Below are 57671 nucleotides of genomic sequence, written 5' to 3'. Positions count from 1 at the left end.
ATGAACTCGACCGGCACGCCCTGCTTCTTCAGCGAGGTGGCCGACGCGTTCCAGGTCATGGCGGCGACCAGCTGTCCGCTGGCCAGCGCCTGTTCGACCGAGGTCATATCGGTGGTGTAGTTGGAGAGCAGCGGGCGCTGCTCGCGCAGTTTTTCCGCCACCTTTTCCATCTGTTCCGGCGTCATGTCGAACGGATTGACACCGGCGAGAAGCGCCGCCACCACCGGCGTGTCGTGGACGGCATCGATCGTCGCCATGCGCCCGGCATATTGCTTGTCCCACAAAAGGTTCCAGCTCGGCTCCGGGTTCTTCACCAGATCGGTGCGGTAAAGGATTGAGGTGTTGCCCCAGTCCCACGGCACCATCCAGACTTTGCCGTCGCCGGCCTGCAGGTCGGGCAGGTTCTTGAAAACTGGAAAGATCGAATCCCAGTTCTTGATGCGCTTGGTGTCGATCGGCTGTAGCAGGCCTTCCTTGTTCCAGCGTGCCACCTTGTCGTAGCAGGGATGCGCGACGTCAGGACGGAAACCGGCCTTGACCTTGGTGAAGGCGTCATCGTCGTCGCCGAACATCGAGGCCTCGACGCCATCGGGGTGTGCGGCGAGGAAGCTCTTGTTGAAGTCGGGAAGTTCGTAGCCCGACCAGGTGAAATATTGCAGCTTGTCGGCCGCAAGCGCGACGGTCGACGAAAGCGCCAGCGCGAAGGCTGCCAATCCGGCTTGGACTGTCTTGCGATTTATCGATTTCAGGTCGAATGCCATTGCAGTTCTCCTCTTTCGGTTTCTTCTGGTTTGGACAGGTTGGCGGGCACTGGCCGCTGAGCGGCGGCGAGCCCGCGATGGCGCAGGATTTCGGCAATTGCCGCGATGACGAAGGACACGGCCAGGATGGCTGTGCCCAGTGCCATGACGGTCGGCAGCGATTTCGGGAAACGCAGCTGGCTCCAGATATAAAGCGGTAAGGTCGGTTCGGTGCCGGCGAGGAAGAAGGCGACGATGAACTCGTCGAATGAGGTCAGGAACGCCAGCATGAACGCTGATACAATGGCAGGCAGGCTGAGCGGCAGCATGACCCGCCTGAATGTCGTCCAGTCGGAGGCGCCGAGATCGAGTGCCGCCTCGTGGATGGTCTTGGGTATAGCGGCGAAGCGGCTTTTCATGATCACCACCGTCGTCGGCAGCGCCACCAATATGTGGCCGAGCACGATGGCCGTGCGTGACGGACCGAAGCCAATGAGGTTGACCAGGATCAGCAGCGAGATGCCGAGGATGACGCCGGGGATCAGTATCGGCAGCCGCGCGATAGCGCTGATCGTGAAGGCAAGCGGCGAACGGCCAAAAAGATCCATGTAGGACACGGTGATGCCGCAGAGCGTGGCACCGGTGGCGGCAATTGCACCGATGACCAGGCTGTTGGCAAGCGCGCCGGACAGCGCCGAATTGCCGGACAGCGTCGTGTACCATTCAAACGTGAAGCCTTGCAGCGGAAACGCCGCCTGGATCGAATCGTTGAAGGAAAACAGCGGGATCAGCGAGATCGGCAAATAGAGGAATACCAGGTAGACAAGGACGTAGGCGCCGAGCCAGCGGCCACCTTGCTTTGCGTCTATGCGCGCGGCGCTCATGTGCGGCTGCCAAACCTGCGGTCGGCGGAACGCACGACCAGCACCACGGCAAGGATGACCAGCATGACGGCAACGGCGAGTGCTGCGCCGAACGGCCAGTCATTTGCCTTGCCGAACTGGGCCTGGATCAGCGAGCCGATCATGGTGCTGGCAGGGCCGCCGACCAGCGCCGGGGTGACATAATCGCCGACCGTCGGCACGAAGACGACGAGAGCCGCCGCCAGCACCCCCGGCATCGAATTCGGCAGCACGACGCGGCGAAAGCTGGTGAACGGTCTGGCGCCGAGATCGGAAGCAGCTTCGAGCAGCGATTTCGGGATCGTGTCCAGCGCCACATAGATAGGCAGGATGGCGAACGGCGCATAGGCGTGAGCCAGCGTGACGACGACGGCGGCCGGCGTGTTGAGAAACGCCAGTGTCGGTTCGGACCAGATGCCGCTTTCGATGAGCGCCGAGTTCAGCACGCCATTGTAGGCAAGCACGATCTTCCAGGCGAAAACGCGCAAGAGATAGCTGGTCCAGAACGGCAGCGTCACCAGAAACAGCAGCAGCCCGCGCCGCCGTCCGGCATGGAAGGCCAGGTAGTAGGCGACGGGATAGGCGGTGACGACCGTCGCCAGCGTCACCAGGCCGGCAATGGCCAGCGAGCGCAGCGTTACCGTCCAGTACAGCGGGTCGGATGCCACGGTGATGAAATTCGCAAAAGTGAAGCCGTAGCCCAGCAGCGAACCGTCATTGCCGCGAAGGGCAAGGAAAACCACGAGGCCGAGGGCAAACAGGATCAGGAAGAAGGTGACCAGCCCGCCCGGCAGCAGCATGGCCAACCGGAAACCCGTCGATGACCGGGACTCCGGCAGCGGCTGCCTTGCAACGATGGTCGACATCGGGGTTGCCCATCGAAATTTGAAATCACTTAAGAATTTTTCAGAATCGTGAAACTGTCAAGCTGATTCCTGCATCGGCATAAAATCAGCGCTCGAATGCATCCAGCATACGATACCAGGCGATCGTCGCGGCGACGCCGACCTGCCGAAAGACGTGGAATGGGATCGGCCGGATCGGCGAGACCGGGAACGGCAATTGCCTGGCGTCGCCGCTCGCCAGATAGCCAGCAATGCGCTCGCCAAGCGCGGTCATCAGGCCGACGCCACGGCCCTGGCAGCCGACCACGGCCATCAGCCCCTGCTGGGGCTCGTGGATATGCGGGAGGTGATCCGGCGTCATCGCCACCCCGCCAAACCAGCGCTTTTCGATGGCGACTCCGGATAGCGCCGGATACAGCCGGAGCAGCGCGCGCTCGAGATGCGCCCAATCACTTTCGCTGGTCGGCAGCGCCATTCGGCCGCGCCCGCCGAGCACCAGCCGCCCGTCGGCACTCTTGCGGTAATAGACGAGGATGCGACGTGAGTCCGATACTGCTTGCCGTTCCGGTAGAATCCCGGCCGCCAGATCGGGCGGCAGCGGTGCTGTCGCGATCTGGAAGGAGTGCAGCGGAACGATCGTCTCGGCGAGACCGGGAAGCAGGTCGCCGGTATAGGCGTTCGTCGCCAGAATGACCGCCTTCGCCTGCAGTTCAGCGCCGCCCTCCGTCGAGATGCGCCAAATGCCGGCGTTGTAATCGAGGCGCATCACCTTCTGGTGTTCGGCGATCTTCACGCCCGCGGCCGAGGCGATCCGTGCCAGTTCCGACGTATAGGCAAGCGGATCAATCACGCCGGCCCGGCGGTCGAGCCAGCCACCGAGATAGCCCTGCGCGCCAGTCAACGCGGCGATCTCGGTCTGGCTCAGGAGCCGGACATCGGCGCCACGGTTCCGCCACTGCCGGTCCCTGTTCGCCGCCGCCTTCAGCGCCGTCTCGGTGTGCGCTGCCTGGATCCAGCCGTTGCGGACGAACGGCACCGCCAGATTCTCGTCGCGGATCAATTCGAAGACGGCGTCCGCCGTTGAGGCGGCAAAATTGACGAGGATCTCACCGCGTTCGAGGCCAAAATGCTCCAGCAGCCATTCCGGATCATATTTCAGGCCAGGGATAACCTGACCGCCATTCAGGCCCGATGCGCCTTGGCCGATTTCGCCGGCTTCCAGCACCTGCACGGCAAGGCTGAACCGGGCTGCATGCAAGGCTGTCGACAGACCGAGAATCCCGCCACCGACAATGACGACATCGGCACGCTGGCGGCCGGGAAAAAGCGACCGGAACGCAGGGGCCGCCGGCGGCTTCCGCCAGATCGGATCGGAAAACGGTAGGGGCAAGAGTCACCTGAATGCACTCGTCAAATGAAAATCCTAGTGACGATTTCATGATTTTGAAAGAGCCTTTGATCTCGGCATCAGGGGGGGATTGAAGAGGAAGGCGTCCGCCACTGCGAAATGCAGCGCAGGGGCTCGACCGCGAGGAACGGGATAGACCTTTGTCGGGAATTTGTTGAAAGTGCCGCGGCCGCGGCCAGGCTTTTGATGAACCATCGGTCCGCGGCGACGACGCAGAACAAGATAGCAGAGGACCGCAAGCCATGACGAACGCCACCCTCCTGCCCGACGAAGGCCTCTTCATCGGCCGCGCCCGGACGAGCGAAGCATCGCATCCGCTGGTGGTCACGGTACGTGGCGGCACGGTCTTCGACGTCACCTCCAGCATGGCACCAACCGTGCGCGACGTCTGCGAGATGCCGGACCCGGCAGGCTACGTCCACGCCGCCGCGGGCGAACCGATCGGGTCGCTCGATGCAATCGCCGCCAACAGTTTCCAGGCCGCGCGCGATCCGCAAAAACCATACCTGCTCTCTCCGGTCGACCTGCAGGCGATCAAGGCATCGGGCGTCACCTTCGTCGTCAGTCTGCTCGAACGGGTCATCGAGGAGCAGGCGCGCGGCTCGGCCGAGAAGGCAGACGCCATTCGCGCCGACATTGCCGGGCTGATCGGCCACGATCTGTCGAAGCTCAAGCCAGGCTCGCCGGAGGCGATGGAGATCAAGGCCAAGCTGATCCAGCGCGGCGCTTGGTCGCAATATCTGGAAGTGGGCATCGGCCCCGACGCCGAAATCTTCACCAAATGCCAGCCGATGGCGTCGGTCGGCTTCGGCGCCGATGTCGGCCTGCATCCGGTCTCCACCTGGAACAATCCGGAGCCGGAGATCGCCATGATCGCCGCCGGCAGCGGCAAGATCGTCGGCGCCACGCTCGGCAATGACGTCAATCTGCGCGACGTCGAAGGGCGCTCGGCGCTGTTGCTCGGCAAGGCCAAGGACAACAACGCCTCGGCCGCGCTCGGCCCGTTCATCCGGCTGTTCGACGATACCTTTTCCATTGGTGACGTGAAGCAGGCCACCGTGCGGCTGAAGGTCAAGGGCGAGGATGGTTTCTCGCTGGAGGGCGCCAGTTCGATGGCCGAGATCAGCCGCTCGCCCGAAGAACTGGTCGCCGCCGCCATGGGCCCGCATCACCAGTACCCCGACGGGCTGGCGCTCTACCTCGGCACCATGTTCGTGCCGTCGAAGGATCGCGGCGAAAAGGGCAAGGGCTTCACGCACAAGGTCGGCGACATCGTCACCATCTCATCGGAGAAATTCGGCGCCCTGATCAACCGGGTGCGGCTGTCGCCCGACTGTCCCCACTGGACCTACGGCGCCAGCCATCTCTTGCGCGACCTTGCCAGGGCCGACCTGATCTAGCTTCCGTCCCGCCTGCGCCTCGTCTTCGGCCCCGAGACCGCTTGCGGCAAAAGATATTAGCCAAACTGATGCGATCTGATGGGATGGCTGATGGCGCGCGGTCGTGCGCCAACTACCACTGGCAAATGGAGGCTTGCCATTGATCGAAAAAGCGGATGCTCTGATGCATCCAGATCGCCGCTGGTAAGAATACGGTCAGGCTTGCCGTGATCGTCGCCGGAGCTGGAGGACGTTTTCAGAATGGGAGGAAATCAAATGCTGACGAGGCTACGACTATTTGTATTCGGCTTGATCGTGGCGCTGGCGATTCCGGCGGCGGCACAGGCCAAGACCTTCTACTGGATTTCGCATGGCGGCCCGGCCGATCCGGTCTGGACCTACTTCCTCGCCGGCGCCAAGCAATGGGCGACGGACACCGGCAACACCGTCAACACCTCGTTCCACAATGGCGACGTGTCGTCCCAGCAGGAGGCTGTTCGCGCCGCCATCGCGGCAAAGGCCGACGGCATCACCACCACCAGTCCTGACCCGGGTAGCCTTATCGAGCTCGTCAAGGAGGCACGAGCGGCAAACATCCCGATCATCAACTTCAACACGCCCGATCCGAAGGCGGACTTCAACGCCTATGTCGGCGGCGACAACGTCACCTTCGGCAAGAACTGGGCTCAGTATCTGGTCGACAAGGGCCTGGTGAAGAAGGGCGATTTCGTCTGGATGCCGGTTGAAATCCCAGGCGCCACCTATGGCGTCCAGGAAGAAGAGGGCATCAAGAGCGTGTTCGAGCCGCTCGGCATCACCTATGAAATCACCGAGGCCACGCTCGACCAGGCCGAAGCAATCAACCGCATGGTCGATTATCTCACCGCCAACAGGGCCAAGGTCAAGGCGATCATTGGCCTCGGCGATCTGGTGACCGGCTCGATCAAGCGGGTGTTCGACCAGGCCGGCATCAAGCCGGGTGAAATCCCGGTCGTCGGCTGGGGCAACTCGCTCGACACCACCCAGGAGGTGCTGACCGGCTACGTCAATGCCGCGCAGTGGCAGGATCCGCAGGCGACCAGCTATGTGGCGCTTTCGATCGCCAACATGGCCGCCAGCGGCATTCCGCCCGGCTTCGACGTGATCACCGGCGCGCTCTACGAAAAGGACACCGCGCAGGTCTACGACGACATCCTGTCCGGCAAATAAAACCGCGATCGGGATGGTCGCGGCGGCGCTTGCCGCAGCGATCATCCCCATCATCCCGCTGAGCCTCGAACCGCCTCATGCGGCGCCGGACTTGGCCAGTTCCAACCATGTCGCGGGTCCAACGTGGAAAACAGTTCCATCATCCAACGCTCGATCGCCAGGCCGGAATTCGGGCCCTTCGTGCTGCTCGTCGTCGAGCTCGCGGTGTTCTGGGGGTTCAACCACGACTTCCTGTCACCGCAGAACATCAGCAACATACTGGCCTTCACGGTCGAGCTCGGCCTGATCGCGCTGGCGATGACGCTGTTGATGACTTCAGGCGAATTCGACCTCTCGGTCGGTTCGCTGTTCGGTTTCTCGCCCGTCTTGATGTGGACGCTCTTCAACAGCGGCCTCACCTCGCTGGAGGCCGGCTTCGTGTTGGCCTTGCTGGTTGCCGCCTTCATCGGGCTGGTCAATGGCTGGTTCGTGACGCAACTCAAGATTCCATCCTTCCTGGTGACGCTCGGCATGCTGCTGGTGGTGCGCGGCACCGCTCTGTTCGTCACCAGCGGATTTCCGCAACGCACCTGGAGCGCCGAAGGCAGCTGGCTCGCCGAGGCGCTGGTCGGTGATTTCTTCATCGGGCCGTTCCGTATCTACATGTCGCTGTTCTGGTTCATCGCAGCCGCGATCGCACTTGGCTACGTGCTGACGCAGAGCCGCACCGGCAACTGGATCCAGGCGGCCGGCGGCAACCCCAATGCGGCAAGGGCGCGTGGTGTCAATGTCAGCGGCGTCAAGATCGGCCTGTTCATCCTGTCGTCGATCATGGCTTCGCTTGCCGGCGTCATCAGTTCGCTGCGCACTTCGGCGGCCAATCCGAACAGCGGCACCGGCTACGAGCTCGAAGTCATCGCCATGGTGGTGATCGGCGGCACGGCGCTGACCGGCGGACGTGGCACCATCATCGGTACCGTGCTCGGCATCCTGATCCTGCGCGTGATGCGCAACGGCATCGTGCTGATCGGCGTGCCTGGGCTTGCCTACAACATCTTCATCGGCGCGATCATCCTCGGCATGATGGCGCTCCACTCATGGCTGGAACGCCGGCATCAGGCGGGGACTTGAACCATGACTGAGCCGCTTGTCCGCATGGAAAACATCCGCAAGTCCTACGGGCGCGTGCAGGCGCTCGTGGACGCCAATTTCCATGTCAATGAAAGGGAGATCGTCGGTCTGCTCGGCGACAATGGCGCCGGCAAGTCGACGCTGATCAAGGTCTTGTCGGGTGCGGTCCCGCTGACCAGCGGCGACATCTTCATCCGCGGCAAGAAGGTGCACTTGCGCAGCACCAGCGACGCCATCGCCCATGGCATCGAGACGATCTACCAGGACTCCGCGCTTGTCACGCAATTGTCGATCGCGCGCAACCTGTTCCTCGGGCGCGAGCCGATCAAGCCTCCGCGTTTCCTCAACCGTATGGACCAGGAGGCGATGAATGTGGTCGCCCGGAACCTGCTCAAGCAGGTCGGTATCTCGAAGAACATCCCGCCGACCACACCAATCGGCTCGCTCTCCGGCGGCGAGCGGCAGGCCGTGGCGATCGCGCGCGCCATGCATTTCGACAGCGACCTCATCATCCTCGACGAGCCGACCAACAATCTCGGCGTCGCCGAGACGCAAGGTGTGCTGAGCTTCGTGCGCAGCGCCCGCGATTCGGGCCATTCCTGCATCTTCATCGCCCACAACATCCACCACGTCTTCCAGGTGGTCGACCGCATCGTCGTCATGCGCCGCGGCAAGGTGGTTGCCGACGATATCGATCCGAAGAACACCAACGTCGCGGAAGTCGAACGGATCATCACCGGCATGTCCGACAAGGAGATCCGTGACGCCATGGTGCAGGGGAAGCAACCACAAGGCTGAGTGGCCAGTTGGAAGTCGGGTTGGGCGTATCTCTGGTACAGGATCACATCGGCTCCTATGACTGCGACTATGAAAGCCACCGTTGCGGACATCGCCAGAAGCTGCGGGCTGTCGACCGCGACGGTCGACCGGGTGCTGAACAACCGGCCGGGCGCCAGCGCCGCCAACCGGCAGCGGGTGATGGAGGCGGCCAAGCAGCTTGGCTATTTGCCGGTCGTGGATCAGGTCACGCTGCCCTCGCGGCCGGCGCATCTCGAGTTCTTCCTGCCGATCGGCTCGAACGCCTTCATGATGGATCTGGCAAATCATATCGAGGGCTATGCCGCACGCCTGCCGCTTGTCGCTTCCTGCCGGATCCACAAGCTCGCCGGCATCTCGCCGAACGCGTTGCAGGCGGCGGTCGAAAACCTCTCGCTTAGGGCGAACGGCGTCGGCGTCATCGCCATCGATCACCCGAGAACGCGCAACATCCTGCGCGAGATCGTCGAAGCCGGCATCCGCCTGGTCACGCTGGTGTCGGACGTTCCGGGCGCGCCGCGATCGGCCTATGTCGGCATCGACAACCGTGTCGCAGGGCGCACCGCAGCCCTTTTGATGGGACGTTTCCTAGGCGGTCGCACGGGCCATCTGGCGATGATCGTCGGCTCGCGCTCCTATCGCGGGCATGAAGAACGCGAAATGGGCTTTCGCTCGGTGCTCGGCGAGGAGTTCCGCAATTTGACCGTGACCAGCGCCGTCGAGATCAACGACGAGCCTGATATCAGCTACACGGCGACGATGAAGGCGCTGCACAACGAGCCGGAACTGCTCGGTATCTATTGCGTCGGCGCCGGACGCTCGGGCGTGGCGAAAGCGCTGCTGGAAGCCAAACCGCAAAGGAAGCCGGTGTTCATCTGTCACGACCTGACAAGAGCGACGCGCGGCTATCTCGTCGACGATCTGCTCGATGTCGTCATCGACCAGAATGCACGGCTGATCGCCGAGCAATCAGTCATTCGCCTGCTCGGCTCGATCGCTTCCTCGGCGCCTTATCTGACGCGGAAATTTATCGAGCCGCGCCTGATCTTCAAGGAGAACGTTCCGGTCCAGTGATGCCACGCAAGCGCCACGGTTGGTCGCGGCGATGGTTAATATTCGGTTGATAGCGCGAATCTGCACATCTGCTATGCATCTTTTGCTATTGCCGAATCATTGGGCAACCGCTAGTTTCGCAGGTGTCGGCCATCTACTCCTCCCAGATGCGATGCCGACGCTGAGTGCGGCGCACCTCCTCCCGCGTCGTATTCGAAATCGAGCCCGCTGCCACCTCCTCCCGGCAGCGGGCTTTTTTTGTTCTTGGGTGTCGGGCAAGGCGGCGGCAATCGCCAATGGCTGGTTCGGGCAGCGCCGCAGCCCCATTGGAATCCCGCCACACTTGTCACTCTCACCAATTCGCCATCGGGCCTAGCCTGCTCACAACCAGCAGCGACCGCCGCGCGCAAGAGCGCGGCGACAGACCGGCAACGGAGACGTGAGATGACAGCACATGCCAAGTCAAAAGAGCACTCGCGGCGCGGCTTGCAATGAACACGCCAGCGATCGTTTCGCCGCTTGCGAGACTATCTGGCCTTGAACGAGGTGATCAGGCCTTCCGCCATGCGGACAAACTGCGCGCTGGGGCCTTCGGCTCCGACGCTTTGCAGGCTGACACGGGCGCCTTCAAGCAGCAGCGACAATGTATCGGCGAGAAGCTCTGCCTGGCCGATGCCGGCATCCCGACACAGGCCGACGAGGCGGTCGCGCTGAGCCTGCTTGAGTTCCTTGATTACCCGACGGGCCGGATGGTCGGTCTCGCTCAACTCGATGGCGGCGTTGGCCATGTCGCAACCGCGGCCGTCCATCATCAGGCAATCGGCTGCCATCCGAACCCAGGCATGCAGTTGCGCAAGCTTGTCGCCCGGATGCTCCGCCTCGAACTTTTGCCACATCGCGTTGGCGCTGCATGCGGTCGCCCGCAGGCACTCGATGACCAGATCGTCCTTGGACTCGAAATGACGGTAGAGCGTCATCTTGTTGGTACCGGCGGCCTCAGTGATCGCGTCGACGCCGACGCCCTTGATGCCATGCTTGTGGAACATATCCCGTGCCGTCTCCAGGATGCGATCCCGGGGGCGGATGCGTTCCGCAGTGCCGTCTTCCATCAAAACCTCCTTGGTTTCCGGGATTTCCGAAAAATCCCTCGGCACACCTCTTGACTAGGGTGTTACCGGTCTGTAACTTCTAGATGTTACTTACTGGTAACACCCCCATTGCCTCGTGTCAATCTCGCAGGCGCCTGTGAACAGCCTCCGCCAAATCGGCCCAGGCATGAAACTGCGCCCCAGGCGACTTTGGCCGCGAAAAGGAAGACCACCCGATCTGCGGCGGCGTACGCCACAGATCGCCAAAGCCAGGAGCCGCTACGATGTCGCAGCGCAAAGATTTGACGATCGACGAAGTTGTGAAGGATCCGATGATCCGGATGCTGATGCAGGCCGACCGTGTCGACCCGCGCTCTTTCGAGACGATGCTGCGTACCCTTGCGGATGCGCAAGGCCGCAGCCGCAAGGCGCCGCCTCGTTTCCTGGAGGATTCCGGGCAAAGCCGCAGCCGGCGGCTGTCCAGGCTGGCCAAGGCCTTTGGCCAGGCGAGAGCATCGGGCGAGGCGTGCGTGTCATGGTAAATTTCTTCATCCACCGTCCGATCTTCGCATCGTCGATCGCCATCATCATGGTGCTCGCCGGGACGATCTGCTATTTCCTGCTGCCTGTCTCGCAGTTTCCCGATATCACGCCGCCTCAGGTCGTGGTCAGCGCCAACTATCCTGGCGCCAGTGCGCAAGTCGTGGCCGACACCGTCACGACGCCGCTCGAACAGCAGATCAACGGCGTTCAAGGCATGACCTATATGTCGTCATCGAGCTCCAATGACGGCTCGTCGACGATCACCGTTACCTTCGAGGTCGGCTATCCCCTGAGCACCGCCGCCGTCGATGTCCAGAACCGCGTGTCACAGGCGGCGTCCTCGCTGCCGGCCATCGTCAACCAGGGCGGCGTGACGATCAAGAAGCAGAACCCGAACTTCGTCCTGATCGTCAACCTCACCTCGCCCGACGGCTCTGTCGATCCGGTCGCGCTCAGCAACCTCGCCTACCTGCAAGTGGTCGACCCGCTGAAGCGCCTACCCGGCGTCGGCGACGTGCAGATCTTCGGCGAGCGGCGCTATTCGATGCGCGTATGGCTCGATCCCGACAAGCTCGCCAATCTCGGCATCACCGCCGTCGATGTCCAAAACGCCATCGCCGAGCAGAATGTCCAGGTCGCGGCCGGCAAGATCGGGCAGTCGCCGGCGCCGGCCGGCACCGCTTTCGAAATGCAGGTCAACGCGGTTGGCCGACTGAGCGATCCCAAGGAATTCGGCGATATCATCGTGCGCGCCGATGCCGCGAACGGTTCGCTGGTGCGGTTGCGCGACGTCGCGCGCATCGAACTCGGCGCCCTGCAATATTCGTCGTCGGCGTTCTTCGGCGAGGACCCGACCGTGGTGCTGGCGGTCTACCAGATGCCGGGCTCGAACGCCCTCGATCTGCAGCAGCGCGTCAAGGACAAGATGCAGGAACTGTCGGCCCGCTTCCCGAAGGGCGTCAGCTACGCCATGCATTACGATACGACACGTTTCGTTTCGGCGTCGATGCACGACGTGGTGGTCACGCTCGGCGAGGCGCTGGTCCTGGTCGTCGCGGTGGTGTTCATCTTCCTGCAGAGCTGGCGCACCACGATCATCCCGACGATTGCGATTCCCGTGTCGCTGGTGGCCACGCTCGTCGTCATGTACATGTTCGGCTTCTCACTGAACATGCTCAGCCTGCTCGGCATGGTGCTGGCGATCGGCCTCGTCGTCGATGACGCGATCGTCGTCGTCGAGAATGTCGAACGCCAGTTGGAGGCCGGCCTCAAACCGCTGGCTGCGACGCGCGCGGCGATGGCCGAGGTCACCGGCCCGATCATCGCCACGACCGCCGTGCTGATGGCCGTGTTCGTGCCGGTCGCCTTCATACCCGGCGTTTCTGGCCGGCTCTACAATCAATTTGCCCTGACGGTGGCGATCTCCTTCGGCATCTCCGCCTTCGTCTCGCTGACGCTCACCCCGGCGCTCAGCGCCGCTTTCCTGCGCCACCGCCCGGCAACGCAATTCGTGCTGTTCCGCTGGTTCAACACGGGCTTCGATCGGCTGTCGCATGCCTATGCCAATGGTGTGCGCTTCCTCATCCGCCTGCGCTGGATCATGCTCGGCATATTCGCGGCTGGGCTTGTCGCGACCTATTTCGTCTGGCAGCGCCTGCCCTCGACCTTCCTTCCGGTCGAGGACCAGGGCTATTTCTTCGTGGTCATCCAATTGCCGGATGGGGCGTCGCTGGAACGCACCGACGCGGTGGCGCGGAAGGCACGCGAGATCCTGCAGAACACGCCTGGTGTCGATATCGTCGGCTCGATCAGCGGCTTGAACTTCCTCACCAGTGCGGCCCAGTCGAACTCGGCGGTGGAATTCGCCATCCTCAAGCCATGGGACGAACGCGGCCCTGACCAGAGCGCCTCGAAGCTCGTCGCCGACGTGCGCTCGAAGCTCATGGAACTTCCGGAAGCGTTCGCGCTAAGCTTCGATCCGCCTTCGATCCCAGGCATCGGCACGACCGGCGGCTTTGAATTCCAGGTGGAGGACCTGACCGGTCGCGGCAGCGCTGCGCTCAATGACGCGACGCAGGCCGTGCTCGCCGAAGCGCGCAAGCAGCCCGAACTCAACCCGCAGCAATTGTTCTCGTCGTTCTCGACCTCGACGCCGCAGTTCAACTACGACCTCGACCGCAACAAGGCGAAGCTGCTCGGTCTCAGCCTGCCTGACGTGTTCAACACGCTGCAGATCTATCTCGGCTCGCTCTATGTGAACGACTTCAACCTGTTCGGCCGCACCTTCCGGGTGACGATCCAGGCCGACAAGGATGCGCGTGCGGGTGCGGCCGACATTTCGCGGCTCTATGTGCGCAATGCCTCCGGCGGCATGGTGCCGTTGAGCACGCTCGGCAAGCTGGTGCCTATCGTCGGCCCGGAAACCGTCCCGCATTACAACAACAATGCGTCGGCCCTGATCAATGGCGGTGCCGCACCCGGCTTCTCCTCGGGCCAGGCGGTCGCTGCGATGGAGCGTGCCGCCGCCACGGCGCTGCCGAAGGATTTCGGCTATGAATGGACGGGTATCACCTATCAGGAGCTCAAGGCCGGATCGATCGCCTCGATTGTCTTTGGTCTCGCCATGGTCTTCGTCTTCCTGATCCTTGCCGCCCAATATGAGAGCTGGGCCATGCCCTTCATGGTCCTGCTCGCGGTGCCGCTTGCCCTGTTCGGCGCCTTTGTCGCCTTGCTTATGCGCGGCATGCAGATCGACGTCTATTCGCAGATCGGTTTCGTCATGCTGATCGGGCTGGCGGCGAAGAACGCCATTCTGATCGTGGAGTTTGCCCGGCGCCGGCGCGAGGAAGGTCTCAGCATCGTCGACGCCGCAATGGAAGCGGCGCGCCTGCGGCTGCGGCCCATCCTGATGACCGCCTTCGCGTTCATCCTCGGTGTGCTGCCGCTGATGTTCTCGACAGGCGCCGGTGCAGCCAGCCGCCAGTCGATCGGCACCACCGTCTTTGGCGGCATGGTCGCAGCGACGATCCTGTCGCTGGTGTTCGTGCCGGTCTTCTACGCGGTGATCGAGCAGCTGCGCGAGCGCGGCAGCAAGAGCGAGCCTGTCGCCGAACCGACTGAACCAACTGCCGAACCCGCTTTCGAGCGATTGGCCGAAGCGGCCGAATAGAATTGGAGAATGATCATGCGTAAATGGAAAATTGCGTTGGGAGCGGCTGTTGCCGTGGGGGCGGTCTCGATGGCCAGCGTCCACTTGCTCGACATGGGTAATTTCGGCCTCAACGCCGGCACGGCAGGGGCGGCAACGCCTGAGCCCGCGGCGCCCGAGCCCGCGGCTTTTGTCATGCCGGTGCCAGTGGTGAGCGTCGTCAAGAAGACGATCCCGATCTATCTCGACTATGCCGCTCGCACCGAGCCGATCCGCAGCATCACGCTGCAGGCGCGCGTGCCGGGGTATCTGCAGGAGCAGGTCGCGCCCGACGGTAGCGATGTCAAGAAGGGCGACCTTCTCTACAAGATCGCTCCAGAAGATTTCCAGGCTGCCCTTGAACAGGCGAAGGCTCAGGTCCAGCGCGACGAGGCAACGCTCGACTATGCACGATCCAACCTTGGTCGCGGCACCGAACTGGCCAAGAGCGGATACATCGCCAAGGATGCGTTCGACCAGCGCACCAGCAGCTTGCGCGAGGCCCAAGCATCGCTCGCCGTCAACCAGGCGGCTGTGCGGACCGCCGAGCTCAATCTGAGCTATTCGGAAATCAAGGCGCCGTTCGCCGGGCGCGTCGGCCGCAACCAGGCCTCGGTCGGAACGCTGGTCAGCGTCGCCGGCACAGTACTCAACACGCTGGTGCAGCTCGACCCGATCTATGTCACCTTCAATCCGAGCGAAACGGATCTGGCGCAGATCGAGGAAGCCCGCGCGGCGGGACCCATCGATGTCGACGTCCTGCTTCCCGGCGATACGGAACCGCGCCAGAGAGGTCAGCTCACCTTCATCGACAACACTGTCGATCGCTCGACCGGCACCATCACCGCACGCGCGACGATCGGCAATGCCAAGTTCACGCTGCTGCCGGGCCAATATGTTCGTGTCAGGCTGCATATCAAGCAGCAGCCAGATGCACTGATGGTGCCGCAGACGGCATTGGGATCGAGCCAGCTCGGCAAGTATCTCTACGTCGTCGGCAAGGACAATACTGTCGACCAGCGCATTGTTTCGCTGGGGCCGACCAACGGCGACCTGGTGGCGATCTCGAGCGGCGTAGCGGAAGGCGACCAGGTGATAACAGGTAATCTGCAGAAGATCGGCCCGGGAATGCCTGTCTCGCCGCTGCCACAGAAACCTGCCACCTGATACCCCACATCAGGCCCGGTCCAGCGGCGCCCCCGGCTATGCCGAGGGCGCCGTTTTGCTGAGCAGTTCGACAAGGCCGGCGACATCGGCACAGCTTCGAAGAATTGCTTGCCTATGCGCGCTGCCTCGAACAGTGTGTTTCCAGAGGCGTCAAGGCCGATCGCGCCGGCCTGACGCGCAACCGGCCTGACGGCAGTTGAGCCCAGCGGACGATGCAGGTTGGCGGCTTCGTCAGGGCGTCACAGCGACGGACAGAAAAATTGCGGATCAAAACCATCAAGGCCTACCATGTCGTGCAGCCCTTTGTGGACGGGCCCTACCGCATGTCCAAGGGGCGTGTCGCCGCCGCGTTCGACGCGGTGATCGTCGCAATCACCTCCGACAGCGGGCTGACCGGCTGGGGCGAGATGGCGCCGCTCGGCAATTTCTACTCGCCGGCATTCGCGGCCGGCACTCGCGCCGGCGTCATCGAAATTGCGCCGCATCTGCTCGGCCACGATCCTCGCGCCTTGGTCAGTATCGGCAGGCTGATGGACACGGTGTTCAAGGGCCACCCCTACATCAAGTCGGCGCTCGACATGGCCTGCTCGGATCTCGCGGCACGCGCCGCCGAGGTGCCGCTGGTGACGCTGCTCGGCGGGCGCGAGAGCGAGACGGCGGAACTCTACAAGGTCGTCACCCATGGCACCGTCGACGCGATGGCCGCACTGGCCAAGCGCATCGTCAAGGACGGGTTTCACCGGCTGCAGGTCAAGGTCGGCGGCAACGTCCATGACGACATCGAGCGCGTCACCGCGGTCGCCGCTTCGGTGCCGAGGGGCACCGTCATCTTCTGCGACGCCAATGCCGGCTGGACGCCCTATCAGGCGCGCCAGTTCGCTGACGCGACGCGCGCCATCGACTACACGTTCGAGCAGCCCTGCACCACGATCGACGAATGCATGTCGGTGCGCCGCTCGCTCGACAAGCCGATGGTGCTCGATGAATCCGTCACCTCGCTGGACGACATGCTCGACATCCACCGCAAGGGGGCGGCCGACGGGCTGACGCTGAAAATCTCGCGGCTCGGCGGCGTGACCAGGACGCGCCAGATCCGCGACCTTGCCGTCGACCTGGGCTTCATGATCACCGTCGAGGACACCGGCGGCGCCGAGATCGACACGTCAGCCATGGCGCATCTGTCGCTGTCGACGCCGGAGGAGCGCCGGCTGCACGCCATTGCCTTCCACGAATGGGTGACGGTGCGCACTGCATCGAACAAGCCGCCGGTTTCGGGCAGCCGCATGGGCATTCCGGACGGGCCGGGCCTCGGCATCGACGTTGTTCCCGACCTGCTTGGCGCGCCCTTCTTCGAGGTCGGCAGCTGATAGACTGGCATGCGCCAGCATTCCGGCTGTGGCGCTCTCTGTTGCGCGGCTTCGTCGCTGGCGATAGGCGCAGCGGCAGCTGAGCAGCCATGAAATCAGTTTTTTCGTCGCACTCGCTTGCTTGCGAGAAGGGATGTCACGGTCGTCGCCGCCTGCCTCCCAAGAGATCACCGCCTTCTGCGCCCCTCACTGACCGCGCTGCCAAGCCGCAAGCCAAGGCTTGCACAAATTAAATCACAGAATGTTTGCGGGACGGCTGCCGAATTGCCGGTTGAAATATTTTTCATTTGGAAATAGGAATGTTCAAAATGATGACTTCGACGCTGCGGCGCGTCAGGAACTGGAGGAAGCGACATGGCCCATCCGCAATTTGCAGCGGAACTTTTGCAGCGCGCTGAACAGCAAGGACCGATCACCATCGGGCTTGCCGGCGCCGGGCAGATGGGCACCGACATCGTCGTCCAGGTCGCGCTGATGCCGGGCATGCGGATCGGCGCCATTTCCGAGGTCAGGCCGCAGGCGGCGATCGATGCGGCGCTGCTCGCCGGCCACGACCGCTCGGATATCGTGCAGGCCGGCAATGCGGCGGCGATCGACCGCGCCATCGAGGCCGGCAAGATCGCGGTGACCGAAGATTTGCATGCGTTGGCTGCGGCCGGCCGCATCGACGTCATCATCGACGCGACAGGAAATCCCAACATCGGCACGCTGTTCGCGCTTGAAGTGATGAAGAACGGCAAGCATATCGTCATGCTCAACGTCGAGGCCGACATCACCATCGGCCGCTTCCTCAAGGAGGAGGCGCGCAAGGCCGGCGTCGTCTATACCGGTGCGGCCGGCGACGAGCCGGCCTGCACGCTGGAGATCATCGGCTTTGCCAGGAGCCTCGGCTTCAACATCATCGCCGCCGGAAAGGGCAAGAACAATCCGCTGAAGATCGATGCCATGCCGGCCGACTACGAGAAGGAGGCGGCCGAGCGCAACATGAATGCGCGCATGCTGGTCGAGTTCGTCGACGGCTCGAAGACGGCGATCGAGATGGTGGCGATCGCCAACGCCACCGGCCTGGTGCCCGACGTGCCGGGCATGCACGGCCCGACCGCGACGCTGGAGGAACTCGCCGGCGTGCTTTGCCCGCGCGAGGATGGCGGCGTGCTGCACCGCAAGGGCGTCGTCGACTATTCGATCGGCAAGGGCGTGGCGCCCGGCGTGTTCTGCATCATCGAGACCAGGCATCCGCGCGTGCTGGAGCGCATGATCGACCTCAAGGTCGGCAAGGGCCCGTATTTCACAATCTTCCGCCCCTATCATTTGACCAGCCTGGAAGTGCCGCTGTCGGCGGCGCGCGCCGTGGTCTACAAGCGCGCCGACATGGAGCCGCTCGACCATCCGGTCGCCGAGGCGGTGGCGGTTGCCAAGAGCGAGCTTGCCCCTGGCCAGTCGCTCGGCATGATCGGCGAGAACGACTATCGCGGCTTCGCCATGACCTGGGAGGACGCGCGCGCCCGCGGCGTCCTGCCGCTCGGCCTCGCCGAACGCGCCAAGGTGGTCAAGCCGGTCAAGACAGGCGATTTCCTCACCTATGAAAATTGTGTACCCGACGATTCGATGGTGATAACCCAGATCCGCCGTCGTCTCGACCAGTCGGACGGACGGTTCGTTACGAACGCCGCCTGATCCGCTGGATTCCCGCCTGATGGACGATGTCGTAATCGGGATCGACGCCTCGACCACGGCCGTGAAAGCGATTGCCTTCACGCGCGACGGCAAGGAGCTGTTCCAGGCGCGCGAAGCCTATCCGCTTTCAAATCCCAGGCCCGGCCATTTCGAGCAGGATGCCGAACATTGGTGGACCGCGCTGCTCGGCGCCTTGAAGCAGGTCGCTGAGGCGGTTGGCGCTGCCCGGGTGGCGGCGATCGCCATCGCCCACCAGCGCGAGACATTCACGCTGATTGATCATGCCGGCAAGCCGCTTATTCCGGCGATCCTGTGGCTGGACGAGCGGGCGCGCCCGCAAGTCATCAGGCTTTCGGCGGAGCTCGGCCGCGAGACGATCCGCGACTGGAGCGGCAAACCGCCGGACCCGACGCCCGCGCTCTATGCGATCGCCTGGCTTGCCGAGCACCAGCCGCAAACGCTTGATGACGCGGCCGCACTCGTCGACGTGCACGGCTTCTTCGTCCACCGGCTGACCGGAAGTCTGGTCACCAGCACGGCAAGTGCGGATCCGCTCGGGCTGCTCGACGTCAAGAATGGCACTTGGCGTCCTGAGCTCGTCGCGGCCACAGGACTGCGCCCGGACCAGTTGCCGCGACTGGTCGCGCCCGGCGCGATCTGTGGCGGGCTTGGCGAAAGCGTGGCCCGGCTGATCGGGTTGAAGGCTGGCACGCCTGTTGTCGCCGGCGCCGGCGACGGCCAGGCGATGGGCCTCGGCATGGGCGTCTATGGCGAAGGCAAAAACTATCTTTCGCTCGGCTCGGGCATCGTCAGCGGCTGTTACTCCCATGGGATCACGACGTCGGACGCGTTTCGAACGCTGGTCTCGCCGACCGGCTCGGGCTTCATGCTGGAGACCGTGCTGCGCTCGGGCATGCAACTGGTCGACTGGATCGTTCGCACCACCGGCTCGCCGTCGGCTGCAGCGCTGGAGAAAGCAGCAGTCGACGTTGCCGCCGGCAGCGAGGGCCTGCTCGTCATGCCGTATTGGGCCGGTGTGATGAGTCCCTATTGGGACGGCGCGGCGCGCGGCGCCATTGTCGGCCTGTCGCTCGACCATGAGCCGAAGCACCTTTTTCGAGCGGCTCTGGAAGGCATCGCCTTCGAGCAGGCCATCGCCAGCGAGGCAATGGAAACGCAAGCAGCGGAAACTCGGGCGGCGGAAACCCAAGCGGCGCAAACGCAGGCGGCGGAAACTCTGACCGGCGGCAAACCGGCGGCGATGATCGCCGCCGGCGGCGGCACCAACTGCGCCCTGCTGATGCGGATCATGGCAAGCGTGCTCGAGCGGCCGCTCTCCGTCTCGCCGGTCAACGAAGCTGCAGCGCTTGGCGCCGCCATGCTGGCGGCTTCCGCTATCGGATGGTTTGCCTCGCCTGAAACGGCGGCTGAGGCGATGGCCGCGCCGCCGACCAGGCATGTCGACCCCGTCAACGGGCTGGTCTCCGGTTACCGTGCGCGCAAGGCAATCTACCGCGACCTCTATTCTGCGACGCGCGACATCCATGTGCGGCTTGGTGAGGTCGGGCAGGTTTAGCGGTTGAGCAGGCCCTTGGCGGCGTCCTCGTCGGTGATCAGAACCGATATCCTCGTGTTGGCAAGCGCCGCCCGCATGATGGCGATTTTTTCCTGCCCTCCCGAGACCAGGATGATGGCCGGGATGTCCGACAGGTCCTGCAGCGGATAGGCGCAGACCCGGCGGTTGACCTCATGGTCGACGAGCCGGCCGTCGGCGTCGATGAAATGGCATAAAATATCGCCAACTGCGCCGGCCGCCTGAAGCTCTTCGAGTTCGCTGGGCTTGATGAAGCCGTAATTGGCGATCGGGCTGTCAGTGGAAAACGATCCGACGCTGAGCACGGCGATGTTTGCCCGGCGCGCGCGAAAGACGACGTCCTGAACGCTGCGCTGGCTCATGAAGGCTTCGCGCTGCTCCGGCCTGTCGGCATAGACCGGCACCGGCAGCAGAAAGCACTCGGCGCCGATCTTTTCGGCGAATTCCCAGGCGCTTTCGGTCGGGTTGAGCGGCTGGGCATGGGTGAGGCCGCCCAGCATGGAAACCACCGTCGTCCTGGCGATCGGCCGCCGCGGCAATTCATTGATGGCGAACTTCAGCGTGCGCCCCCAGCCCAGCGCGATGACATCGCCGGCATTCACATTGTCGGCCAGATAGGCGCCCGCGGCATGGCCGATCATCAGCGGCGCGTTGCTTCGGTCGGCGGCCGACGGCACCACAACGGCCTGGCTGAGCCCAAAACGCTGCTTCAGAGCCTCTTCCAGCACCAAGCATTCGACGACGCTGTCACGGATACGGAATTGGACGACGCCCTCCTCACGCGCGGCGGACAGGATGCGATGCACCTTGATGCGGCCGATGCCGAGGATCTCCGAAATCCTCTCCTGCGTCAGACCCTCGATATAATAGTGCCACGCGGCACGCGCCTTCAGCTCGGCATCCGGGAAGCGCGAGGCCTTGTCATTCTCTGTCATCGCCATCTTTTTGCCCTCCCGCGGTCGTCCGAATCCTTAAATGCCATTCAAATGGCGTTATCCGACCAAGCGACGCGAAATCGTTCTGCGTGCCCGGGATTCGAGATTCAGGACATCGACAGGATACCTCTACAACGTGAGTGAAAGCCAAAATGGTCAACATTTACTTCGTCTTGGCCGTCCTGCCCTGCTCTAGCAGCCGACATGAATCCGCAGGATGAGACCGGACCTGAAAACGCGGCATTTCATGCCCTTTCGTACGGCAAACCGGCTGGCGGCGCAAACCGGCGTGGAATGATGCGGCGGGCCTTGACAATTTTCCGACGAACAGTTTAGCTGAACAAAATTGCATATCAAAGATAAATTGTTCACAGGGAGGTGCCTAGTGAACAAGAGTGAGCCGACGACGCATCGCCGGAGCGCTGATGGAGGAGACAAAATGGCTGTGAGCAACGGTGCAAGCGAGTTGAAGGCCGGCCCAAATGCACAGGCCGCGGCGGGCGCGAAGCTTTCGGCCCTGTTCGCCGGAACCATGGGACCGCTAATCGGGCTGGTGCTGCTGTGCCTTGCGCTGTCGCTGACCACCGACACGTTTCTGACTGTCCGCAACATCCTCAACGTGCTCGACCAGGTCACCGTGCTCGGCATCATGGCGATCGGCATGACGCTGGTCATCCTGATCGGTGGCATCGACCTGTCCGTCGGTTCCGTGCTGGCGCTCGCCGCCATGGTGATGGGCTTCGTCGCCCATCCCGACCACCTCAATCTCGGCATGCCTGCCGGCATCGTCACAGCGCTTGTCGTTGCTGGGCTTTGCGGGCTGGTTTCAGGCCTGCTCGTGACCGTCACCAGACTGCCGCCCTTCATCGCCACGCTGGCGATGATGTCGGTGGCCCGCGGTCTCGCCAACATGATCACCGACGGCTCGCAGATCATCGGCTTCCCCGACTGGTTCACCAGCCTGTCGATCATCCGCCATTTCGGCTTCCTGTCGGTCACCGTCGGCTTGATGATCGTTCTGGCCATCATCTTCGCGATCTTCCTGAACTATCGCGCGACCGGCCGCAGCCTCTACGCGATCGGCGGCAGCGCCGAGGTCGCCAGGCTGTCCGGCATACCGGTCAAGTCGCTGACCAACTGGGTCTACGCCGTCTGCGGCGTTCTGGCGGGGCTCGCCGGCATCGTGCTTGCGGCACGGCTTGATTCCGTCCAGCCGAGTTCCGGCTTCGGCTACGAGCTGGACACGATCGCGGCGGTGGTGATCGGCGGCGCCAGCCTGTCGGGCGGCGTCGGCTCGATCGGCGGCACCGCCATCGGCGTGCTCATCATCGGCGTGCTGCGCAACGGGCTGAACCTGCTCGGCGTGTCGCCCTTCATCCAGCAGGTGGTGATCGGCGTGGTGATCGCGCTGGCGGTGGCCACGGATACATGGCGGCGCAGAGCTCAATGAAGACTGGCGCGCAATGAAGAGTGGGGCGCATTAAAGAATTCACCCGGATGTCCGGGCGAACACGGATCGGTGATCCGAAACTGGGAGTTGTTCGGCCAAGGGGCGCCGTGATGCGCCGGCAGGACAGATTGAACATCAACGGAGGAAACACATGCTGACCAAACGTTCATTGCTGCTTGCTGCCGCAGCCGTCATTCCGCTGCTCGGACTGTCCGAGATGGCCTCGGCCAAGGAGGCCAAGAAGCTTGGTCTCGCAGTCGCCAACCTGCAGGCCGATTTCTTCAACCAGATCAAGCAGTCCGTCGAGGCCTATGGCAAGGAAAAGGGCATCGAGATCGTCACCGTCGACGCCAAGGGCGATTCGGCGACCCAGGTCAGCCAGGTGCAGGACCTGATCACGCAAAACATCGATGCGCTGATCTACATCCCGGCCGGCGCCACCGCCGCCACCGTGCCGACCAAGACTGCCAAAGCCGCCGGCATCCCGGTCATCAATGTCGACCGCAACGCCGAGGGCGCACCCGGCGACACCTTCATCGCCACCAACAGCGTCGCATCGGCCAAGGCGGTTTGCGACTACATCGCCAAGCAGGCCGGCGGCAAGGGCGAGTTGATCATCATCCATGGCCAGAAAGGCACGACGCCCGAGGTCGACCGGTCGAAGGGCTGCGGCGAAGCGCTGAGCGCCTATCCCGACATCAAGGTGGTCGGCGAGCTGTGGAGCGAAGGCTGGCACCAGGACGAGGGCTTCAAGCTGACGCAGGACCTGCTGCAGTCGCATCCCGACGTGTCGATCGTCATCGGCCAGGCCGATGCGCTGGCGCTCGGTGCGGCGCAGGCGGTCAAGGTCGCCAATCCCGGCCACAAGGTCTGGATCGCCGGTTTCGACGGCGACGTGGCGGCGCTCAAGGCACTGAAAGGCGGCGTCTTCGACGTGACTGCGACACAGCAGACGCAAGGCATGGGCCGGCTTGCCGTCGATGCGGCGATCAAGCTGGTGGCCGGCGAAACCGTTCCCGCAGAACAGCTGCAGGATGCGACGCTGACCACCAAGGACAATGTCGACCAGTTCATCGCTAAGCATCCCTGATCCCAAAAGAGTCCGGTAGTTGATGAGCGGAACGATGTCCTTGGATCCCAGCCATACGCAGACCCCGCATCTGGGGCTCTTCGTCAGCGGCCTCTGCAAGAGCTACGGGCCGGTGCAGGTCCTGGCCGATGCGAGCTTCGAGGTGCGGCCGGGAGAGGTCGTGGCGCTGCTTGGAGAAAATGGCGCCGGCAAGTCCACCGTTTCGAACATCATCGCCGGGTCGACCAAACCCGATGCCGGCAGCATCACATGGCGGGGGAAGCCGTTTTCCCCCGCCTCTCCCGCCGCGGCCATCGACGCCGGCGTCGGCATGATCCACCAGGAACTGAAGCTGCTGCCGGACCTGTCGGTCGCCGAGAACGTCTATGTCGGGCGCCTGCTGATGCGCGGTGGCCGCATCGACCGCGCGGCTATGAATGCGCGGGCATCGGCCCAACTGAAGCGGCTCGGCCTCGATGTCTCGCCGGAACGCAAGGTGGGCACGCTGCGCATCGCCGCCCAGCAGCAGGTCGAGATCGCCAAGGCGCTGACGCTCAATGCCGAGCTTCTGATCTTCGACGAACCGACAGCGGCACTTGGCAGCGAGGAAACGGAGCTGTTGTTCAAGCAAATCCGCAAGCTCAAGGCGGAAGGCATGTCCTTCATCTATATCAGCCACCGGCTGGACGAGGTCGCTGCGATCGCCGACCGCGTCGTGGTGATGCGCGACGGGCGCATTGTCGCCCGCCACGAGCGCGCCGACGTTCCGGTGCGCACGATAGTCGAGCAGATGGTAGGCCGCAGCGTCGAGCGGATGTTCCCGCCGCTGTCGGAGCCGGGCAGCGAGGCGTTGCTCGAGGTCGACAACCTGTCCTCGCCGGAACGCAGTTTTCAGAATGTCAGCTTTTCGGTAAGGGCCGGCGAAATCCTTGGCATCGCCGGGCTGATCGGCGCCGGCCGCACCGAGCTGGTGCGGGCGATTGCCGGCGCCGATCCGATTTCCTCGGGGTCGGTGCGTATCGCCGGCAAACCGGTGCACCTCACTGGCCCGGCGGCGGCGATCAAGGCCGGCGTCGTGCTGGTGCCGGAAGACCGCAAGGCGCAAGGCGTGGTGCTCGACCAGACCATCGGCGAGAATCTGGCGATCGGCAATTTCGACCATGTCGCGCCGAATGGCTGGGTGTTCCCCAAGGCGGTGCAGAAATTCGCCGAGGCCGGCATCGGCCGGCTCGGCGTCAAGGGCCGGCCTAACCAGGCGATCAGCAAGCTTTCCGGCGGCAACCAGCAGAAGGTGATCATCGCCAAATGGATCTCACGGCCGCCCAAGGTGTTCATCCTGGACGAGCCGACACGCGGCATCGACGTCGGCGCCCGCGCCGCGATCTACGATGTCATCGCAGAACTTGCCCGCTCCGGCATGGCGGTGGTGGTGGTGAGCTCCGACCTCGAGGAAGTGCTCGGCCTGTCGCATCGCGTGCTGGTGCTGAGCCGTGGCCGCCAGCGTGGCATTCTCGACCGCAGCGAAGCAAGCAACGTCGCCGTCATGGAGCTCGCCACAAGCTGAGGGCGACATAAAGGATCGGAATAGAGCGCAGCAGGTGGTATCCTCCCAGGCACCGGACCGCGCGGGGCGCCAGTCAGGACTGGCGCCCCTTCCTCCCCAGGGCAGCGCCGGCGGCTCAACAGGAAAACATTTCGATGAAACTATTCGATCTTCATGGCGACGTTGCTCTCGTCACCGGCGCCGGTAGCGGCATCGGGCAGGCGATCGCCATCGGTCTGGCCGAGGCCGGTGCGGATATCGCCTGTTTCGGCCATGCCTCGAAGGGCGGGCTGGACGAGACCGCGCACAGGATCTCGGCGCTCGGCCGCAAGGCACTGGTGCTGACCGGCACAGTGACCTCAGAGGCCGATTTGGCAGCGGCGACCGAACGCACGGAGAAGGAACTCGGCGCGCTGACCATCGCCGTCAACAATGCCGGCGTCGCCGGGGCCGAGCCGGCCGAGACGCTGTCGCTGGAGAAATGGCAGAAGCTCTACGACGTCAATGTCAGCGGCGTGTTCCTGTCCTGCCAGGCCGAAGCGCGCGTAATGCTGACGCGGCGCAAGGGCTCGATCATCAATATCGCCTCGATGTCGGGCTCGATCGTCAATCGCGGCCTGACCCAGGCGCACTATAATTCGTCGAAGGCCGCCGTCATCCACATGTCGAGGAGTCTCGCCATGGAATGGGCCGATCGCGGCCTGCGCGTCAACGTCGTCAGCCCCGGCTACACGCTGACGCCGATGAACAAGCGGCCGGAGGTCGCCGACCAGGTCAGGATCTTCGAGCGCGACACGCCGATGGGGCGCATGGCGGCGCCGGAAGAGATGGTCGGCCCGACCGTGTTCCTGGCCAGCCGCGCCTCGAGTTTCGTAACCGGCATCGACCTGATCGTCGATGGCGGCTTCGTCTGCTGGTAGGAGAGAACATGCAGAAGCGGTTCGAGGGAAAGACGGCGGTCATCACCGGCGCCAGCGGCGGCATTGGCGCGGCCATGGCCAGGCGCTTCGCGGCTGAGGGTGCTGCTGTCGTCGTCAGCGCCATCGACCCGCGCGTCGACGAGGTCGCCGCCGGACTGAAGGCGGAGGGGGCCAAGGTCGCATCGCTGCGTATGGACGTGACCAGGAAGGACGAGGTCGCCGCCCTCTACGATCTGGCCGAACAGCAGTTCGGCCGCGTCGACATCTCCGTGCAGAATGCCGGCGTCATCACTATCGCCAGGATCGAGGCGATGACCGAGGCCGAATGGGACAAGGTGATGGCGGTCAACACCAAGGGCGTGTTCCTGTGCTGCCAGGAGGCGATCGCGCGCATCCGCAAGCATGGCGACGGCGGCCGGCTGATCAACACCGCATCCGGCCAGGCGCGCCAGGGCTTCATCTACACACCGCATTATGCCGCCTCGAAATTCGGCGTCGTCGGCATCACCCAGAGCCTCGCCAAGGAAGTGGCCAAGGAGAAGATCACCGTCAACGCGATCTGCCCCGGCATCATCGACACCGACATGTGGGCCTACAACGACGCCGCATGGGGCAGACTGATGGGCGACTACAAGCCCGGCGAGTTGATGGCAGAATGGGTGAAGAACATCCCGATGGGCCGCGCCGGCAGCGGCGAGGATGTTTCCGGCCTGGTCAGCTTTCTGGCCAGCAACGACGCCGCCTACATCACCGGCCAGACGATCAATGTCGATGGCGGCCTGATCATGTCGTGAGGCGCCACCGCTTCTTGCCTTCTCCCCTTGTGGGAGAAGGTGGATCGGCGCGCAGCGCCGAGACGGATGAGGGGTGTTGGCCGGAGTGCTGTTAGTGCCAAGCTGGAGCACCCCTCATCCGACCTCGCTTCGCGAGGCCACCTTCTCCCACAAGGGGAGAAGGAAGAGGCGCATTAGCCATTGCGCGACATGAATGTTGGTATATATAATTTCATCTCATGAAAATGGCTTCGGCGACTGCCGAGAGCCGACAGCATGGGACCTTGATGGCTCGCAAGCTTGAGGGCGCCGCAAGAGCGGCGATCGATCTGCGGATCACTGCTTCGGCAGCACGGCAGCCATGACGCGGTCGCACGACCTCTTCATCGAATTGGGCATCATTCCCGTCTGCGCCGACTTCAGTGCCGACAGCAATTTGCTGCCAATGGACTTGCGCAACGACCAGCTTTTCCAACACAATCAAAAAGACGCAAGAAGGGAACGAACGATAACTTCCACCAGAGCTTGACAGGAGCACAGGCATGTCACTTCGGAGTTTGATTTCGAGATTATCAATGGGAGCCTTAACACTTGCCGCGGCAAGTGCACTGACGCCTTCGGCCCAAGCGGCGGCGCCAGAATCGAACGACCCTATCAAGATCGCGCTGTTCGACTGGACCAGCGTCAATCTGAACGCAAAGATCCTCGGCGGCATTCTTGAAAAGCTGGGATACACGGTCGAGTATCCGACCGCCGATTATCTCTCCAGCCTGACCACCGGCCTTACCAATGGCGATCTGGCTGTCGCCATGGAATTCTGGGACACGACGGCCGGCGAAGCCATGAAGGCCTCGGATGCGACCGGGCAGACCGAACGCCTCGGCCCGCTCGGGCCCAAGGCCAAGGAGGAATGGTGGTATCCCGAATACATGAAGGAGAAATGCCCGGGCCTGCCGAACTGGGAGGCGCTGAAGGACCCGAAATGCGCCGAGGCCTTCTCGACCGCCGAAACGGCGCCGAACGGCCGCTATCTCGGCGGCCCGGTGACATGGGAAGGTTTTGACGACGAGCGTGCCGCGGCGCTGAAGCTGCCCTTCACTGTCATCCATGCCGGCACCGATGCGGCGATGTTCGCCGAGTTGGATTCGGCCTATCAGCGCAAGGCGCCGATCATGCTGTGGGTCTATTCGCCGCATTGGGCGCCGGCCAAATACAAGGGCGAATGGGTCGAATTCCCCGACTATACGCCGGAATGCTACAACGACCCGAAATGGGGCGTGAACCCCGAGGCAAAATATGACTGCGGCAAGCCTCATGGCGAGATCTGGAAATATTCCTGGGCGGGCATGAAGGACAAATGGCCGGTCGCCTACAAGGTCGCGAAGAACTACACGATCGACACCGACGAGCTCAACAAGATGAGCGGCCAGATCGATCTCGAAGGCAAGACGCCCGAAGACGTCGCCGCCGCCTGGATCGCCGCCCACGAAGCCGACTGGAAAGCCTGGGCGGCCGAGTGATCGTTCCAACTGGAAACTGCGAGACCCGGTCATTCATGGCCGGGTCTCTATCCCATATTCCAGAAGGACGACTGCATGGCCGACACGACTGAACAGGTGCTGCAAGCGGCAGGCACGCCGAAGGATGCCCGCCCGATAAAGCTCGCCTGCCGCAATGTCTGGAAGCTGTTCGGCGCGAACGCGGCCAATTTCATCCGCCAGCGCGACGGCAAGGCCAGCATGGCGGAGGTCGCCGCGGCCGGGCTGGTCGGCGCGGTGCGCGCCGTCGACCTCGAAATCCGCCAGGGCGAGATCTTCATCATCATGGGGCTTTCGGGCTCGGGGAAGTCGACGCTGGTGCGCTGCATGTCGCGGCTGGTCGAGCCGACGCATGGCAAGGTCGAGTTCGAGGGCAAGGATCTCCTCAAAATCTCCGATGCCGCGCTGATCGAGCTGCGGCGCCACCGCATGGGCATGGTGTTCCAGAATTTCGCCCTGCTGCCGCATCTGAATGTGCTGGAGAACATCGCCTTTCCACTGGGCATCCAAGGGCAGGACCGGCCGACGCGCGAGAAGCGCGCGCGCGAAGTGATCGAGCTTGTCGGCCTGCGCGGCCGCGAGCATTTCTATCCGCGTGAGCTTTCCGGCGGCCAGCAGCAGCGTGTCGGCATCGCCCGCAGCCTCGCCACCAAGCCGGAAATCTGGTTTCTCGACGAGCCGTTTTCGGCGCTCGATCCGCTGATCCGCCGCGAGATGCAGGACGAATTGATGCGGCTGCAGACCATGCTGCACAAGACCATCGTCTTCATCACCCATGATTTCGACGAGGCCATCCGGCTGGCCGACCGCATCGCCATCATGAAGGACGGCGAGGTCATCCAGATCGGCACCCCGGAACAGCTGGTGGTCAACCCGGCGACCGACTATGTCGCCGAGTTCACTCGCGACGTCGACCGCGCCAAGGTGATCTCGGCGCGAAGCCTGATGCGCGCCTGCGCTGGCGCCGAGCATGGCGGCGTGGTCGCGCCGGATGCCAAGATATCGAGTTTTTCGGCTGATATCGTTTCGGCCGGCAAGCCGTTCGCCGTCGTCAACGGCACCGGCAAGCCGATCGGCGAAGTCACGCCGCAAGCGGTGATCGATCTTCTGGCCGGCATCGAGCGTTCCGGGGCCAACGCATGACGGTGACGGCAAGCGCCAGCGAGGCGAGATCGCGGCCGGTTCAGCTCTGGCTGGTGGTCTGGGCCTGCGCCCTTGCTGCCGTGCTTGCCGTGTTCCTGCTGCAGGACAGGCTGCCCTGGGCGGTCAATTATCCGGCCGGCGCAATCATTCCGGTCGCCGACTGGGTCAGCGCGCTGATGAGCCTGATGAAGTCGAACTTTTCCTGGCTGACGCGGTCGATCACCGCGGCGCTCGGCGTGCCGCTCGATTTTGCGCTCGGTCTGCTCGCCAAGAATTTCAAGATCGGCCATGGCGCCGACATGCTCGTCTTGCCGCGCCTGTCCTGGGTCGGCGTCTGCGTCGCCGCATTCCTGGCCGGGCGTGCCGCCGGTGGCTGGAAGCTCGGCGCGCTGGTCGGCGGCTGTTTCCTCTACATCGCGCTGTTCGGCCAGTGGACCAGCGCCATGCTGACGCTCGGGCTGATCTCTATCGCCGTGCCGTTCTGCATCGTCACCGGATTGTTCGTCGGCATCTGGGCGTGGCGCAAGCCATGGGCGGAGAGGCTGCTGATCTCCCCTGCCCTCGACCTGATGCAGACCATCCCGACCTTCGCCTATCTGATCCCGATGCTTCTTCTGTTCGGCAACAGTCCGGTTTCGGCGATGATCGCGACGGCCATTTTCGCGACGCCGCCGATGGTGCGCGCGACGATGCTGGGGCTGTCGCGGGTGCCGTCCGAGATCGACGATTTCAGCGAGATGGCCGGCTGCACGGCGCGCCAGAAACTGTGGCGCGTGCTGCTGCCTTCGGCGCGTCCGACATTGATGGTCGGTGTCAACCAGGTCATCATGCTGGCGCTCAACATGGTGATCATCGCTTCGATGATCGGCGCCGGCGGCCTCGGCTACGATGTGCTTTTGGCGCTGCGCGCGCTGAAGGTCGGCGAGGCGATGGAAGCCGGCCTTGCCATCGTGGCGCTGGCCATCGCGCTCGACCGGCTGAGCCAGGCGATCGCGCGCAATCACGCGAAGGGCCATGTCTATCAGGAGGTCAGCCCGAGCTTCTGGCGGCGCTACCCCAATCTGACGCTGGCCGTCGCCATCCTTGCCGTCACGACACTGCTTGGCCTGTTCGTTCCGGCCTTCGCTGCGGTGCCGAAGGCGATCACCTTCACCACCGCGCCGCTGTGGAAGACAGCGGTGAGCTGGATCACGATCAACTTCTTCGACACGATCGAAGCGTTCCGCGTGGCGCTGATCCTCAATGTGCTGAACCCGGTGCGCGCCTTTTGCGAGGGCTTCCCGTGGCTGGGCGCGGTGTTCCTGCTCGGCCTTGCCGGCTACCAGCTCGGCGGCCTGCGCCTCGCCGCCCTGGTCGCGGCGCTGACCGTCTTTTGCGCGGTGACCGGCCTCTGGGAAAAGACCATGGCGACGGTCTACCTGTGCGGCATCTCGGCCTTCATCGCCTGCCTGATCGGCATTCCGATCGGGCTGATGGCATCGCGCAGCGACCGTGTCGAGAAGATCGTCACTCCGATCATCGACACGCTGCAGGTGCTGCCGTCGTTCTGCTTCATCATTCCGGTGGTGATGCTATTTCGCGTCGGCGACGTGACGGCGATGATTGCGACTGTCGCCTTCGCCGTGGTGCCGGCCATCCGCTACACCAATCACGGCCTCCGCCAGGTGCCGCCGGCGCTGATCGAGGCGGCAAAGGTGTCGGGCTGCACCAGGCGCCAGACGTTCCTGCGCGTGCAGCTGCCGCTGGCGCTGCCTGAGATCATGCTCGGCGTCAACCAGACGATCCTGATGGCGCTGGCGATGATCATCATCTGCGCCATGGTCGGCACCCGCGATCTCGGCCAGGAGGTGTTCATCGCGCTGTCCAAGGCCGATTCCGGCCGCGGCATCGTCGCGGGCCTCGCCATCGCCTTCATCGGCATCGTCGCCGACCGGCTGTTCAACGCCTGGACGGCCAAGGCGCGGGCAAGGCTGGGATAGCCAGAGATAGAGGGGGCGCGCGCCGCGAAACGTCGGCTTCCAGAAGCTGTCCTTGGCAAGCTGATCGCAAAAATGTCAGCTCTGGGGCCGATAGCGGACAGGCAGCTGCCAGTGTGAGATGTAAGTGAGCGGACATTCAGCTCGGGGCAGGCTCGGATGCGAGACCTTCCGAAAGGCTCCACTGAGGGTTCAGAAGTGGCGCAACCAAGCCGGCTGAAAGATTCGACTCTGCCGTACAACCACGGAAGCGCTCTACGCCACGTCTGGTGCCAGTGGCGATGAGGAACGCCGCCCGGCGCGGTCGGCACCTCCGTCCGCATTGCCGCACTTAACGGATCCTCAAATCGCCTCCCCTAGCTGCCTGGCGACGCCGCAATGCCAGCGCCTCACCTGCCAGGACGGATGTTGCTGATGCCAGCGGGCGATTTCCGACTGACCAGGCGACTAGGCAAGTCATCAGCGACACGTCGCGGGCGTCGTAAGTCAGTTTTGTTTCCTTGCATTCACCCGTCGCAAGACAGGCGGCGATTACGAGTTCGATCATCATCTTCTCCATTCCTGAACAATGTCCCCGGAACGGCCGGGGCGAAGAAGAGCGTGAACCCGATGGCGCCAGTCGTAACGAGATCGACACGATCGCCAGACGAAACCGGACGAAATCTTGCGGGCTAACGGAAGACTTGGGCGATTTGCCGAATGCTGGAATTAGGGCAGACTTCGGTATAGATTGGCGACGGGAGAAAACCCTGGGGCGTCCGCTCGAGGGGGAAAGTTCCGATGCACAGCTCGGCACCGACGTTGCTTCGCCTGGACGGCCGCACGGTCGATCTCCAGTGCGGGTCGGTGACTGATCAAGCCGGGCATACGGTGACGTTGCGTCCACAAGCAGCTGAGGTTCTGAGGCTACTTGCCTTGAGGCCGGGCACGCTCGTCACCAAAGACGAGTTGATGCAGACGGTGTGGGCGACATCGCAGTGACCGACGATAGCCTCGTCCAGTGCATAACCGAGATTCGCGCGAACTCGCCGACCTTGCCAAGGCAGGATTGCCGGAGAAATGAAAGGGTCGCAAGCGTCGGCGTGATCGCACCGGAAGTTAGGAAGGCCGAACAATGTCTTTTCCATTCTTAGCTGTTACCGCAATCGCGGTTGTGCTGGCGGCAAATGCTGCTGGATCCGATGATCAGTTCGATGAGTTTGCCCTGCCTTTTGACAGTCCGGATTTGACGCTTCCGGACCAGACGCGGGACCTTGCGGCCGGACGCGAAAGCATGATGTTCAAGCCTGTTGGCGCGGGCCCTTTTCCGGCGCTCGTCATCATGCCCACCTGCTATGGACATCTCTACACCTCGAACACGTTCGATTGGGCGCGGCGTGCCGTCGAGCACGGGTACGCGGCGCTCGTCATTGATCCGCTGGCTCCGCGCGGAGTCGACGACAACTGTGTCCGGCCCTTGGCCATCCCTGCTTCTCGGCTCCTGAAGGATGCGTTCGATGCTGCAAACCACCTCCGTCGGCAGCATTTCGTCGATCCCGCTCGCGTCGCTCTGATGGGTTTTTCGCAAGGTGCGATGACAGGACTCGCCGCCGCGGGATCGAGCCGGTCGCGACCGGATGGAAACGAGCCATTTCGCGCTATCGTGTCGGTTTACCCGGTTTGTCTCTTCGCGAACTTCCCGATGCCGGGATTGTTGCATCCCGTCGACATGCACTTCATTCCGGAAAAGATCGTCGTGCCTTTGCTGGTTGAAATAGGCGACCAGGACACGCAGGGCGGACCGCCGATGAATGGTTGCAAGACGCTACTCGAAGAACGGAAGGCGCAGGGGGATCCGGTCGAACACATCGTCTACCATGCGACACATGTTTGGGATCATCGGGAGTTGGGCAGCGCGAGGGAGCGCATGCGCGGCGTCTATGGCCAGGAGATCGTGTATCAATACAGCGCAGAGGTGACCGAACAGTCGGCGAAGGACACGTTTGCCTTCCTCGATAAGCAAATGAAGGGGCCATGACGGCATTCTCTCATTCAACGAAGATCGGCAACTACGGCTGGCAATTGGATAACACCGCGTAGATCGCGTCGTCAGCCCAGGCGCCCTTAACCAATCAGACTGGCGGCAATGGGCCTCTTTCACGAAGCGGCGCGGCAATTGGCGCGCTCTCCATGACCGGACTAAATTTTGAGGTAATGTTTGTCTAATCTCGCACCGACGCGAGCACGAAGTCTTCGAAACCATCCATCGAAACCCCATCTAGGCAGGCGTCTTTGCCTGCCGCCCCACCTTCGTCTTGCCCAAAATGCGTCCCAAGCTGGCTTCATGCTGAAGCGCCCCACCGTGATTCTCGCCTTTCTCCTCATCCTTTCCGTCGCCGCTCACGCTGCCGATGGCCTGGAGCAGCGGCTTGGAACACTACTTGACGAGGCCGATCGCCTGACGCCGCTGCGCACGGTTGCCATCGCGCATGAGGGCGCGGTGGTGGCGGAGCGCGGCTATCGCGGCCACTCTCCGGCACGTCCTGCCAACATAAAATCCGCCTCCAAGTCGATTATCTCGGCGCTCGTCGGCATCGCCATCGACAAGGGCGTGCTGCAAGGCACTGACCAGAAGATCGCTCCGCTTCTTCAGGCCAACCTGCCAGCCGACGCGGATCCGCGTCTCCAGCAGGTGACGATCGGTCATCTGCTTTCCATGCAGGCAGGGCTCGGTCGGACCTCAGGCCCAAACTACGGGCGCTGGGTGGCAAGCGACAACTGGGTGCGGGCAGCGCTCGCCATGCCCTTCGACGACGAACCGGGCGGCACCATGCTCTATTCCACCGGCTCGACCCATCTGCTTTCGGCGATCCTGACGCGGCGGACCGGCCGCTCGACGCTGGAACTGGCGCGCGAATGGCTGGGGCCGCAGCAGGGCTTTTCCATCGCCGCCTGGGACCGCGACCCGCAGGGCATCTATCTCGGCGGCAACCAGATGGCCATGAGCCCGCGCTCGCTGCTGGCCTTTGGCGAGCTCTACCGCAGCGGCGGGAAGAGCCGCGGCGGACGGCAGCTCGTGCCGGCCGATTGGATCAAGCTCTCCTGGCAGCCACGCACCGCCTCGCGTTTCACCGGTGACGGTTATGGCTATGGTTGGTTCATCCGTCAGATCGCGGGCGAAACGGTCTTCTACGGCTGGGGCTATGGCGGGCAGATGGTCTATGTCGTGCCCGGGCGCGCGTTGACCGTGGTCATGACTTCCGATGAAAACGGCCCCGCCGGCCGCAGCGGCCACCGCGACGATCTCCATGCCCTGCTCGGCCGGATCATCGAGGCGACGAAAGAGGTGCGCGAGGCCCGCAGCAACTGATGCATGTCGCGCAAAGCTGTGTGGCGAGGACGCCGCTACTCCGCCGCGACGCCTTTCACCTCGAGATAGGATTCCATCGAATCGTCCATCGCCTGCAGCCAGGGCGTATGGTGCAGCGGCGCCATCGTGCCGGTCATCAGCGAGCGGTAGGCGTGGTCGCGGAAACCCATGATGTTCTCCACCTTGTGGTGCTCCCACTCCATAAAAGTCTGATTGACAGCCTCGACGTCGAAGCCCGGGTAATCGGTCTGCTCCATCAGCTCCCTGGTGTAGTCGCCCTGGAACCAGATCATCTGCTCGGCGTCTTCCAGCGTTTCCTCACGCGCCCGCCATTTCGCGCCATGTTCGGCCATCGCCTCGGCCGAGGGCAGTTTCAGGCGGCCCATGATGACGTCTCGGGCGAACCAGGCCTGCGCGTCGAACATGTTGAAGGTGTAGAACTGGTCCTGCATGCCGATATAGGACAGCTGCGGGTTTTTCTCCCAGACGACGCCCTCAAAAAGCCCGTCCGGCCACATCCGGTTGGCGGTCTTGAGCTTCAGATCCTCGGTCAGGAACGGGAAGGAGTGGAGGTAGCCGGTACACAGGATGATGGCGTCGACATCCCTGGTGCTGCCGTCCTTGAAATGCGCGGTCTTGCCGACGACCTTCTGCAGCAGCGGCACTTCCTGCCAGTTGTCAGGCCATTTGAAACCCATCGGCTTCGAGCGATAGCTGGAGGTGATCGACCTGGCGCCGTATTTGTAGCATTGCGAGCCGATATCCTCGGCCGAATAGGAGCGGCCGATGATCAGGATGTCCTTATCCCTGAATTCCATGGCGTCGCGGAAATCATGGCTGTGCAGGATGCGGCCGTTGAAGCTCGAAAAACCCTCGAAATAGGGGACGTTGGGCACGGAGAAATGCCCCGAGGCGACGACGACGTTGTCGAACTCCTCCGAATAGGTGACGTCGTTGCTGCGGTCATGCGCGGTGACGGTGAACTTTTTCGTCGCGTCGGAGAACGTCACCATACGCACCGGGCTGTTGAAGCGCACCCATTGGCGCACGTCGGATTTTTCGACGCGGCCCTTGATGTAGTCCCACAGCACGGCGCGCGGTGGGTAGGAGCCGATCGGCCGGCCAAAGTGCTCCTCGAACGTGTAGTCGGCGAATTCGAGGCATTCCTTCGGCCCGTTCGACCAGAGATAGCGGTACATCGAGCCGTGCACCGGGTCGCCATGCTCGTCGAGGCCGGTGCGCCAGGTGTAGTTCCACAGGCCGCCCCAGTCGGACTGCTTTTCGAAGCAGACGATTTCCGGAATCTCCGCGCCGTTGTCGGCTGCCGACTTGAAGGCTCGAAGCTGGGCCATGCCGGATGGTCCGGCTCCGATGACGGCAACACGACTTTTCATTGCGAGCCTCCCGGTCTCATTTCCCTAACGAAACAAATTTCACTGACAGGACAGTAATTGCCCCTTCGATGCTGTCAACAGGCCTTCTGCCGAAACCTCGGTTCACCCGATCGGATTTTCGGCAAAACGGTCAACTGCCAAAACCCGGGAGAGCATGCCATTCGTGCTAAAGTGGCTTGCTGTCGCTGTTGCGCTCTGTATCCGCAGCGAATACGTTCACCCCGAGTGAAATAAATCTACAGACGGGGTGGCGACATGGCGAAGAAAGTTTCCAGTTTCAGGAATGGGGCAGCCGCCGCCAAGGCCAAGCCATCGCCTAAAAACGTGGCAACGATCCGGGCGCCACTGACCCAGGATCCGCACGCCGTTCGCGACACCCGCGAAAAGGTCCTCGAGGTCGCGATCGGCCGCGAGGTGCGGGCGTTTCGCAAGAAACTCGGCATCACTGTTGCCGATCTTGCCGCTGCCACCGACATTTCGCTGGGCATGCTGTCGAAGATCGAAAACGGCATCACCTCGCCGTCGCTGACCACCTTGCAGGCGCTGTCGCGGGCGCTCGGCGTTCCGGTCACCGCCTTCTTCCGCCGCTTCGAGGAAGAGCGCAGCGCCGTCTTCGTCAGGGCTGGCGAAGGCCTCGACGTCGAGCGCCGCGGCACGCGCGCCGGCCACCAGTACAATCTGCTCGGCCATATCGGCTCCAACACCAGCGGCGTCGTCGTCGAGCCCTATCTGATCACGCTGACCGAGGATTCCGATGTGTTTCCGACTTTTCAGCACGAAGGCATGGAGTTCCTCTACATGCTCGAAGGCGAGGTCGTTTACCGGCACGGCAGCAATCTCTACCCGATGAAACCCGGCGACAGCCTGTTCTTCGACGCCGACGCGCCGCACGGGCCGGAGGTGCTGACAGTCCTGCCGATGCGCTATCTCTCGATCATCTGCTATCCGCAGGGCAGCGCGGGGTGAGAGGGTTCGGACGCAAGAGAAGTCCCCTCATTGAGCCCGTGGCCGCGAAGCGGCCGGATGGAATGTTACAGGTCCAGACTAGAGCGGTTCATCGTTTCACGGAAACTCCGAACCGCTCTATCTCTTTGTTTATGCGCAATTCCCTAGGGAAAGCGCTATGCGCTTTTCCGGGAAAACCGTTTCACACTTTTCTTGGAATTGCTCTAATGCATGTCGCGCAAAAGTGTGCAGCGGTTTTGCGATATCGACATGCATGAAACAACAACCTAAAGCGCGTCGCATGGGGCCGGTCAAATGCGATGCGCTTTAGGATGACGGCAGGCCGAAGGCCGCAAACAAGCTGGGGCCGAGCGGCGGCACATAGATCGTCAGAGCGGCGATACCGCCCTCGGCGGGCTCGATCACATGCAGCGAATGGGCTCGCCAGGCAGGGTCATTCTGGCTGCGGGAATAGACCCCGACTGCTGGCTGGGCATTGGCTCCAATGGCTACGGTGCGGAAGCCCGAAAAATTGCCCCAGATGGTCTCGAGGAAACTGCGGATCGCCGCGCGTCCACGATACCATTCCTGCCAGGGCGGCATGCGATAGGTGGCGTCCTCCCGCAGGAGTTCGATCAGGCTGTCGAGATTGGCGGCGTCCCAGGCTCGCATGTAACGTTCAAGCAGCAGGCCTTCGTCGGGGTTGGGCTTCGATCGATGGATGGGACGTCCTTGGGGATATCGCGCCGCAAGGGTTATGCGGGCCCGCTGCAATGCGCTGTTGATCGAAACCGTCGACCCGCCCAGCAATCCCGCCGTTTCGACAGCCGACCAGCCCAGCACGTCGGAAAGCAGTAGAGCGGCGCGCTGCCTGGGCGGCAGATCCTGGATCGCGGCGACGAAAGCGAGTTGGACGGCTTCGCGGGTCTCGTAGCGCGCTTCCGGACCCGGCTCACCATCAGCGCGGCCCGGTAGCTCTGCGTCCGGGTAAGGCTCCAACCAGGTGACCTCGGCTGCAGGGCCGCCTGTGGCCATCCCGTGGGAAGCCGGCCGTTCGGGCTGCTGGAGAATGCGATTCGCCCTCGACCTGGCCTTGAGCGCGTTGAGGCAAGAGTTGGTCGCGATCGTGTAGAGCCAACCGCGAACCGAACCCCGCCCATCGAACTCCGATCTTGCGCGCCAGGCGCGCAGAAGCGTGTCCTGGACAAGGTCGTCCGCCTCGTGCAGCGAGCCCATCATGCGATAGCAATGGAGCTTGAGCTCCCGGCGATGGGCAGCCGTGAACTGTTCGAAGGCCAGCCGATCGAGGATCGGCTGGCCCGGCTCACGTACCGGCTTGAGAGGTGCCTGCGAGTCTGTCATGCGGATCCGGCAATTTTGAGTTTGCATTACGCGCGTCTCAGGCGGCCGGCGCAAGTCCGCTCGCGCTCACTGCGAAGGAATATCCTTGCGATTGTTGGGTGGCGAGTGCCACCACCGCCCGTCCGACGTCGGCCGGCGTCTGCATGTCGAGGATGCCCGCGATGAACTCCATGGGCCGGACGCCCCTATAGGCCGAAATGCTCTCGATGCCGGCGTCGCCCACGCCGGTCCCTGGCATGATGCGCATAGGCGCAAGCGCCATGAAGCGCAGGTCGAGGCCGCGCCGATCCGATTCCTTCTGGCTATGACCGGCCAGGAACATCTGCATGCGTTTTGCGCCGGCATAGCCGCCGGAATTCGGTGGCCCCCCGGTCAGAGCCGCGCCGCTGGAGATCAGAACAACCCGGGCGCCCGGTTTGAGCGGACGCCGAAGCGCGGCCTTGCAAAACAGAAACGACGCCTTGACGTCCGTTTCCCAGTTTGCGGAGAACGCCTCCCAGTTCTGTTCATGTAGGGGCGCGGAGGGGGCAAGAGCACCTGCGCATATCACCAAGACGTCCGGTTCCAGCGCGGCGAAGACCTGATCGGGAGCGATGTCCACAGTTGCATCGACCGCGAACGTCTTCACGCCCGAAGTCTCCCGGGCAAATTCCGCCAGGGTCTGTTCGCTGCGGGCGACTGCGAGGACCGTCGCTCCCTCGCTGAGGGCGGCTTCTACGATCGAGCGGCCGACACCACGGCTTCCTCCAACGACGACGACATTCTGACCTTGTAACAATCTCATGGACCCACCTTGCTATCCGGGCAGTTGGACCATCCAGGCACGCCCATTGATAAGGACAGCGCAGGCGGTCTGAAATCATCGGTGCGGGGTCAAAAATCTTCTCAGGTGATCGGAAGCGCCGGTGCAAGCCTCCTTAATCCGGCCCGAAGCCGGGCGACGTCGGGCTGCCGTCGTCGAGCTTCGACAGCCACTCGACCAGCGTCGAGCGATAGCGCGACAAGCCTTTGTAATTGGCGAGTTCTTCGGGCAGGTCGCGAATGACGCGATGCAGGCGCCGCGCCCATATCGGCTGCGTCACCAGCTCGTCCATCTTGATCAGGTAGCAGCGGATCGGGAAGACGATGCCGTTCGAGCGCGGCAGCCGCCAGAAGCTTTGCAGCTCAACGCGCAGGTGGACCTTGTCGCCGACGTTTTCGGGCGTCACCGTCGTCCGGTCAGGACCCCATTTATGATAATTTTCCGGACTGGTGTCGAGGCGCGGATTGATGGTCATCGTCCAGTTCAGCCGCCGCGCCGGCTTGCCCTGCTGGATGTTGGTGAGGAATTTTAGCGCCCGGGTGAAAATCCCCTTCTCATGCGCCAGCGGCACCGGCGCGTGCCATTCGAAGAAGTTCATGCCGATGTCGAAATCCAGCGACCAGTCGGCCTGGGTGGTGACCATGCCGGCATCCATCCACAGATTGCCGTCACGCTGGTCGAGGATGCAGAAATCGCCCTGGCTTTGCCGCGTGATGTATTCCATCGGCCCGTAGGGCAGCGTCGAGACATCGCCGAAGGTGAAGCTGTCGTCGATGCCGAGCGGCCGGTTGATCCAGCGCCATTTGTCGCCGTCGCGCGTCAGCGTGAAATGCTCGGGATAGCCCAGCGCCTGCTGTTCCATCAGAAGTTCGAGCAGGTCCCAGCCGGCCAGCGTCATGTGCGGCAGCGACTGGCAGCGCAGCGGGTCTTCCGCCAGCACCAGCGCGCGGTCCTGCATCTCGGCGACATAGTGCTCGTCGACGTCGATCAGGTTTTCGAGCACGCTGCCCTTCGGCCCGACGACGTGCGGCTCGATGTTGACCGCATACATGTAGCTGTCCTCGTGGAACGGGAACGGAAACCGCCTGATGTGCTCCGGGCTGTTCCTGAAGGTGAAGTCGTTACGGAACGTTTCGTTACGAAAGGTGATGCCCAGGCTCGCCTCCTATCTTTCCAGAACCAGCGACCTGCCCTCGAAGCGCGAAACGCAAGGCATGATCTTCTTGCCGCAACGGTGCTCTTCCTCGCTCAGCCAGTGGTCGTTGTGGATGAAGTTGCCGTCATGCGCGATGACATTGGTCTCGCACTGGCCGCAGACGCCGCCGCGGCAGAGATAGGGCGGATCGACGCCGGCCGCCTCGATCGCCTCGAGCAGGCTCTGCTGCTCGCCGACGCGGATGGTCTTGCCGCTGACCGCCAGCGTCACCTCGAACGGGGCACCGGGCTGCGGGGCGGCAAAATGCTCGAAATGCACGGTTTCCGCCGGCCAGCCCAGCACAGCGGCGCGATCGCGCACCCAGCCGATCATGCCCGACGGGCCGCAGACGTAGAGATGCGTGCCGAGCGGCTGCGACGACAGCAGCCGGTCGAGCTCGATGCGCTCGTCGCGATCGTCGTGATAGAGCCTGACCCGGCGGTCGTAGCGCTCCCTGAGCACATCGGCATAGGTGCCGAGCGAGGCGGTGCGGCAGGTGTAATGCAACTCGAAATTGCCGCCATCCGCCGCCAGCTGCGCGGTCTGCGCCATGAACGGCGTGATGCCGATGCCGCCGGCCAGCATCAAATGCTTCCTGGCGCGCAGGTCGAGCGAGAACAGATTGACCGGATAGCTGATCACCATCTCATGGCCGGGCCTGACAGTGCTGTGCATGAACAGCGAGCCGCCGCGGCCGGCATCGTCGCGGCGCACCGAGATGGTGTACTCGCGCGTGTCGAGCGGCGAGCCCATCAGCGAATAGGGATTGAGCCTGGTCCGCTCGCCGTCGCGCATCTCCACCACAACATGGGCGCCGCCGGAGAATGTCGGCAAAAGCTGCCCGTCGCGCCGACGGAAATGGAAGCGCGTTACCAGTTCGTTGACCGGGACGACATCGCTCACGACGACGTCAAGCTTGGTGGTGCCGGTGCTCATCGAAAGATCTCCTCCGCCGGAGGAATTTCGCTGCGGTCTTCCGCGTTGATGCAGACGCCCTGGAATGCGGCGAGGCGCCTGGAATAGTGATCGCGTACCAGAAGAAGCAGGCCACAATGCGAGCAGGTTGCCGGCTGCGTCGTCACGTTTTCGGTGATGCCCTTGCAATGAACGCATTGGACGCGGCGCGCCAGCGAGCCGCGATGCTCGGTCTGGATCGACGTGTGGTCGATGCCGGCTTCGAGCGCCGCCTGCATGGCCTGGCCGATCAGCCCCTCGGTGCCCGCGAGATAGAGGCGCAGGCCCATATGCGCGTTGGCCAGCGTCTGCTTCAGCCGCGGCAGGGCGCTGGCGAAGGACGATCCCTGATAGAGCTGGGCCGGCTTCAGCGCTTCGAGCGCGGCGACATGCTGGCCCTCATTATCGGGGATGAAAATAATATGGGCATCGGCAAAAAAACCGTCGGGCGCCTTGGCGGCCAGGTCTGTTATCGCCAGCGCGCCTTCTGAATCGGCCACGAAAAGATGGTGCTTGCCGGGCTGCGGAGACAGGGTTCCGTAGACCGGCCGGCTGATGATGCTTTTCGCTGCCATCCTCTCAGTATGCCTCAGCCTTTCGCCGTGCGCTTGGTCTTCTTCGGATCGTCGAATGGAAGCGGCTCGGCCGTTGCGCTGATGGCGCCGCTCTGGTTGCGGATCTCGAGCCTGGTGCCCTGGACGGCACAATCGACATCGAGCCGGGCAATGCCCATCGATTTCTGGACCAGCGGCGAATACATGGCGCAGGTCACCACGCCGACCCTTTTGCCGTCGCGATAGACCGGTGCGCCCTCGTCGGCCGGCTCCTTGCCTTCGAGCAGCACGCCGAAGATATTGAAGCGTTCCTTGCCCTTGAGGCGGTAGTGCTCCTCGGCCCCGCGAAACCCTGTCTTGCCGGGGCTGACGGTAAAATCGAGGCCGAGTTCCCACAGCGTGTCGCCGGGGCCTTCGTTCTCGAACGGATATTTCTGCGAATTGTCGTAGGGGTAGAACAACAGGTAGCTCTCGACACGCAGCATGTCGAGCGTGGTGAACCGGCACGGGATGATGCCGGCGCTCTTGCCCTCGTCGAGGATGGTGTCCCAAATCGTGCCGGCATCCTGGCCGCGGCAGAAGATCTCGTAGCCGCGCTCGCCGGTGTAGCCGGTGCGCGAGATCATCACCGGAAAACCGAACAGCCGGGTCTGCATGTGATGGAAATAGGCGAGGTCGCGTATGCCAGGCACATGCTTTGCCAGGTAGTCGACTGATATCGGTCCCTGCAGCGAAAGGTCGTGCAGATTGTCGTCAAAGCGCAGCGAGACATCGCGGCCCATGGCGGCGCGCTGCAACTCCTCATGGCCGGTGCCCGAACCATGCACAACCATCCAGGCATTCGGACCGGTGCGGTAGAGGATGCAATCGTCGGTGAACTTGCCGGCCTCGTTGAGCATGCAGGCATAAGCCGACTTGCCGGGATATATTTTCTCGACGTCGCGCGTCGTGGCGAGGTCGATCAGGTGCGAGGCATGCGGCCCGGTGATGTGGACCTTTCTCAGGCCCGACACGTCCATCAGCCCGGCCTTGGTGCGGATGGCGATGTACTCCTCGTCGGCGTCCTTGTCGTAGGTCCAGGCGGTGCCCATCCCGCTCCAGTCTTCGAGCTTCGAACCGAGCGCACGATGGCGATCCGCCAAGGTCGAAAATCTCCAGGATGCGGTCATGGACTTGCTTCTCCTCACAAGATTGCCGGCGTCCGCCGCTCAAGGGCACTGAGGCCATGCGACGGTCCGCGCCATATTGACTCAAAACTCCAAAAGCGCGCAATACTAAGATGCAAAAAGTTTTACTGAGAGGCAAGGAACGCAACTGAACGGAGGGGACATGCAATGGAAGGGAATCTCAACGCTCTAACGACCATTTTCACGGAGTTCTATTACTGGGTGACCATCGTCATGATGTTCCTGATCCATGTCGGGTTCTGCATGTACGAGGTCGGCGTGTCGCGCCGGCGCAATCATCTGAAAACGCTGATGAAAAACGCGATGGCGATTCCGCTCGTCACGATCACCTTCTATTTTTTCGGCTGGTGGATCTATTTCGGCTTCCCCAACGGGCCGGGCATCGCCGGCGGACTTGTCACCGCACCTTTCGCCGAACCATGGAATCCGCTGATGGGCACCCATCTCTCCGGCGTCAATCCCGGCGAGACGGGGGTCACGCCGACCGACGCCGCGCTGTGGCATCGCCTCAACGGCGTGTTCTGGGGCGCCTTCCTGCTGTTTTCCATCACGACGGCGTCGATCATCTCGGGCTCGATCATAGAGCGCGCGCGCTCTGGCGCGTTCTGGATCGTCGCGGTGCTGATCGGCTCGGTCCTGTGGATCCTCGACGCGTCCTGGGGCTGGCATCCGCAAGGCTGGATGGTGAAGCTGTGGGGCTATCATGATGCCTATGCATCGGGGGTCGTGCACGCGATCGCCGGCGGAGCGGCGCTCGCCTTTCTCATCGTGCTGGGCCCGCGCATCGGCAAGTTCAGGCCCGACGGCACGGCGCGCGACATCCCGCCCCACAATGTCTGGCTGATCACGATCGGCCTGTTCCTGATCTTCACCGGCTTCTGGGGCTTCTATGCCGCGTGCAACATTCCGCTGATCAGCCCGGCCACGATTGCCGGCCAGATCACCGGCGAGACCTGGACGGCGACCAATATCTATCTCGCGCCGACGACGCTCTCGGCGATCACCTTCAATTTCCTGATGTCGCTATCGGGCGGTATGCTGGCCGGCTACATCGTCTCGAAAGGCGACCCGTTCTGGACGTTCTCGATGGGGCTTTGCGGCATCATCTCGGCGTCTGCCGGCAATGACCTCTATCACCCGATCCAGGCGATGCTGATCGGCGCGATCGTCCCGAGCATCTGCTACAAGCTGCACTATTTCGTCGAGCGCCGCTTCAAGATCGACGATGCGGTCGGCGCCGTTGCGGTGCACGGCTATGGCGGCTTCCTCGGCGTCGTGGTGGCGGGATTCATGCTGTGGGGACAGCCGTCCTCGCCCTATGAAGGCTTCGCGCACATCAACCCGCTCGGCAATTTCGCCGGCGCGGTGCTGATGTTCGCGCTCGGCTTCGTCCCCACCTTCGTCGTCTGCAAGATCCTCAACAGCATGAACCTCCTGCGCGTACCGAAGAAGGTCGAACTCGAGGGCGTCGACTTTGCCCTCAACCATGCGTTCGAGGCGTCGGTCCGCGAACTGGGAACCGCCGAAAAGGCCATGATCAAATAGTCAACCGACAACTAGTCAAACGACAGGGAGAACCGCAATGTCGACCAATGGAATGGAAAGCTGGGCCGTGGACCTCAAGGACATCGGCGCGATCTACCCTTTCCAGGGTTCTGAAGTGGTGATGGTGATCGTCGGCCTCGTCTTCTGGATCGGGTGGCACGTCCTCCAGACGCGCCAGGAGAACGCTGAGATCGAGGCCGATATGGCGGCGGATCGCACCGGAGAGGAGACCAGAAAAGCGATCGATCGCCATTAGACCGGAATAGGGTCGTCTGGCGCCTAAAATTGCGCCGGACGACTTGTCCAAGATGAAAAAAACTTTCATATGAGTTGAATTCTTGATATGAAGCTGGTAGCACCGAAATCATACCTCACCGCGGGAGCCTGACATGTGCGGAATCGTCGGATTGTTTTTGAAGGACAAGGCGCTCGAGCCCCAGCTCGGCTCGATGCTATCGCAGATGCTGATCTCGCTCAGCGATCGCGGTCCCGACAGTGCCGGCATCGCCATCTATGGCGCGCCATCCGGCAACGAGGCCAAGATCACCATGCAGTCGGCAAAGCCGGAGCAGGATTTCAGCAACCTTGACGCCGAACTCGCCAAGGCGATCGGAGCGCCAGTAAGCATCGCAGTGAAATCGACGCATGCTGTGGTCAGGACCGCGCCTGCCAAGGTCGACGAAGTGCGCGAGGCGATCCAGGCGCTGCGCCCCGACATCCGCATCATGGGCGCCGGCGAGGTCGTCGAAATCTACAAGGAAGTCGGCTTGCCCGAAACGGTTGTCGATCGCTTCGACGTGCGCAGCATGACCGGCACGCACGGCATCGGCCATACCCGCATGGCGACGGAATCGGCGGTGACGACGATGGGCGCGCATCCGTTCTCGACCGGCGCCGACCAATGCCTGGTGCATAATGGCTCGCTTTCCAATCACAACAATGTCCGCCGCGAGCTGATCCGCGAAGGCATGAAATTCGAGACCGAGAACGACACCGAAGTCGCGGCCGCCTACCTCTCCTCGCAGATGGCGCATGGCAAGAATCTCGGCGAGGCGCTGGAAGGCACGCTGAGCGACCTCGACGGCTTCTTCACCTTCGTCGTCGGCACCAAGAACGGCTTCGGCGTGGTGCGCGATCCGATCGCCTGCAAGCCTGCCGTCATGGCCGAGACCGACCAGTATGTCGCCTTCGGCTCGGAGTATCGTGCGCTGACCAAACTGCCCGGCATCGACAATGCGAGGGTCTGGGAACCCGAGCCTGCAACCGTCTATTTCTGGGAGCATTGAGTTCATGCCGGCAATCAACGTCTCCAAGGCACTCGACCAGAGCCATGCATCAGGGGTGTTCGACCTGGCCGAGATGCCGTTGCGCGAGCTTAACCAGGCGCTTCACGATTTGACTCCCGGTTCGAACCAGACCGCCTGGGAAGTGCTCAATCCGAAAGGCAGCCATTCGGTCGCCGTCGGCGTCGACCAGCCGGTCACCATCGATGTCCGCGGCAGCGTCGGCTATTATTGCGGCGGCATGAACGACGGCAGCGCCATCACGGTGCATGGCTCGGCCGGACCCGGCGTCGGCGAAAACATGATGTCGGGCTCGATAACGGTCAAAGGCGATGCCAGCCAATATGCCGGCGCCACTGGCAGGGGCGGGCTGCTGGTCATCGAGGGCAACGCGTCGTCGCGCTGCGGCATCTCGATGAAGGGCATCGACATCGTCGTCCACGGCAATATCGGCCATATGTCGGCCTTCATGGCGCAGTCCGGCAATCTGGTGGTGCTGGGCGATGCCGGCGATGCGCTCGGCGATTCCATCTACGAGGCGCGGCTGTTCGTGCGCGGCAAGGTCGGCAGCCTCGGCGCCGACTGCATCGCCAAGGAGATGCGGCCCGAGCATCTGGCATTGCTGCAGGACCTGCTCGACCGCGCCGAGGTGACCGGCGTCAAGGCGGCGGAGTTCACGCGTTACGGCTCGGCGCGCACCCTCTACAATTTCAACATCGACAACGCCGACGCGTATTGAGGCTCAATGACCTATCGCAACCCGCCGACGACGCCGCGCAAATCCGCGACCTTCGACGACTACACGCTTTCCGAGATCCGCCGCGCCGCTGCGACCGGCATCTATGATATCCGCGGCGCCGGCGCCAAGCGCAGGCTGCCGCATTTCGACGACCTGCTTGTCCTCGGCGCCTCGATCTCGCGTTATCCGCTCGAAGGCTATCGCGAGCGCTGCGACACCAGTGTCGTGCTGGGCTCGCGCCATGCGAAAAAGCCGATCGAGCTGAAAATCCCGATCACCATTGCCGGCATGAGTTTTGGCTCGCTGTCCGGCCCGGCCAAGGAAGCGCTCGGCCGCGGCGCGACGCTGTCCGGCACCTCGACGACGACCGGCGACGGCGGCATGACCGAGGAAGAGCGCGGCCATTCCAAGACGCTGGTCTACCAGTACCTGCCGTCGCGCTACGGCATGAACCCGCGCGACTTGCGCCGGGCGGATGCGATCGAGATCGTCGTCGGCCAGGGTGCCAAGCCCGGTGGCGGCGGCATGCTGCTTGGCCAGAAGATCTCCGACCGTGTCGCCGAAATGCGCACGCTGCCCAAGGGTATCGACCAGCGCTCAGCCTCACGCCATCCCGACTGGACCGGGCCCGACGATCTCGAAATCAAGATCCTGGAACTGCGTGAAATCACCGACTGGGAAAAGCCGATCTACGTCAAGGTCGGCGGCGCGCGGCCCTATTACGATACAGCCCTTGCGGTGAAATCAGGCGCCGATGTCGTCGTGATCGACGGCATGCAGGGCGGCACCGCCGCAACCCAGGAAGTGTTCATCGAGAATGTCGGCCAGCCGACGCTTGCCTGCATCCGGCCGGCGGTGCAGGCAATGCAGGATCTCGGCATGCATCGCAAGGTGCAGCTGATCATCTCCGGCGGCATCCGCAACGGCGCCGATGTCGCCAAGGCGCTGGCGCTCGGCGTCGACGCGGTGTCGATCGGCACCGCCGCACTTGTCGCGCTCGGCGACAACGATCCGCGCTGGGAAGCGGAATACAACGAGCTCGGCACCACCGCCGGCGCCTATGACGACTGGCACGAGGGCCGCGATCCGGCCGGCATCACCACGCAGGACCCCGAGCTGATGAAACGGCTCGATCCGATAGCGGCCGGGCGACGGCTGGCCAATTATCTCAAGGTGATGACGCTGGAGGCGCAGACCATCGCCCGCGCCTGCGGCAAGAACAGCCTGCACAATCTCGAGCCCGAGGATCTCGTCGCGCTGACGATCGAAGCCGCCGCCATGGCCGGCGTGCCGCTGGCCGGCACCAACTGGATACCGGGGAAGAACGGCTTCTGATACCAAACTGCCAAAAAACCAATAAGCGAGGAACTATAATGGGGAACGATCTCGCCGCCTTCGCCAAGGGGAACGGCGTCAAATATTTCATGATTTCCTACACCGACCTGTTCGGTGGGCAGCGCGCCAAGCTGGTGCCGGCGCAGGCCATCGCCGACATGCAGAAGGACGGCGCCGGATTTGCCGGCTTTGCCACCTGGCTCGACCTGACGCCGGCGCATCCAGACATGCTGGCGGTGCCGGATCCGGATTCGGTCATCCAGCTGCCGTGGAAGCCGGAAGTCGCCTGGATTGCCGCCAATTGCATGATGGACGAAAAAACGGTCGCCCAGGCGCCGCGCAACACGCTGAAGCGGCTGATTGACGAGGCGGCGGGCGACGGCATGCATGTCAAGACCGGCGTCGAGGCCGAATTCTTCCTGATCTCGCCGGACGGCAAGACGATTTCCGACGAATACGACACGGCGTCAAAGCCCTGCTACGACCAGCAGGCGGTGATGCGGCGCTATGATGTCATCGCCGAGATCTGCGACCACATGCTGGCGCTCGGCTGGGGCGCCTACCAGAACGACCATGAGGACGCCAACGGCCAGTTCGAGATGAACTGGGCCTTCGACGATGCGCTGGCGACCGCCGACAAGCATTCCTTCTTCAAGTTCATGGTGAGGTCCGTTGCGGAAAAGCACGGCCTGCGCGCCACCTTCATGCCAAAACCATTCCCGGGCCTGACCGGCAATGGCTGCCACGCCCATATCTCGGTGTGGGACAAGGACGGCAAGACCAATGTCTTTGCCGACAACGCCATGGAGCTCGGCCTGTCGGCGAAGGGCAGGAATTTTCTCGGCGGCATCATGAAGCATGCCTCGGCACTTGCCGCGATCACCAACCCGACGGTCAATTCCTACAAGCGCATCAATGCGCCGCGCACCATTTCGGGCGCCACCTGGGCGCCGAACTCGGTGACCTGGACCGGCAACAACCGCACCCATATGGTGCGCGTGCCCGGCCCCGGACGCTTCGAGCTGCGCCTGCCCGACGGCGCGGCAAACCCTTACCTGCTGCAGGCGGTCATCATCGCCGCCGGCCTCGACGGCATCCGCTCGAAGGCCGATCCCGGCAAGCGCTACGACATCGACATGTACCAGTTCGGGCATACGGTGGAGGGCGCGCCGAAGCTGCCGCTCAACCTGCTCGATGCATTGCGCGAGTTCGACAACGACAAATCGCTCAAGGCGGCGCTGGGTGAGGAATTCTCGTCGGCTTATCTAAAGCTGAAGCATCAGGAATGGAATTCCTATGCTTCCCACTTCACCCAGTGGGAGCGCGACCACACGCTGGATATCTAGAGCATCGGACCGAAAGTGTGAAGCGGTTTTCGGACGATTCCGATGCGTCAAGAATGGTCCTGCGCGGCGCGAGCGACCTCGGAATAGAACCATGAAATACTCGATCTTCTCCCTCGCCCGTGCGGCATTTTCCGGTCACAAGAATTGGCAGCGCACCTGGCGCGACGCCAGCCCGAAGGACCGCTACGACGTGGTGATCATCGGCGGCGGCGGCCACGGCCTGGCGACGGCATGGTTCCTCGCCAGCGAATACGGCATCAGGAATGTCGCCGTGCTCGAAAAGGGCTGGATCGGCTCCGGCAATGCCGGCCGCAACACCACCATCATCCGCTCCAATTACGGGCTGCCCGGCAATACCGGCTTCTACGAGCTGTCGATGAAGCTATGGGAGCGGATGGAGCAGGACCTCAACTACAACACGATGGTCAGCCAGCGCGGCGTCATCAACCTTTACCATTCCGATGCGCAGCGCGACGCCTATGCGCGGCGCGGCAACACGATGCGCATCAACGGCATCGATGCCGAGCTGCTCGATCTTGCCGCGGTCAAGAAGATGATGCCGTTCCTGAACTTCGACAATGCCCGCTTTCCCGTGCAAGGCGGCCTGCTGCAGCGGCGCGGCGGCACAGCACGCCACGACGCCGTGGTCTGGGGCTACGCCCATGCGGCGAGCGCGCTCGGCGTCGACATCATCCAGAACTGCGAGGTGACCGGCTTTGGGCGCGACGCCAACGGCAAGGTGACCTGCGTCGAGACATCGCGCGGCACAATCGGCGCCGGCAAGGTCGGCATGGCCGTCGCCGGCAGTTCGTCGCGCGTCGCGGCGATGGCTGGCCTGCGGCTGCCGATCGAGAGCCATGTGCTGCAGGCCTTCGTTTCCGAGGCGATCAAGCCGCTGATCCCCAATGTCATGACCTTCGGCGCCGGCCATTTCTATGTCAGCCAGTCGGACAAGGGCGGGCTGGTCTTCGGCGGCGATATAGACGGCTACAATTCCTATGCCCAGCGCGGCAACATGCCTGTGATGGAAGACGTCTGCGAGGGCGGCATGGCGCTGATGCCGATGATCGGTCGCGTGCGCCTGTTGCGCCAATGGGGCGGCATCATGGACATGTCGATGGACGGCTCGCCGATCATCGACAAGACGCCGGTGGACGGGCTCTATCTCAATGCCGGCTGGTGCTATGGCGGCTTCAAGGCGACGCCCGGCTCCGGCCTTGTCTTTGCCCATCTTCTGGCTCGCGACGAACTGCACAAGGATGCGGCGCGCTTCCGCCTCGACCGGTTCCGGCGGGGCGCTGTCATCGATGAAAAGGGCGTCGGCGCCCAACCGAACCTGCACTGAGGACGGCCCGAAAAGCATGCGTATTGTCTGTCCCTTCTGCGGCGAACGCGAACTCGGCGAGTTCACCTATCTCGGCGACGCCAAGCCGCTGCGGCCGGCAGCCGGCGCCTCGGAAGACGAAGTGTTCGACTACGTCTATCTGCGCGACAACATTGCCGGCGAGACCAGCGAACATTGGTATCATGGCGGCGGCTGCCGGGCCTGGCTGAAGATCACCCGCAACACGCTGACACACGAGATTTCCTCGGTCGAGCCGGCGGCGGGAGTCGGGGCGAGGCAGGCAAAATGAGTATTCTTAGCCAACTCAGCGCCGCCCCTCATCCGCCTGCCGGCACCTTCTCCCCGTATAGTGACGGGGAGAAGGGAGATGGCCGCAACCTCGGCGCCCTTCCTGCTACGCTGGAGATTGGCGAAACCCTCAGTGAAGGCGTCCTTCTCCCCGTCACTATACGGGGAGAAGTGCCCGGCAGGGCGATGAGGGGCAGCGCGACGCTCGTGCATGGGGGCCGGGCATCGTGATTTCCAGCCAACCCAATCGTCTGCCATCCGGCGGTCTCATCGACCGCTCGTTGCTGCTGAACTTTCGCTTCGACGGCAAAACCTTTGCCGGCTTCCAGGGCGACACGCTGGCCTCGGCGCTGATCGCCAATGGCGTCAAGCTGGTCGGCCGCTCGTTCAAGTACCACCGGCCGCGCGGCATCCTGACCGCGGGCTCGGAAGAACCCAACGCACTTGTCGAGTTGCGCACCGGAGCCCGGCGTGAGCCGAACACCAAGGCGACCACCGCCGAACTTTATGACGGTCTGGAAGCCGCCAGCCAGAACCGCTGGCCGTCGCTGCGCCACGATCTGATGGGGGTCAACCAGCTGTTCTCACCGATGTTCGTCGCCGGCTTCTACTACAAGACCTTCATGTGGCCGGCAAAGTTCTGGGAAGCAGTCTACGAGCCGGCGATCCGCCGCGCCGCTGGTCTCGGCCGCGCCGCGGGCGTTGCCGATCCTGATCATTACGACAAGACGTGGGCGCATTGCGACGTGCTGATCGCTGGTTCCGGCCCAGCCGGGCTGGCGGCAGCGCTCGCCTCGGGGCGCAGCGGCGCCCGCGTCATCCTGTGCGAGGAAGATTTTGCGCTTGGCGGCCGCCTGCTTGCCGACGGCGGTACGATCGACGGGGTGCCCGCAGCCGAATGGATTTCGCGCACGCTGGCCGAACTCGCCTCGCTGCCCGATGTCCGCATCATGAACCGCACGACACTGTTCGGCGTCTATGACGGCGGGACTTATGGCGCCATCGAACGGGTCAACGACCATATGCCTTCGCCGCCGGAGCATCAGGTGCGCCAGCGCCTGTGGCGGATCGTGGCAAAGCGCTCGATTGTTGCCGCCGGCGCCATCGAACGGCCGATCGTCTTTGCCGGCAACGACACGCCCGGCGTGATGATGGCTTCGGCAATGCGGAGCTATATCGCGCGCTATGCGGCAACCCCGGCGAAGAGGATTGCGCTGTTCACCGACAATGAGGATGGCTGGCGCACGGTCGAGGCGGCACTCGGCGCCGGATTGCAGATCGCTGCCGTCGTCGATGCGCGTCCGGACGTATCGGCCGCGCATCGCGCGCTTGCCGCCAAAACCGGCTTTGCCGTTTTGAACGGTTTCGTCAGCGCGGTGGACGGCGGCAAGGGCGGTGTCAGGAAAATCTCGATATCTCTGGCAGGCGGCGCACGCGCCGAGGTCGAAGCCGACGGGCTTGCCGTTTCCGGCGGCTGGAACCCGGCGGTCGGGCTGACCTCATTCCATCGCGGCCGGCCGAAATGGCAGGACGATATATCGGCCTTCGTGCCGGACGGCGCGCCTCCCGGCATGGTGGCCGCCGGTGCCGCCAACGGCGCTTTTGGGCTCGGCGCCTGCCTGCGCCAGGGGTTTGCCGCCGGTACGGCAGCGGCTGAGAGCGCCGGGCACAGCGGCAGTGCCGGCGCTCCGCCAGTCGCCGACGACGATGCGTTTTCGCTGACCCCGCTCTGGCATGTTGCCGGCAAAGGCAAAGCCTTTGTCGATTATCAGCATGACGTCACCGCTGCCGACATCGAACTGGCTCAGCGCGAAGGCTTTGAATCGGTCGAGCACCTGAAGCGCTATACGACGCTCGGCATGGCGACCGACCAGGGCAAGACCTCGAATGTCGCCGGCCTCGCCATCATGGCGGCGATATCAGGCAAATCCATTCCCGAGACCGGCACGACGATCTACCGTCCGCCCTATGTGCCGGTCGCCATCGGCGGGTTTGCCGGCCATCATCGCGACGAAAATTTCCATGCGACAAGGCTGACGCCGTCGCATCACTGGGCAGCCGAACAGGGCGCGGTGTTCGTCGACACCGGCTTGTGGAAGCGCGCGCAATGGTATCCGGGCGCCGGCGAGAAGGACTGGCTGGAAACAGTCACCCGCGAGGTCAAGGCGGTGCGCGGCGGCGTCGGTTTTTGCGACGTCTCGACGCTCGGCAAGATCGACGTGCACGGACCGGATGCCGGCGCCTTCCTCGACCGCGTCTACATCAACACCTTCTCCAATCTTGCCGTGGGAAAGGCCCGCTACGGGCTGATGCTGCGCGAGGACGGCATGGTCTATGACGACGGCACCACGTCGCGTCTGGCCGAGGACCATTATTTCCTGACCACCACGACCGCCAAGGCCGGGCCGGTGATGCAGCATCTCGAATTCTGCCGGCAGGTGCTGTTTCCTCAATTCGACGTGCAACTCACGTCAGTCTCCGACCAGTGGGCGCAATTCTCGATCGCCGGGCCGAAGACCCGGGACCTGCTTCGCGAAATCGTCAATCCGGCCGAGGATTTGTCGAACGAGGGCTTTCCGTTCATGGCCGCGCGGCAAGTCGCGCTTCGCGGCGGCATCAGGGCGCGGCTGTTCCGCATTTCGTTCTCCGGCGAGATGGCGTTCGAGATCTCCGTTCCGGCCGGCTACGGCGACGCGCTGGTGCGCAACCTGATGCTAGCCGGCAAACAATTCGGCGTCACGCCCTATGGCACCGAGGCGCTCGGCGTCATGCGCATCGAAAAGGGCCATGTCGCCGGGCCCGAGCTGAACGGCACGACGACGGCGGCCGATCTCGGCTTGGGCAAGATGATGTCGACCAAGAAGGATTTTGTCGGCCGCGTCATGGCCGGACGCGAGGCGCTGGTCGCACCGGATCGGCAGGTCGTGGTCGGCATCAAGCCGACGGACAGAGCGCGCCGCCTGCGCTCCGGCGCGCATGTCATTCCGAAAGGCGAGATACCGGATTCCGCCAACGACCAGGGCTATGTCACCTCGGTCTGTTTCTCGCCGACGCTTGACCAGTGGATCGGGCTGGCGCTTGTCGAGCGCGGCCGCGAGCGGATCGGCGAGATCGTCCATGCGCACGATCCGCTGCGTGGTGAAGACTATGATGTCGAGCTGTGCAATCCCGTCTTCTACGATCCGGATGGAGGGCGCCAGCGTGGCTGAGTTTTCGTGGCTTTCTCGCAGTCCGCTGGAGCATGTCCTTGTCGTGGGCGCCCATGGCGCGCGCGACGTCGCGCCGGGCATTTCGCTCACCGAGATTCGCAATTTCGACCTGATCCAGGTGATGGCGCGGCGCGGCAAAGGGGCGGAACTGGCAAACGCCGCCAAGGTCCGTTTCGGCATGGCGGCTCCGGATCTGCCTAAGGCCGTCAGCGCTTCGGACGTGACGCTCATCTGGTCGGGACCGGATCAGTTCCTCGTCCTGTCCAAGAGCGGCAAGCACACGATCGACATTTTGAGCCAGGCGTTCTCGCAGTCCGCCTCGCTGTCGGACCAGTCGCATGCGCGCGCCCTGATCAGCGTCTCGGGAGCCAAGGCGCGCGCCATGCTGGCGAAATTGTCGTCGCTCGATCTGCACCCGGCGGCGTTTCCGATCGACGCCGCTGCCGCCACGTCGATCGACCATACCAGCGTCAATCTCTGGCGTGGCGATGACCGGCCGGATGGGCAGGCGGTGTTCAATCTTCTGGTGTTTGCAAGTTTCGCCGAAAGCCTGGGGCACACGATGCTCGACTCGGCGGCCGAGTATGGCGTCGACATCGGGTATTCAGGGGAGTTGGGGTAGCGGTTGCCTCTTCCCTTCTCCCCTTGTGGGAGAAGGTGGATTGGCGCGCAGCGCCAAGACGGTTGAGGGGTGTTGGACGGAGTGCGGCCGATGCCAAGCTGGAGCACCCCTCATCCGACCGAGCTTCGCTCGGCCACCTTCTCCCACAAGGGGAGAAGGGGGAGCCTCACCACCTTCGCCTTGCCAAACCGACAAGCACTGCTATTCTTGCTGATAAAATAATTTTACGCACAGGCAAACTTGTTTCTTGAGACCCGGGTCGAGATGAGCCAGTCGCCCTACCCCGCCATCGCCGCCGGACCGCCACGACCGAGCCTGATCCTGCGGCCCGGCCAGATGGCGCTGCCGGCCGGCATGGAGCGCTATTCCGTTCAAGGCAATGGTGCGGTGCTCATCGATGTCGAGGCCGGCGATACCATCAGCGTACGCAACGTCGAAGGCGGCCAGGCCTGCGAGCTCTTGGCATGGGACAAGAGCGGCGTGCCTGATGCCGGCATTTTCGGCGAGAAATCGAACAGCAATGCCTCCGGCATCAAGGCGCTGCTGGCCGATGGCGACGACAGCCTCGCTTCGTTGCGCCGAGGGCTCGAGCGACGCCAGGTGCAGCTCGACCAGGCAAAGGCGGTTCGTGTCTTCGGCAGCGCCACCCCTGCCGGCACCGAACAGGGTTTTGCCGTCGCCCGCGACGGCTCGATGCTGATCGCCGCCCCGGGCGGGCCGATGCCGGTCGACGGCCATGACACGGCGACGCCGCTCAACGTCATCGTTCGCCGCGCCACGATCCGTCCGGCGGCGAAGTCCAGGCTTGGTGACCCGCTGGCCGACCCGGTGCTCGATTTGCGCGTCCATTCGGCGACCGCGGAAGCCTACTTCGTCAAGGCGGGTGACTATCTGCAGATCATCGATGTCGACGGGCGCCAATGCACCGACTTCCAGTGCTTTTCGGCGCGCAAGCTCGACAAGGGGCGCGACCATCCGCTCGACGTGACGACGACCCGCACGCTGATGGGTTCGAGCTATCCGATGCCAGGCCTTCATTCGAAATATTACGACCAGGACATGGAGCCGCTGGTCGAGGTGGTGCAGGACACCTGCGGCCGGCACGATGCGTTCGCGCTCGCTTGCGCCGCCAAATATTACGACGACATCGGCTATCCCGGTCATCCCAACTGCTCGGAGAATTTCAACCGCGCGCTCGCCGACAAGGGTGTTGGCCCGCGCGCGGGCTGGATGGCGATCAATTTCTTCTTCAACACGACGATCGACGCGCATGGCGTCATGGTGTCGGACGAGCCATGGTCGCGGCCGGGCGACTATGTGCTGCTGCGGGCACTTACCGATATCGTTTGCGTGTCGTCCGCCTGTCCCGACGACACGACGCCGGCCAATGGCTGGAACCTGACCGACATCCATGTGCGGACCTATTCCGGTAAGCATAAATTCTCGCGAGCGATCGCCAGACGCATGACGCCCGATTCGGAACCGAAAATGACCCGCGAGACATCATTTCATTCGAGCTTTGCCAAGCACACCCGCAACTTCGTCGAGTACAGGGGTTATTGGCTGGCCAATTCCTTCGCAAAAGAGGGCCCTATCGACGAATACTGGGCCTGCCGGCAGGCCGCCGTCATCATGGACCTGTCGCCGCTGCGCAAGTTCGAGGTCACCGGCCCGGATTCGGAAGCGCTGCTGCAATACACGCTGACCCGCGACATCAAAAAACTCGGCGTCGGCCAGGTGGTCTATTCCGCCATGTGCTACGAGCATGGCGGCATGATCGACGACGGCACGCTGCTCAGGCTCGGCAAGGACAATTTCCGCTGGGTCGGCGGCGACGATCTTTCCGGCGAATGGCTGCGCGACACCGCGACGCGCCTCGGCCTCAACGTGCTGGTGCGCTCGTCGACCGACCAGATGCACAATGTCGCCGTTCAGGGACCGAAGAGCCGCGACATCCTGAAGGAGATCATCTGGACCTCGCCGCTGCAGCCGTCGATCGAGGAGCTCGAATGGTTCCGTTTCGCCGTCGCCCGCATCGGCGGCGGCAACGGCATTCCGGTCGTCGTCTCGCGCACCGGCTACACCGGCGAACTCGGCTACGAGATCTGGTGCCACCCGCGCGACGCCGAAAAGGTGTTCGACGCCATCTGGGCGGCCGGCCAGCCGCATGGCTTGAAGCCGATGGGGCTGCAGGCGCTCGACATGGTGCGCATCGAGGCCGGGCTGATCTTTGCTGCTCACGAATTTTCCGACCAAACCGACCCGTTCGAGGCCGGCATCGGCTTCACCGTGCCGCTGAAGAGCAAGACCGACGATTTCATCGGCCGCGAGGCGCTGATCCGGCGCAAGGAAAACCCGCAGAGGAAACTGGTCGGCCTCGACATCGACGCCAATGTCGCGGTCGGGCATGGCGATTGCGTCCATGTCGGACGCGCCCAGATCGGCGAGGTCACGTCCGCCATGCGCTCGCCGCTGCTCAACAAGACCATCGCGCTGGCCAGGCTCGACGTCACCCATGCCGCGATCGGCACCGCGGTCGAGATCGGCAAGCTCGACGGCCACAGCAAAAGACTGCCAGCACGCGTCGTGACTTTTGCCCACTACGATCCGCAAAAGACCAGGCCGCGCTCCTGATAGGCGATATCGAGAGGTGCCAACTCAGGGCAATCGCCTCAGGTTTGCGCTGCCCCTCATCGCCCTGCCGGGCACTTCTCCCCGTATAGTGACGGGGAGAAGGGGGAGTCGTCGACGGTTTCGCCAATCACCAGCGTTGCAAAAAGGGCCG

At 63.4% G+C, this 57671-nt stretch carries 49 protein-coding genes (1 of these 49 running past the window's edge); 34 read left to right on the top strand and 15 right to left on the bottom strand.

Annotation, left to right across the window (positions count from 1 at the left end; all coding sequences use genetic code 11):
* The 4 genes from AC0L2A_RS12495 to AC0L2A_RS12480 all read right to left on the bottom strand — a co-directional run.
* A protein-coding gene (locus tag AC0L2A_RS12495; RefSeq protein WP_473609059.1) for an ABC transporter substrate-binding protein crosses the window boundary here: on the bottom strand, positions 1-761 show its 5' portion. It extends 310 nt beyond the left edge of the window; the window shows 761 of its 1071 coding nt (coding positions 1-761); it begins with the start codon at positions 759-761; its stop codon lies beyond the left edge, outside the window.
* Entirely contained in the window at positions 746-1624 is an 879-nt protein-coding gene (locus AC0L2A_RS12490) for an ABC transporter permease (RefSeq protein ID WP_473609057.1), read from the bottom strand. The genes AC0L2A_RS12495 and AC0L2A_RS12490 overlap by 16 nt, the downstream gene beginning before the upstream one ends.
* Positions 1621-2508 carry an ABC transporter permease gene (locus AC0L2A_RS12485; RefSeq protein WP_473508807.1) on the bottom strand — a complete coding sequence of 296 codons (888 nt, stop codon included), beginning with the start codon at positions 2506-2508 and terminating at the stop codon, positions 1621-1623. The genes AC0L2A_RS12490 and AC0L2A_RS12485 overlap by 4 nt, the downstream gene beginning before the upstream one ends.
* Before the next feature lie 85 nt (positions 2509-2593).
* Positions 2594-3877, bottom strand: coding sequence for an NAD(P)/FAD-dependent oxidoreductase (locus AC0L2A_RS12480; RefSeq protein WP_473609056.1), 1284 nt, complete (start codon positions 3875-3877; stop codon positions 2594-2596).
* Between the two features lie 260 nt (positions 3878-4137).
* Between AC0L2A_RS12480 and AC0L2A_RS12475 the strand changes: the two genes are divergently transcribed.
* The 5 genes from AC0L2A_RS12475 to AC0L2A_RS12455 all read left to right on the top strand — a co-directional run bounded on the left by AC0L2A_RS12475 (position 4138) and on the right by AC0L2A_RS12455 (position 9483).
* On the top strand, positions 4138-5295 hold the full coding sequence (locus tag AC0L2A_RS12475; protein ID WP_473609055.1) for a fumarylacetoacetate hydrolase family protein: 1158 nt from the start codon (positions 4138-4140) through the stop codon (positions 5293-5295).
* A gap of 255 nt (positions 5296-5550) precedes the next feature.
* Positions 5551-6483 carry a substrate-binding domain-containing protein gene (locus tag AC0L2A_RS12470; RefSeq protein ID WP_027152256.1) on the top strand — a complete coding sequence of 311 codons (933 nt, stop codon included), beginning with the start codon at positions 5551-5553 and terminating at the stop codon, positions 6481-6483.
* Positions 6484-6606: 123 nt separating this feature from the next.
* Positions 6607-7593, top strand: a complete 987-nt coding sequence (locus tag AC0L2A_RS12465) for an ABC transporter permease (protein ID WP_023799448.1) — start codon at positions 6607-6609, stop codon at positions 7591-7593.
* 3 nt (positions 7594-7596) lie between these two features.
* Positions 7597-8391 carry an ATP-binding cassette domain-containing protein gene (locus tag AC0L2A_RS12460; RefSeq protein ID WP_473609053.1) on the top strand — a complete coding sequence of 265 codons (795 nt, stop codon included), beginning with the start codon at positions 7597-7599 and terminating at the stop codon, positions 8389-8391.
* A 69-nt stretch (positions 8392-8460) separates the two neighbouring features.
* The gene (locus AC0L2A_RS12455) at positions 8461-9483 is read left to right on the top strand and encodes a LacI family DNA-binding transcriptional regulator (RefSeq protein WP_473609052.1); all 1023 of its coding nucleotides are present in this window, start codon (positions 8461-8463) and stop codon (positions 9481-9483) included.
* Positions 9484-9989: 506 nt separating this feature from the next.
* Here AC0L2A_RS12455 and AC0L2A_RS12450 read toward each other — a convergent pair.
* The gene (locus AC0L2A_RS12450; RefSeq protein WP_091596146.1) at positions 9990-10571 is read right to left on the bottom strand and encodes a TetR/AcrR family transcriptional regulator; all 582 of its coding nucleotides are present in this window, start codon (positions 10569-10571) and stop codon (positions 9990-9992) included.
* Between the two features lie 263 nt (positions 10572-10834).
* Between AC0L2A_RS12450 and AC0L2A_RS12445 the strand changes: the two genes are divergently transcribed.
* From AC0L2A_RS12445 to AC0L2A_RS12420, 6 genes are all read left to right on the top strand, one after another.
* Entirely contained in the window at positions 10835-11092 is a 258-nt protein-coding gene (locus AC0L2A_RS12445) for a hypothetical protein (RefSeq protein WP_287245229.1), read from the top strand.
* A complete protein-coding gene (locus AC0L2A_RS12440; protein ID WP_473522578.1) occupies positions 11086-14262 on the top strand; it encodes an efflux RND transporter permease subunit in 3177 nt (1058 codons plus the stop codon). Before AC0L2A_RS12445 ends, AC0L2A_RS12440 begins: the two co-directional genes overlap by 7 nt.
* 15 nt (positions 14263-14277) lie before the next feature.
* Positions 14278-15447 carry an efflux RND transporter periplasmic adaptor subunit gene (locus AC0L2A_RS12435; protein WP_473514781.1) on the top strand — a complete coding sequence of 390 codons (1170 nt, stop codon included), beginning with the start codon at positions 14278-14280 and terminating at the stop codon, positions 15445-15447.
* A gap of 260 nt (positions 15448-15707) precedes the next feature.
* On the top strand, positions 15708-16814 hold the full coding sequence (locus AC0L2A_RS12430) for a mandelate racemase/muconate lactonizing enzyme family protein (protein ID WP_473609050.1): 1107 nt from the start codon (positions 15708-15710) through the stop codon (positions 16812-16814).
* A gap of 354 nt (positions 16815-17168) precedes the next feature.
* On the top strand, positions 17169-18491 hold the full coding sequence (locus AC0L2A_RS12425; protein ID WP_473609049.1) for an NAD(P)H-dependent oxidoreductase: 1323 nt from the start codon (positions 17169-17171) through the stop codon (positions 18489-18491).
* A 19-nt stretch (positions 18492-18510) separates the two neighbouring features.
* Complete coding sequence (locus AC0L2A_RS12420) at positions 18511-20067, top strand: xylulokinase (protein ID WP_473609048.1); 1557 nt, start codon at positions 18511-18513, stop codon at positions 20065-20067.
* Here AC0L2A_RS12420 and AC0L2A_RS12415 read toward each other — a convergent pair.
* On the bottom strand, positions 20064-21026 hold the full coding sequence (locus AC0L2A_RS12415) for a sugar-binding transcriptional regulator (RefSeq protein ID WP_128171974.1): 963 nt from the start codon (positions 21024-21026) through the stop codon (positions 20064-20066). The genes AC0L2A_RS12420 and AC0L2A_RS12415 overlap by 4 nt on opposite strands.
* Positions 21027-21459: 433 nt before the next feature.
* Between AC0L2A_RS12415 and AC0L2A_RS12410 the strand changes: the two genes are divergently transcribed.
* The 5 genes from AC0L2A_RS12410 (at position 21460) to AC0L2A_RS12390 (ending at position 26796) form a co-directional block, all read left to right on the top strand.
* On the top strand, positions 21460-22470 hold the full coding sequence (locus AC0L2A_RS12410; protein ID WP_128171973.1) for an ABC transporter permease: 1011 nt from the start codon (positions 21460-21462) through the stop codon (positions 22468-22470).
* A 151-nt stretch (positions 22471-22621) separates the two neighbouring features.
* Positions 22622-23560 carry a sugar ABC transporter substrate-binding protein gene (locus tag AC0L2A_RS12405; protein WP_023799461.1) on the top strand — a complete coding sequence of 313 codons (939 nt, stop codon included), beginning with the start codon at positions 22622-22624 and terminating at the stop codon, positions 23558-23560.
* A 34-nt stretch (positions 23561-23594) separates the two neighbouring features.
* A complete protein-coding gene (locus AC0L2A_RS12400; RefSeq protein ID WP_473609046.1) occupies positions 23595-25103 on the top strand; it encodes a sugar ABC transporter ATP-binding protein in 1509 nt (502 codons plus the stop codon).
* Between the two features lie 134 nt (positions 25104-25237).
* Positions 25238-26002, top strand: coding sequence for an SDR family oxidoreductase (locus tag AC0L2A_RS12395; protein WP_473584486.1), 765 nt, complete (start codon positions 25238-25240; stop codon positions 26000-26002).
* Positions 26003-26010: 8 nt separating this feature from the next.
* Positions 26011-26796 carry an SDR family oxidoreductase gene (locus AC0L2A_RS12390; RefSeq protein WP_236369998.1) on the top strand — a complete coding sequence of 262 codons (786 nt, stop codon included), beginning with the start codon at positions 26011-26013 and terminating at the stop codon, positions 26794-26796.
* A gap of 315 nt (positions 26797-27111) precedes the next feature.
* Here AC0L2A_RS12390 and AC0L2A_RS12385 read toward each other — a convergent pair whose 3' ends face one another.
* Positions 27112-27234, bottom strand: coding sequence for a hypothetical protein (locus AC0L2A_RS12385; protein ID WP_268931792.1), 123 nt, complete (start codon positions 27232-27234; stop codon positions 27112-27114).
* Between the two features lie 83 nt (positions 27235-27317).
* Between AC0L2A_RS12385 and AC0L2A_RS12380 the strand changes: the two genes are divergently transcribed.
* The 3 genes from AC0L2A_RS12380 to AC0L2A_RS12370 all read left to right on the top strand — a co-directional run bounded on the left by AC0L2A_RS12380 (position 27318) and on the right by AC0L2A_RS12370 (position 31435).
* Entirely contained in the window at positions 27318-28295 is a 978-nt protein-coding gene (locus AC0L2A_RS12380; RefSeq protein ID WP_473609045.1) for an ABC transporter substrate-binding protein, read from the top strand.
* Positions 28296-28370: 75 nt separating this feature from the next.
* Positions 28371-29456 (top strand): quaternary amine ABC transporter ATP-binding protein, encoded by a 1086-nt coding sequence (locus tag AC0L2A_RS12375; protein WP_287363213.1) that lies wholly within the window; start codon positions 28371-28373, stop codon positions 29454-29456.
* Complete coding sequence (locus AC0L2A_RS12370) at positions 29453-31435, top strand: ABC transporter permease (protein WP_473609043.1); 1983 nt, start codon at positions 29453-29455, stop codon at positions 31433-31435. Before AC0L2A_RS12375 ends, AC0L2A_RS12370 begins: the two co-directional genes overlap by 4 nt.
* A 328-nt stretch (positions 31436-31763) precedes the next feature.
* On the opposite strand, the gene AC0L2A_RS12365 is transcribed toward AC0L2A_RS12370, so the two are convergent.
* On the bottom strand, positions 31764-31982 hold the full coding sequence (locus AC0L2A_RS12365; protein WP_473609042.1) for a hypothetical protein: 219 nt from the start codon (positions 31980-31982) through the stop codon (positions 31764-31766).
* Positions 31983-32212: 230 nt separating this feature from the next.
* Between AC0L2A_RS12365 and AC0L2A_RS12360 the strand changes: the two genes are divergently transcribed.
* The 3 genes from AC0L2A_RS12360 to AC0L2A_RS12350 all read left to right on the top strand — a co-directional run bounded on the left by AC0L2A_RS12360 (position 32213) and on the right by AC0L2A_RS12350 (position 34781).
* The gene (locus AC0L2A_RS12360; RefSeq protein WP_473609041.1) at positions 32213-32413 is read left to right on the top strand and encodes a winged helix-turn-helix domain-containing protein; all 201 of its coding nucleotides are present in this window, start codon (positions 32213-32215) and stop codon (positions 32411-32413) included.
* Positions 32414-32546: 133 nt separating this feature from the next.
* A complete protein-coding gene (locus AC0L2A_RS12355; protein ID WP_473609039.1) occupies positions 32547-33449 on the top strand; it encodes a dienelactone hydrolase family protein in 903 nt (300 codons plus the stop codon).
* Between the two features lie 306 nt (positions 33450-33755).
* On the top strand, positions 33756-34781 hold the full coding sequence (locus AC0L2A_RS12350; protein WP_473609038.1) for a serine hydrolase domain-containing protein: 1026 nt from the start codon (positions 33756-33758) through the stop codon (positions 34779-34781).
* Positions 34782-34816: 35 nt separating this feature from the next.
* On the opposite strand, the gene AC0L2A_RS12345 is transcribed toward AC0L2A_RS12350, so the two are convergent.
* A complete protein-coding gene (locus AC0L2A_RS12345) occupies positions 34817-36175 on the bottom strand; it encodes an NAD(P)-binding domain-containing protein (protein ID WP_473609037.1) in 1359 nt (452 codons plus the stop codon).
* A gap of 255 nt (positions 36176-36430) precedes the next feature.
* On the opposite strand from AC0L2A_RS12345, the gene AC0L2A_RS12340 reads away from it, so the two are divergent.
* A complete protein-coding gene (locus AC0L2A_RS12340; RefSeq protein ID WP_473609035.1) occupies positions 36431-37141 on the top strand; it encodes a helix-turn-helix domain-containing protein in 711 nt (236 codons plus the stop codon).
* Between the two features lie 306 nt (positions 37142-37447).
* Here AC0L2A_RS12340 and AC0L2A_RS12335 read toward each other — a convergent pair whose 3' ends face one another.
* The 6 genes from AC0L2A_RS12335 to AC0L2A_RS12310 form a co-directional block, all read right to left on the bottom strand.
* A complete protein-coding gene (locus AC0L2A_RS12335; RefSeq protein ID WP_473609034.1) occupies positions 37448-38482 on the bottom strand; it encodes an RNA polymerase subunit sigma-70 in 1035 nt (344 codons plus the stop codon).
* A 37-nt stretch (positions 38483-38519) separates the two neighbouring features.
* Positions 38520-39266, bottom strand: coding sequence for an SDR family oxidoreductase (locus AC0L2A_RS12330; protein ID WP_128171962.1), 747 nt, complete (start codon positions 39264-39266; stop codon positions 38520-38522).
* Positions 39267-39399: 133 nt separating this feature from the next.
* Positions 39400-40440 carry a heme-dependent oxidative N-demethylase family protein gene (locus tag AC0L2A_RS12325; protein WP_473609143.1) on the bottom strand — a complete coding sequence of 347 codons (1041 nt, stop codon included), beginning with the start codon at positions 40438-40440 and terminating at the stop codon, positions 39400-39402.
* 9 nt (positions 40441-40449) lie between these two features.
* The gene (locus tag AC0L2A_RS12320; protein WP_473609033.1) at positions 40450-41415 is read right to left on the bottom strand and encodes a PDR/VanB family oxidoreductase; all 966 of its coding nucleotides are present in this window, start codon (positions 41413-41415) and stop codon (positions 40450-40452) included.
* Entirely contained in the window at positions 41412-42008 is a 597-nt protein-coding gene (locus AC0L2A_RS12315; protein ID WP_473609031.1) for a dimethylamine monooxygenase subunit DmmA family protein, read from the bottom strand. The genes AC0L2A_RS12320 and AC0L2A_RS12315 overlap by 4 nt, the downstream gene beginning before the upstream one ends.
* 14 nt (positions 42009-42022) lie before the next feature.
* Entirely contained in the window at positions 42023-43156 is a 1134-nt protein-coding gene (locus AC0L2A_RS12310) for an aminomethyl transferase family protein (RefSeq protein WP_473609030.1), read from the bottom strand.
* 165 nt (positions 43157-43321) lie between these two features.
* On the opposite strand from AC0L2A_RS12310, the gene AC0L2A_RS12305 reads away from it, so the two are divergent.
* The 11 genes from AC0L2A_RS12305 (at position 43322) to AC0L2A_RS12255 (ending at position 57520) form a co-directional block, all read left to right on the top strand.
* Positions 43322-44719 carry an ammonium transporter gene (locus AC0L2A_RS12305; RefSeq protein WP_473609029.1) on the top strand — a complete coding sequence of 466 codons (1398 nt, stop codon included), beginning with the start codon at positions 43322-43324 and terminating at the stop codon, positions 44717-44719.
* 37 nt (positions 44720-44756) lie between these two features.
* The gene (locus AC0L2A_RS12300) at positions 44757-44975 is read left to right on the top strand and encodes a hypothetical protein (protein WP_473609027.1); all 219 of its coding nucleotides are present in this window, start codon (positions 44757-44759) and stop codon (positions 44973-44975) included.
* Positions 44976-45108: 133 nt separating this feature from the next.
* A complete protein-coding gene (locus tag AC0L2A_RS12295) occupies positions 45109-46005 on the top strand; it encodes a class II glutamine amidotransferase (RefSeq protein WP_091600570.1) in 897 nt (298 codons plus the stop codon).
* Between the two features lie 4 nt (positions 46006-46009).
* A complete protein-coding gene (locus AC0L2A_RS12290) occupies positions 46010-46741 on the top strand; it encodes a GltB/FmdC/FwdC-like GXGXG domain-containing protein (protein ID WP_473609026.1) in 732 nt (243 codons plus the stop codon).
* A gap of 6 nt (positions 46742-46747) precedes the next feature.
* Positions 46748-48076 (top strand): FMN-binding glutamate synthase family protein, encoded by a 1329-nt coding sequence (locus AC0L2A_RS12285; protein WP_473609024.1) that lies wholly within the window; start codon positions 46748-46750, stop codon positions 48074-48076.
* 38 nt (positions 48077-48114) lie between these two features.
* Positions 48115-49422 carry a type III glutamate--ammonia ligase gene (gene glnT, locus AC0L2A_RS12280; RefSeq protein WP_023799483.1) on the top strand — a complete coding sequence of 436 codons (1308 nt, stop codon included), beginning with the start codon at positions 48115-48117 and terminating at the stop codon, positions 49420-49422.
* A gap of 91 nt (positions 49423-49513) precedes the next feature.
* Entirely contained in the window at positions 49514-50767 is a 1254-nt protein-coding gene (locus tag AC0L2A_RS12275) for a sarcosine oxidase subunit beta family protein (RefSeq protein ID WP_473609023.1), read from the top strand.
* 16 nt (positions 50768-50783) lie between these two features.
* On the top strand, positions 50784-51056 hold the full coding sequence (locus tag AC0L2A_RS12270) for a sarcosine oxidase subunit delta (protein ID WP_473609022.1): 273 nt from the start codon (positions 50784-50786) through the stop codon (positions 51054-51056).
* Positions 51057-51285: 229 nt separating this feature from the next.
* Positions 51286-54264: a sarcosine oxidase subunit alpha gene (locus tag AC0L2A_RS12265; RefSeq protein ID WP_473609141.1), complete on the top strand. Its 2979-nt coding sequence runs from the start codon at positions 51286-51288 to the stop codon at positions 54262-54264.
* On the top strand, positions 54257-54886 hold the full coding sequence (locus AC0L2A_RS12260) for a sarcosine oxidase subunit gamma (RefSeq protein ID WP_473609021.1): 630 nt from the start codon (positions 54257-54259) through the stop codon (positions 54884-54886). The genes AC0L2A_RS12265 and AC0L2A_RS12260 overlap by 8 nt, the downstream gene beginning before the upstream one ends.
* Before the next feature lie 264 nt (positions 54887-55150).
* Positions 55151-57520 carry a DUF1989 domain-containing protein gene (locus tag AC0L2A_RS12255; RefSeq protein ID WP_473609019.1) on the top strand — a complete coding sequence of 790 codons (2370 nt, stop codon included), beginning with the start codon at positions 55151-55153 and terminating at the stop codon, positions 57518-57520.
* Positions 57521-57671 lie beyond the last annotated feature (151 nt).

The organism is Mesorhizobium sp. WSM4844 (genome assembly GCF_055811775.1).
This window is presented reverse-complemented; position numbering and strand designations above follow the sequence as displayed.

Coding starts and splice junctions, on each gene's coding strand:
- AC0L2A_RS12270 (WP_473609022.1), top strand. CDS start 50,784: ATGCGTATTGTCTGTCCCTTCTGCGGCGAACGCGAACTCGGCGAGTTC.
- AC0L2A_RS12405 (WP_023799461.1), top strand. CDS start 22,622: ATGCTGACCAAACGTTCATTGCTGCTTGCTGCCGCAGCCGTCATTCCG.
- AC0L2A_RS12485 (WP_473508807.1), bottom strand. CDS start 2,508: ATGTCGACCATCGTTGCAAGGCAGCCGCTGCCGGAGTCCCGGTCATCG.
- AC0L2A_RS12330 (WP_128171962.1), bottom strand. CDS start 39,266: ATGAGATTGTTACAAGGTCAGAATGTCGTCGTCGTTGGAGGAAGCCGT.
- AC0L2A_RS12335 (WP_473609034.1), bottom strand. CDS start 38,482: ATGACAGACTCGCAGGCACCTCTCAAGCCGGTACGTGAGCCGGGCCAG.
- AC0L2A_RS12490 (WP_473609057.1), bottom strand. CDS start 1,624: ATGAGCGCCGCGCGCATAGACGCAAAGCAAGGTGGCCGCTGGCTCGGC.
- AC0L2A_RS12375 (WP_287363213.1), top strand. CDS start 28,371: ATGGCCGACACGACTGAACAGGTGCTGCAAGCGGCAGGCACGCCGAAG.
- AC0L2A_RS12400 (WP_473609046.1), top strand. CDS start 23,595: ATGTCCTTGGATCCCAGCCATACGCAGACCCCGCATCTGGGGCTCTTC.
- AC0L2A_RS12410 (WP_128171973.1), top strand. CDS start 21,460: ATGGCTGTGAGCAACGGTGCAAGCGAGTTGAAGGCCGGCCCAAATGCA.
- AC0L2A_RS12435 (WP_473514781.1), top strand. CDS start 14,278: ATGCGTAAATGGAAAATTGCGTTGGGAGCGGCTGTTGCCGTGGGGGCG.
- glnT (WP_023799483.1), top strand. CDS start 48,115: ATGGGGAACGATCTCGCCGCCTTCGCCAAGGGGAACGGCGTCAAATAT.
- AC0L2A_RS12370 (WP_473609043.1), top strand. CDS start 29,453: ATGACGGTGACGGCAAGCGCCAGCGAGGCGAGATCGCGGCCGGTTCAG.
- AC0L2A_RS12295 (WP_091600570.1), top strand. CDS start 45,109: ATGTGCGGAATCGTCGGATTGTTTTTGAAGGACAAGGCGCTCGAGCCC.
- AC0L2A_RS12420 (WP_473609048.1), top strand. CDS start 18,511: ATGGACGATGTCGTAATCGGGATCGACGCCTCGACCACGGCCGTGAAA.
- AC0L2A_RS12275 (WP_473609023.1), top strand. CDS start 49,514: ATGAAATACTCGATCTTCTCCCTCGCCCGTGCGGCATTTTCCGGTCAC.
- AC0L2A_RS12300 (WP_473609027.1), top strand. CDS start 44,757: ATGTCGACCAATGGAATGGAAAGCTGGGCCGTGGACCTCAAGGACATC.
- AC0L2A_RS12425 (WP_473609049.1), top strand. CDS start 17,169: ATGGCCCATCCGCAATTTGCAGCGGAACTTTTGCAGCGCGCTGAACAG.
- AC0L2A_RS12255 (WP_473609019.1), top strand. CDS start 55,151: ATGAGCCAGTCGCCCTACCCCGCCATCGCCGCCGGACCGCCACGACCG.
- AC0L2A_RS12290 (WP_473609026.1), top strand. CDS start 46,010: ATGCCGGCAATCAACGTCTCCAAGGCACTCGACCAGAGCCATGCATCA.
- AC0L2A_RS12440 (WP_473522578.1), top strand. CDS start 11,086: ATGGTAAATTTCTTCATCCACCGTCCGATCTTCGCATCGTCGATCGCC.
- AC0L2A_RS12475 (WP_473609055.1), top strand. CDS start 4,138: ATGACGAACGCCACCCTCCTGCCCGACGAAGGCCTCTTCATCGGCCGC.
- AC0L2A_RS12360 (WP_473609041.1), top strand. CDS start 32,213: ATGCACAGCTCGGCACCGACGTTGCTTCGCCTGGACGGCCGCACGGTC.
- AC0L2A_RS12415 (WP_128171974.1), bottom strand. CDS start 21,026: ATGGCGATGACAGAGAATGACAAGGCCTCGCGCTTCCCGGATGCCGAG.
- AC0L2A_RS12345 (WP_473609037.1), bottom strand. CDS start 36,175: ATGAAAAGTCGTGTTGCCGTCATCGGAGCCGGACCATCCGGCATGGCC.
- AC0L2A_RS12285 (WP_473609024.1), top strand. CDS start 46,748: ATGACCTATCGCAACCCGCCGACGACGCCGCGCAAATCCGCGACCTTC.
- AC0L2A_RS12340 (WP_473609035.1), top strand. CDS start 36,431: ATGGCGAAGAAAGTTTCCAGTTTCAGGAATGGGGCAGCCGCCGCCAAG.
- AC0L2A_RS12395 (WP_473584486.1), top strand. CDS start 25,238: ATGAAACTATTCGATCTTCATGGCGACGTTGCTCTCGTCACCGGCGCC.
- AC0L2A_RS12455 (WP_473609052.1), top strand. CDS start 8,461: ATGAAAGCCACCGTTGCGGACATCGCCAGAAGCTGCGGGCTGTCGACC.
- AC0L2A_RS12355 (WP_473609039.1), top strand. CDS start 32,547: ATGTCTTTTCCATTCTTAGCTGTTACCGCAATCGCGGTTGTGCTGGCG.
- AC0L2A_RS12380 (WP_473609045.1), top strand. CDS start 27,318: ATGTCACTTCGGAGTTTGATTTCGAGATTATCAATGGGAGCCTTAACA.
- AC0L2A_RS12450 (WP_091596146.1), bottom strand. CDS start 10,571: ATGGAAGACGGCACTGCGGAACGCATCCGCCCCCGGGATCGCATCCTG.
- AC0L2A_RS12365 (WP_473609042.1), bottom strand. CDS start 31,982: ATGATGATCGAACTCGTAATCGCCGCCTGTCTTGCGACGGGTGAATGC.
- AC0L2A_RS12320 (WP_473609033.1), bottom strand. CDS start 41,415: ATGAGCACCGGCACCACCAAGCTTGACGTCGTCGTGAGCGATGTCGTC.
- AC0L2A_RS12460 (WP_473609053.1), top strand. CDS start 7,597: ATGACTGAGCCGCTTGTCCGCATGGAAAACATCCGCAAGTCCTACGGG.
- AC0L2A_RS12350 (WP_473609038.1), top strand. CDS start 33,756: ATGCTGAAGCGCCCCACCGTGATTCTCGCCTTTCTCCTCATCCTTTCC.
- AC0L2A_RS12310 (WP_473609030.1), bottom strand. CDS start 43,156: ATGACCGCATCCTGGAGATTTTCGACCTTGGCGGATCGCCATCGTGCG.
- AC0L2A_RS12445 (WP_287245229.1), top strand. CDS start 10,835: ATGTCGCAGCGCAAAGATTTGACGATCGACGAAGTTGTGAAGGATCCG.
- AC0L2A_RS12315 (WP_473609031.1), bottom strand. CDS start 42,008: ATGGCAGCGAAAAGCATCATCAGCCGGCCGGTCTACGGAACCCTGTCT.
- AC0L2A_RS12470 (WP_027152256.1), top strand. CDS start 5,551: ATGCTGACGAGGCTACGACTATTTGTATTCGGCTTGATCGTGGCGCTG.
- AC0L2A_RS12390 (WP_236369998.1), top strand. CDS start 26,011: ATGCAGAAGCGGTTCGAGGGAAAGACGGCGGTCATCACCGGCGCCAGC.
- AC0L2A_RS12305 (WP_473609029.1), top strand. CDS start 43,322: ATGGAAGGGAATCTCAACGCTCTAACGACCATTTTCACGGAGTTCTAT.